25 protein-coding genes are annotated in these 44,714 nt (G+C 35.8%); 7 read left to right on the top strand and 18 right to left on the bottom strand.

Going from position 1 to position 44,714, the window contains the following annotated elements; genetic code table 11:
* Positions 1 to 16 precede the first annotated feature (16 nt).
* From FJR05_RS09720 to FJR05_RS09730, 3 genes are all read right to left on the bottom strand, one after another.
* On the bottom strand, positions 17 to 631 hold the full coding sequence (locus tag FJR05_RS09720) for a pentapeptide repeat-containing protein (protein WP_168643911.1): 615 nt from the start codon (positions 629 to 631) through the stop codon (positions 17 to 19).
* 316 nt (positions 632 to 947) lie between these two features.
* Positions 948 to 1,100, bottom strand: a complete 153-nt coding sequence (locus FJR05_RS09725) for a hypothetical protein (RefSeq protein WP_217385563.1) — start codon at positions 1,098 to 1,100, stop codon at positions 948 to 950.
* A 103-nt stretch (positions 1,101 to 1,203) separates the two neighbouring features.
* Positions 1,204 to 1,371, bottom strand: a complete 168-nt coding sequence (locus tag FJR05_RS09730) for a hypothetical protein (RefSeq protein ID WP_168643913.1) — start codon at positions 1,369 to 1,371, stop codon at positions 1,204 to 1,206.
* Between the two features lie 34 nt (positions 1,372 to 1,405).
* On the opposite strand from FJR05_RS09730, the gene FJR05_RS09735 reads away from it, so the two are divergent.
* From FJR05_RS09735 to FJR05_RS09755, 5 genes are all read left to right on the top strand, one after another.
* On the top strand, positions 1,406 to 3,166 hold the full coding sequence (locus tag FJR05_RS09735) for an Hsp70 family protein (protein ID WP_168643914.1): 1,761 nt from the start codon (positions 1,406 to 1,408) through the stop codon (positions 3,164 to 3,166).
* Positions 3,167 to 3,172: 6 nt separating this feature from the next.
* Positions 3,173 to 3,586, top strand: coding sequence for a tetratricopeptide repeat protein (locus FJR05_RS09740; RefSeq protein ID WP_168643915.1), 414 nt, complete (start codon positions 3,173 to 3,175; stop codon positions 3,584 to 3,586).
* A 65-nt stretch (positions 3,587 to 3,651) separates the two neighbouring features.
* Positions 3,652 to 4,518 (top strand): Uma2 family endonuclease, encoded by an 867-nt coding sequence (locus FJR05_RS09745; RefSeq protein WP_168643916.1) that lies wholly within the window; start codon positions 3,652 to 3,654, stop codon positions 4,516 to 4,518.
* Positions 4,519 to 4,600: 82 nt separating this feature from the next.
* The gene (folK, locus tag FJR05_RS09750) at positions 4,601 to 5,089 is read left to right on the top strand and encodes a 2-amino-4-hydroxy-6-hydroxymethyldihydropteridine diphosphokinase (RefSeq protein WP_168643917.1); all 489 of its coding nucleotides are present in this window, start codon (positions 4,601 to 4,603) and stop codon (positions 5,087 to 5,089) included.
* Positions 5,090 to 5,187: 98 nt separating this feature from the next.
* Positions 5,188 to 5,736 (top strand): NUDIX hydrolase, encoded by a 549-nt coding sequence (locus FJR05_RS09755; protein WP_168643918.1) that lies wholly within the window; start codon positions 5,188 to 5,190, stop codon positions 5,734 to 5,736.
* A gap of 36 nt (positions 5,737 to 5,772) precedes the next feature.
* Here FJR05_RS09755 and FJR05_RS09760 read toward each other — a convergent pair whose 3' ends face one another.
* Together FJR05_RS09760 and FJR05_RS09765 are read right to left on the bottom strand one after the other, a co-directional pair.
* Positions 5,773 to 5,934 carry a hypothetical protein gene (locus FJR05_RS09760; protein ID WP_168643919.1) on the bottom strand — a complete coding sequence of 54 codons (162 nt, stop codon included), beginning with the start codon at positions 5,932 to 5,934 and terminating at the stop codon, positions 5,773 to 5,775.
* Positions 5,912 to 6,691 (bottom strand): phosphate ABC transporter ATP-binding protein, encoded by a 780-nt coding sequence (locus FJR05_RS09765; protein WP_168643920.1) that lies wholly within the window; start codon positions 6,689 to 6,691, stop codon positions 5,912 to 5,914. The genes FJR05_RS09760 and FJR05_RS09765 overlap by 23 nt, the downstream gene beginning before the upstream one ends.
* Positions 6,692 to 6,908: 217 nt before the next feature.
* On the opposite strand from FJR05_RS09765, the gene FJR05_RS09770 reads away from it, so the two are divergent.
* Positions 6,909 to 8,135 (top strand): lipopolysaccharide assembly protein LapB, encoded by a 1,227-nt coding sequence (locus FJR05_RS09770; protein WP_168643921.1) that lies wholly within the window; start codon positions 6,909 to 6,911, stop codon positions 8,133 to 8,135.
* A gap of 666 nt (positions 8,136 to 8,801) precedes the next feature.
* Complete coding sequence (locus FJR05_RS09775) at positions 8,802 to 10,919, top strand: acylase (protein ID WP_168643935.1); 2,118 nt, start codon at positions 8,802 to 8,804, stop codon at positions 10,917 to 10,919.
* Positions 10,920 to 11,350: 431 nt separating this feature from the next.
* Here FJR05_RS09775 and fetB read toward each other — a convergent pair whose 3' ends face one another.
* The 13 genes from fetB to FJR05_RS09840 all read right to left on the bottom strand — a co-directional run bounded on the left by fetB (position 11,351) and on the right by FJR05_RS09840 (position 44,681).
* The gene (gene fetB, locus FJR05_RS09780; protein WP_168643922.1) at positions 11,351 to 12,148 is read right to left on the bottom strand and encodes an iron export ABC transporter permease subunit FetB; all 798 of its coding nucleotides are present in this window, start codon (positions 12,146 to 12,148) and stop codon (positions 11,351 to 11,353) included.
* Positions 12,148 to 12,807 (bottom strand): ATP-binding cassette domain-containing protein, encoded by a 660-nt coding sequence (locus FJR05_RS09785; RefSeq protein ID WP_168643923.1) that lies wholly within the window; start codon positions 12,805 to 12,807, stop codon positions 12,148 to 12,150. Before FJR05_RS09785 ends, fetB begins: the two co-directional genes overlap by 1 nt.
* 80 nt (positions 12,808 to 12,887) lie before the next feature.
* Positions 12,888 to 13,112, bottom strand: a complete 225-nt coding sequence (locus tag FJR05_RS09790) for an MbtH family protein (protein ID WP_168643924.1) — start codon at positions 13,110 to 13,112, stop codon at positions 12,888 to 12,890.
* 17 nt (positions 13,113 to 13,129) lie between these two features.
* Positions 13,130 to 13,891 (bottom strand): class I SAM-dependent methyltransferase, encoded by a 762-nt coding sequence (locus FJR05_RS09795; protein WP_168643925.1) that lies wholly within the window; start codon positions 13,889 to 13,891, stop codon positions 13,130 to 13,132.
* Positions 13,892 to 13,941: 50 nt separating this feature from the next.
* Positions 13,942 to 15,366, bottom strand: a complete 1,425-nt coding sequence (locus FJR05_RS09800; protein WP_168643926.1) for an aspartate aminotransferase family protein — start codon at positions 15,364 to 15,366, stop codon at positions 13,942 to 13,944.
* A 27-nt stretch (positions 15,367 to 15,393) separates the two neighbouring features.
* On the bottom strand, positions 15,394 to 19,899 hold the full coding sequence (locus FJR05_RS09805; RefSeq protein ID WP_168643927.1) for a non-ribosomal peptide synthetase: 4,506 nt from the start codon (positions 19,897 to 19,899) through the stop codon (positions 15,394 to 15,396).
* Positions 19,900 to 19,912: 13 nt separating this feature from the next.
* Positions 19,913 to 23,137: a non-ribosomal peptide synthetase gene (locus FJR05_RS09810; protein ID WP_168643928.1), complete on the bottom strand. Its 3,225-nt coding sequence runs from the start codon at positions 23,135 to 23,137 to the stop codon at positions 19,913 to 19,915.
* Positions 23,138 to 23,150: 13 nt separating this feature from the next.
* A complete protein-coding gene (locus FJR05_RS09815) occupies positions 23,151 to 24,179 on the bottom strand; it encodes a TauD/TfdA family dioxygenase (RefSeq protein WP_168643929.1) in 1,029 nt (342 codons plus the stop codon).
* An 8-nt stretch (positions 24,180 to 24,187) separates the two neighbouring features.
* Positions 24,188 to 28,915 carry a non-ribosomal peptide synthetase gene (locus tag FJR05_RS09820; RefSeq protein WP_168643930.1) on the bottom strand — a complete coding sequence of 1,576 codons (4,728 nt, stop codon included), beginning with the start codon at positions 28,913 to 28,915 and terminating at the stop codon, positions 24,188 to 24,190.
* Between the two features lie 159 nt (positions 28,916 to 29,074).
* Positions 29,075 to 33,661, bottom strand: a complete 4,587-nt coding sequence (locus FJR05_RS09825) for a type I polyketide synthase (protein WP_168643931.1) — start codon at positions 33,659 to 33,661, stop codon at positions 29,075 to 29,077.
* 36 nt (positions 33,662 to 33,697) lie between these two features.
* The gene (locus FJR05_RS09830; RefSeq protein WP_168643932.1) at positions 33,698 to 36,901 is read right to left on the bottom strand and encodes a non-ribosomal peptide synthetase; all 3,204 of its coding nucleotides are present in this window, start codon (positions 36,899 to 36,901) and stop codon (positions 33,698 to 33,700) included.
* 15 nt (positions 36,902 to 36,916) lie between these two features.
* A complete protein-coding gene (locus tag FJR05_RS09835; protein WP_168643933.1) occupies positions 36,917 to 37,114 on the bottom strand; it encodes a hypothetical protein in 198 nt (65 codons plus the stop codon).
* Positions 37,115 to 37,136: 22 nt separating this feature from the next.
* Positions 37,137 to 44,681, bottom strand: a complete 7,545-nt coding sequence (locus FJR05_RS09840; RefSeq protein ID WP_217385565.1) for a non-ribosomal peptide synthetase — start codon at positions 44,679 to 44,681, stop codon at positions 37,137 to 37,139.
* Positions 44,682 to 44,714 lie beyond the last annotated feature (33 nt).

The following is a 44,714-nucleotide window of genomic DNA, read 5'->3' on the forward strand; positions in this document are numbered from 1 at the left end:
CCTACTTCTACCTACCCTATAAACTCTCGAAAGTGGGGGGAGAGTGAAAAACTACAAAATTTTTATCACTAAGATTGACACTACTTAAGTCAGCATTAATCAAGTTAGCACCATTCAAGTTAGCATCACTCAAGTTAGCATCACTCAAGTTAGCACCATTCAAGTTAGCACCATTCAAGTTAGCAGTTCTTAAATCAGCACCACTCAGGTCAGCACCACTAAGATTCAGATTACTAAGGTCTACACCACATAATTTTGTTTCAATTAATTCCGCATCACTTAGATTGACATCACTTAAAATTGCAACTTCTAACTCTTCGGCATAACCATATTGTGAATTGTAAATACAATCTTCTGTATATACACAGTCATACTGAGAAAGCTCTGCATTGGCACAACATAAGTTTGCATAACTCAAATTAGCATTACTTAAATCTGACCCATGAAAATTAACACCTGCTAAATTAGTGTCGCGTAAATTTGCATGACTAAAATTAACACCACTAAAATTAGCACCACCAAAATCAGAACCACTCAAATCAGCATTTCTTAAATCAATATTTTCCAAGTTTAATTCCTGAAAATCTCTTTCTCCTTCTTCGTAAAGTGCTAGAAGTTTCGCAGCATCCATACTGTCTTATCCTTTTAAATGGTATAGTTTGTTTCCAATTACCTTGATATTCTAACAAACTTACAACTTTGAAAGAGGTTTATTGTGATTTTTATACATGGGTTTTATATTTTAAGTCAGCTTGAAGAGCATGAGTTAACTAATAAATCAGTGTTTGTGTGATTTTGGACAGTGCGATCGCGCAGCGCTTTGTAGGAATCGCTTTCAGATAAAATAGAATAAGATAACTCTGACTATACATACCTCAAACACATCCAGTAGGAAAAATCGTTCAAAACTTGAATTTGAGATTAAACCTAAATCCTAACTAAATCTTTCATGTAAGTTTGGGTGCGTTATTGGTAGCATCTCGTAGATAAGGCGATCGCCATAGCATGATTTTGGGAGTGCGAGGAATCTGGATGAAGTCTTTGGCGATTTGCTCCGCAACGCAAGCTAACGCTGTATAACCAAGCATTAAACTGTCCAAACCAGAAATATCACTCTGGTTATCCTCCAGATAATTGGCATGACTTACTCAAAGATGCAAAAGGTGAAACTAATCGTTGAGAGAAAGCAGTCCAAGCAAAAATTTAACTTTTGGCAGGCTGTTCCTGGGTACGCGATCGCATTACCAACCATATTTGGTCAATATCTTGTAATCTTATTTCTAATGGTGAAGCTGTCATGCTGCCAAAATACGATATTTTGTAATTAAATACGGCATGAGCTTGTGCCATAGCTTCGCTCACCGTAGGCATAGCACCAGGGGCAAAAACTTTTAAATTTAGAACTATGAAAGCAGTTGGTATTGATTTAGGGACAACAAATTCTGAAGTAGCAATTGTCGAAAACGGACAGGTGCGGGTATTGCCAGGAGAAGATGGCGACCTAATTTTACCTTCCTGCGTAGGATTTAGCGATACGGGGAAAGTGCTAGTGGGACGAGAAGCACTGCGTCAATATGCTGCTGCTCCTGAACGCACCGTCAAATCAATTAAGCGCTGGATGGGAACTGACCACAAAACCACTTTAGGGGATAAAGAATACTTACCTCATGAAGTTTCCGCTATTATTCTCCGCGCCCTCAAACAACGGGCTGAAAATGCTTTAGGAGAAACAATTACCCAAGCAGTAATTACAGTTCCCGCTTACTTCACAGATGCTCAAAGACAAGCAACCAAAACCGCTGGAGAGATTGCTGGTTTAGAGGTACTGCAAATTATCAATGAACCCACAGCAGCGGCTTTAGCTTATGATTTGCGTTCCGAAGAGACAGAACGGGTTTTGGTTTATGACTTAGGTGGTGGGACTTTTGATGTGTCAGTAGTGGAAATTACAGGCGAAGTTACAGAAGTTCTAGCAACTCATGGTAATAATCGTTTGGGTGGAGACGATTTTGATAGATTGTTGCAACTCTATTTAGTGGATCTATTTCGTAAACAGCATAGTGTGGATGTTCCAGATGATGCCGTCACCCAAGCGCGTCTTTTACGAGCAGCCGAGCAGTTAAAAATTGATTTGAGTTCCCATGCTTTTGCTACAGTTCGAGAAGCCTTTTTAGGTAGTAAAGGCAAAACTGCACTCCATCTAGAGACAGAAGTACCGCGAGCAGATTTAGAAAAGTTGATTCGCCCCCTATTGACAGAAACCCTAGAGGCAATTGACCGCGCCCTCACCGATGCAGACCTATTACCCGGTGATATTGACCGGATTATCTTAGTTGGGGGTTCGACACGCATTCCCCTAGTCCAAGAAATGATTTCAGAACATCTGGGACAGACTCCCAGTGATGGTATTCAACCCGACCTTTGTGTGGCGTTGGGAGCAGCTTTACAAGCTGGGGTGTTGGTGGGTGAATCTGTAGATGCCATTCTTGTAGATGTGATTCCCCATTCCTTGGGTATTGCTGCGGCTGTGTCTACACCAATGGGAATTATGCCCGGTTACTTCAGTGTGATTATTCCCCGTAACAGCGTTGTTCCCGTTTCTCGCTCTGAGGTTTATTACACCGTGTCCGATGAACAAGAAGTGGTAGAAATTGAAGTTTTTCAGGGAGAAAATGCGATCGCCCAAGAAAATGTGCCTCTAGGTGATTTTAGAGTCGAGAACTTACCACCCAAACCCGCAGGAGGTATTCAAGTTGAGGTTCACTTTGACTTTGATATCAATGGCATTCTTACTGTCACCACTACTGAAAAAGGCAAAGGACAACAGGGAACGCTAGTAGTCAATAATGCAGGGATTGAAAAACTTTCTAGCCATGAATTGAAGCAAGCAAGGGCAGATTTAGATGCCTTGTTTGAAGTTGATGAAACTATCGAAATCTCAACAGAAGAGACAATTTCAGCAGTAGAAATAGATCCAGAATTAGCAGCACTTTTAGACCGCGCTCAACAAGCATTTTTGACCATAGATTCTGAACAAGCAGAGGAATTACAAGACTTATTAGCCCAGATTGAAAATGCGAATGCAAACAAGAGTGCAGAATTACCTCAGTTACAAGAGGAACTTTCAGATTTTCTGTACTACGCAATTTCCAATGAATCAGAGTAAGAAATCATGAAATGTCCTGTTTGTGGAGCAATTTATCGTCCGACAAAGGGAACAGGGGCGCAAGGGGGAGAAACTGACGGACAGATTTCTCCATTACCTGCCCACTCTCCAACTTGTAGACGTTGCAAAGCGGATTTATCTGACTTGATCAATCTCCATGATCAAGCTATCTGGTATCACAGACAAGCCCTGGATTTATTGTTAAAAGGGTATTATCCAGAAGCAGCAACGCATAACAATCAAGCTTTAGCTTTGTATTATGGTCATGCAGACTTTCATGCCTTAGCGGGTAAATTATCAGCATTGCAGGGAGAATGGAGAGAAGCGATCGCATCTTGGCAACAAGCGCTCAAATTAGACCCAAAAAATACCGTTGCTGGTGATTGTCTAGAAATGATCAAGCTAAATTTAATTATCTGATTCAGACACTTCAACTTTTTTGTCTCTACTGTTAAAATTAGACCAATATACATTCTGGAGTTAATATGGAAACCACTCAAGCAGTGATTAATCCCACTACTCCCTCACATCAAAACATTCACGCCAATCAATTCACCTTACCAGATCATACGCAACTACCAGATTCAGATGGCACATTTGTGAAAAATTTTCAGGAGCATCCACAAAGTATAGTTTTAACCAGTTCCATTGAGCCAGTATTGCAAAAACTACATCCCGATGGAAACTATTGTATCGGTCAAGATAGCGGTATTTATTGGCGTTTAACTGAACCACCGGAAAAAGGTGCAGAAGCTCCTGATTGGTTTTATGTACCTAATGTACCACCATTTCTCAATGGAGAATATCGTCGTTCCTATGTGTTATGGAAAGAGTTTATTTCTCCACTAATTGCCATTGAGTTTGTGTCGGGAAATGGTTCAGAAGAAAGAGACGCAACTCGTCCCAGTGAAACAGAAAAAGCGGGTAAATTCTGGGTTTATGAACAAGCAATTCGGATTCCTTTTTATGCAATTTTTGAAGCGAGAAAAGCATTACTAGAAGTTTATCGCTTAGTTGATGGGCATTATGAAAAAATGCAGCCAAACGAGCGTAATCATTTTCCAATTTATCCTATGGGTGTGGAATTAGGTTTAATAGAAAATGATGGTTTACCTTGGGTGCGTTGGTGGGACGATGAGGGAAATTTGCTGTTAACTGGTGATGAAAGAGCTATTGTTGAAAAACAAGCTCGTTTACAAGCAGAGGAAATTGCCCAACAAGCAACTTTCGCTCAACAACAAGCAGAAGAGGCAAGACAACAAGCAGAAGAAATGGCAGAACAAGAACGACAACAAAAGGAGAAATTAGCAGCTTATTTAAGATCATTAGGTATCAATCCTGATGATATTTGAACTGTAGGGGTGTGATTTTTGTACTTATCGTCAACATCACACCCCATCTTCCATAAACTCAGATATGTAGGAGTTTGATAGAATGGTACGAACTGCGGCTAAGACTGCGATCGCCCTTGGTAGTAACATAGGTAACTCCCTAGCCATTTTAACAGGAGCTTTAGAAACCTTAGCCCAAACATCAGGCATAACCATACAAGCCCAATCTCGTTGGTATCGTACCAAAGCCATAGGCCCAACTCAACCAGACTACTTAAATGGTTGCGCGATATTATCAGTGCAGATTTCACCACAAGCCTTATTAGCCCAACTACTCATCATTGAACAAAAGTTTGGGCGTGTGCGTCAGGAACACTGGGGGCCACGTACCTTAGATTTAGACTTATTATTATATGATGACTTGATTTTACAGCAGCCAAACCTGCAAATTCCCCATCCTCGCATGGCGGAACGAGCCTTTGTTTTAGTCCCCCTGGCGGAAATTGCTCCAGATTGGATAGATCCTATATCTCAAAAACTAATTCCAGATTTACTACTAGAGATCAACACAAATGATGTACATTTATTGTAGTGGGTGAAAAAATTACCATTTTTGCAACCCAAAAAGAACTGATAACAACAGAAAACCCCCGTATACGTTCTCTGTATTCACAGACGGTAGAGTTTACTATGCCATTAGGTAGAGAATTACCACAGTTGCTCAAGCAACGCTTGTTTTATAAAGGACGCAAGTTTAACTTTGAAGTTAACCGCTTGCGTTTACCCAACAAAGCTGAAGGAGAATGGGAATGTATTCGTCATCCTGGTGGCGCTCTGGCTATACCCATAACCGCAGACGGTAAGCTGGTACTTGTCCGTCAATATCGGTTTGCAGTGCAGGGAAGATTATTAGAATTTCCGGCGGGAACAGTAGAACCCAATGAAGATCCTTTAGAAACAGTCAAACGGGAAATTTGCGAAGAAACTGGCTATCATGCTCATCAGTGGGATAAATTAGGAGAATTTTTCCTTGCTCCCGGTTATTCTGATGAAATTATCTATGCTTTTATTGCTAGAGATTTAGAAAAGCTAGAAACACCACCAGCACAAGACGAAGATGAAGATATCGAAACAGTATTACTAACTCCTGAAGAATTGGAAAAAGCCATTTTAGCAGGAGAATCTGTGGATGCTAAATCCATTGCTAGTTTTTTCCTGCTGCGTTCATTTTTAAAATAGGTCATTGGTCATTGGTCATTGGTCATTGGTCATTGGTCATTGGTCATTGGTCATTGAATAATTCTCTTTCTCCTTCTTCATTCTTCCTCCTGACTCCTTCTTTCTTATTCTTCCTCCTGACTCCTGACTCCTGACTCCTGACTCCTGACTCCTTGATTCCTGACTCCTACTGTAATTATCGGGAATAACTACCAGCATAATCGCGGGTACGATAATCTGTAGCTTGAGCTAAGACTTTTTTGGTGGTTGCAAACTCTCGTAATTGTCCCACATGATTCTCATTGTATTGAAATAAAGCCGTGAAATCAGCCAGACGGGAGACTTGTTGGATGTTTTGAGAGATAAAGATAATTGTCAACTCAGAACGCAAACACTCAATGAGTTCTTCAATTTTTGTGGTACTGATGGGATCAAGTCCACAGCAAAGCTCATCCATGAGAATAACTTGGGGCTTTACAGCTAAAGCGCGAGCAATACAAAGTCGTTGTTGTTGACCACAAGATAGTTCTAAAGCCGGCTTATAAAGCTTGTTTTTGACCTCTTCCCAAATATCCGCAGATTTAAGAGCTAACTCCACAACTTCATCTAATTCTGGTTTTGGTCGCCAACCAACTAATTTAATTCCGTAAGCAACGTTATCATAGATACTCATGGGAAAAAGATTAGGTTTGGAATAAATTGTACTAATTTGACGACGGAGACGATTAAGATTAATCCGTCTCTCATAAATATTTTGCCCAAAAAACTCTATTTTCCCTTCTGTGTGGACTTCTCCCTCCAAATCGCTCATGCGGTTGAGAGACTTTAAAAAAGTAGACTTCCCACAGCCACTAGGTCCCATAATAGCAATAATTTTATTTTGGGGAATATCCATTGACAGACTTTCCAGGATTTTTTGCTTGCTGTAGTAAAAACTAAAGTTTTTTACACTAATGGCCGGAATTATTTTACTCATATTAGTCAAGGAGTCAGGAGTCAGGAATCAGGAGTCAGGAAGAATAGAGAAGAGAGAATAACAGGAAGAAGGAAGAATAAAAAGAAGAAAAAATAAATAAATAAAAAGTCAGTGAATCAGAATACTTGAAAAGCTTGATATTTGCTTATAACCTAAATTAAGTCATCTCATAACCCGCAATGCTGCGTTTAATTAGTGTAATAAAGGTAAATTCATCATGCTACAGCGTTTTATTTTCATCATTACCACTATCATTGTGTGGCATTTGTGTATTTTTGGCACACTTGCTCAGGAAAAAAAAATTGAAGATATGGATAAGTTTCCTCCCAATCCCCTAGAAGTAACTTTACCTGATCCACTATTACCAAATTTACCAGATAAACGCCAATTAACATTAACAGAATTGCAAAAATTAAAGACAGATTTAGATGGGTTAAATCAAGAGGCACAGGTGACACTACAAGGAGGAGATAGAAAGAAAGCCTTTGAGATTTGGAATCGTGAACTACGATTAAGACGTTATTTAGGTACATTAGCTGAGATAGAAGCGTTATCACGGGTGGGAGAAATAGCCTGGAATCAAAATGAACGGGACGAGGTGCGATATATTAGTCAGCGATTACAAGTAATTCAAAAAGAGATAGGAAAACAAAAAAGTACGGATTTACAATTATGGCAACTCCTGGGTCAAGCTTATCAAAAAATCCGTCTTCCTAAATTGGGAATATTGGCTTATGAACAGGTTTTAATCTTAGTTAAACAACAACAAGATTCAGTTGGAGAAATAGAGACTTTAAGGAATATTGGAGAATTATATCTAAGTTGGTTTGATTATGACCAAGCTGCCAATACTTACCAAAAACTATTAAATTTGGCAATTAATCAGGGTGATAAAACTAATGAATTGAGATATTTACAACAGTTAGCTTATATCTATGGGCGAGGAAAACAACCCCAAGCAGCAATAGATATATTGAATAAATTAGTCCAAGTTTATACTCGTGAACAAAATCTCAGTGAAATTCCCGCTTTAAAATTAGCCATAGGGGCAAATTATGAATCTCTAGCCCAAAAAAATCCCACATTAAAACAACAGGCTTTCGATAATTATCAATCAGCTTATACTACCGCATGGCAATTAGAGCAATACGCTAGGGCTGGAGAGGCACTAGAGAAATTAATTGCTTTTTATCGTTCCCAAAAACAAGTAGATGCCGCTTTAGAAACTGGGGCAATTCTTCTAGAAACACAAACATTAGCTAACAATTTTTATGGTTTAATGTCAGCCTATGACCAAATTGGCAACTTATATATAGAACGCCGAGAATATGCCCAAGCATTAACAGCATTTCAGAAGGGATTAGCAATAGCCCAACAACTTAAATATCAAGAATCATATTTTACTCAACAAATTGAAAAGTTAAAAACTGAGGTAAAAATGTAGAAAATATCCCGATAAATAAAAAAGTCCGCGCAAGCGGACTCTAGATATTGGATAAGGTTAAGTTGTCACCAAGAGAGCCTACAAGATGTTAGACTTGTTTGTATTTTCACGAATTAATTTAAGAAAATCAAGTGGTTTTATCTAAGAGTTAGGACATAATTTCTATATTTATGTCTGAGAAAAAGGGGATTTATTGATGATGATTGCTACAGGTGAATGTCTCCCGTTGCTTGAAAAGGTGGGAAATCTGGGAAATTGCGGACATAACTCAGATTGTTTTGTCTAGGATTTTCTCATATTAATCAATTTGGACTTTTTCAGAAGCTTTGTATTTAGGTGAGCGTTGCTACCGCATAGCGTGTATCATAAACCAGAAAGATAATTTCGACTGGGTTAATTTTTATCAAATATATATTTTGGGGGTACTAGTAGTCTGTCAAGAACTAATTGACGGGTAAAGGCAAGTAGGGGGAGAAGAGGGGTAGGGGGAGTAGGGGAGGGAAAACAGAAGTTTTTTCCTATCATTACCCGTCAAAATAAATTTAACAGACTACTAGTACCATTTAGCAATCTTCTCCTGCTTAACTAGATCATTATTAGCAATAACCCCAAAGCCACTAAAGAAAAACCACTTAGAAAAGCTGTTATATCTTATAAATGAATACAATGTTTATTGCTGCAAAAACTAAATTTGATTATTTTCTAAACTGGCAACAAAAATCACGAAGATTCTTACCTTTTTTACTTGGCATCATCTTTACTTTGGTGGTGAGTAGTCAAAGTTTTAGTGCAGTTCCCAAATCCACAGAAATTCTTTGGGATACTTACGGCATCCCACATATATACGGTAATAGCCATCAGAGTGCTTTTAAAGCATTTGGTTGGGCGCAAATGCAAAGTCATGCCAATTTACTTTTACGTCTTTATGGACAAGCACGAGGAAGGGCGGCTGAATATTGGGGAGAGAAGTATTTAGAGTCAGATAAGTGGGTACTGACAATGGGTGTACCCAAACGTGCTAGTTCTTGGTATAAATCGCAAAGTTCTGGGTTTCGCAGTAATCTAGATGCCTTTGCGGCTGGGATTAATGCTTATGCTAAAGAACATCCTGATTTAATTGACAAGCAAGTAAAAATGGTGCTACCTGTTACACCGCAGGATGTACTCAGTCACCTGCAAAGGGTACTGTTATTTACGTTTGTTGTTAATTCGGACAGTGTGGCAGATATTAATGATACAGAGTATGCGCCTGGTTCTAATGGTTGGGCGATCGCACCAAAACGTTCTGCTGATGGTAAAGCAATGTTATTAGCAAATCCCCATACCCCTTGGGGAAATTTATTTTTATGGTACGAAGCCCAAATTACTGCACCAGGAATTGATGCTTACGGGTCAACATTAGTAGGTATTCCCGTATTAGCGATCGCCTTCAATGATAATTTAGGTTGGACTCATACTGTTAACACCCATGATGGTTGGGATGCCTACGAACTAAAATTGCAAAAAGATGGTTATCTTTTCGATAACAAAGTTCTCCCTTTTCAAACAACAACATCTTTACTAAAAGTCAAACAAAAAAATGGCTCTTTCCAAGAGCAATTATTAATAGTTAAAAACTCTATTCACGGTCCCGTAATTAGCGAAAAAAATGGTAAAGCCGTAGCACTAAGAGTAGTTGGTCAAGATAGTGCTGGCATATTAGAACAGTGGTGGGATATGGCAACTGCGAAAAATCTTTCTGTATTTCAAAAAGTAGTACAACGGTTGCAACTACCTATGTTTACCATCATTTATGCCGACAAAGAAGGACATATTATGCACCTGTTCAACGGTTTAGTTCCCGTACGGAAAGAGGGAGATTTTAAATATTGGCAAAGCATAATTCCTGGGGACACATCCAAAACATTGTGGACTAAATTTCACCCTTATCAAGATTTACCAAAAGTAATTGATCCGCCCAGTGGTTGGTTACAAAATGCTAATGATGCACCTTGGACAACTACTTTTCCCACTGCTATTAAAGCAGATAATTATCCAGCTTATATAGCACCACGTGGTCCAATGGATTTTCGCGCTCAGAGTTCTGCTAGGATGTTAGCTGAGGATGAAAGTATTTCCTTTGAGGAAATGATTACCTACAAACATTCCACGCGAATGGAATTAGCAGACAGAATTCTTGATGATTTAATTCCGGTTGCACAACAAGGAAATGAATTAGCAAAACAAGCGGCTGAGGTTCTAAAAAAATGGGATAGACAAGCAAATGCTAATAGTAAAGGTGCGGTTTTATTTGCAGCTTGGGCAGATAAACTAGATTTTGATACAGCCTTCAGTCAACCTTGGAATGAAACCCAACCACGCACAACTCCCAATGGTTTAGCTAACCCAAAAGCGGCTGTAAAACTATTAGAAAAAGTTGCACAGGAAATAAAAAAAACCTACGGTAGTTTAGATGTTAGTTGGGGAGAAGTTTTTCGTCTGAGAGTTGGTAATTTAGACTTACCAGCTAATGGTGCTGAGGGATATTTAGGAACATTTCGAGTTGTTAATTTTGCCCCAGCGGAGGGACGTTTTCAAGCTGTGGGTGGTGATTCTTTTGTCGCAGCAGTGGAATTTTCTCAACCAGTCCGCGCAATGGCACTAAATAGTTATGGAAACGCAACTCAACCAGGTTCATCTCATATTAGTGATCAATTGCCATTATTTGCTGAAAAAAAGTTGCGTCCTGTGTGGCGAACAAAACCGGAAATTAATGCTCATTTAGAAGGAAGAAAAGTATTTTAATTCTGTAAAGGTTTAGCAATGCTAAACTCTTACAGAAGTCATCAGATTTTGGATTTATGAATTTACCAATTAATGGTTTATTTTTCATTGAGGATATACTAAAAACGGTTGAGACATGGACTTTTGTAAAATCACGAAAACCCAGATTTGTAGGGGTTTAGCAGTGCTAAGCCCCTACCCATAAAATCAATTCAGAGGGAACAGGGAACGGGCAACAGGGAACAGGAAAAACTCATGTTTAAAAACATGAGATTGAAATAATGACACTGTTTTTTCCTGCTACGCATCTTAAAAAACATCTTTTTTTTGACTGAGCTTTAAACTCACCAACTTTAGTTTCTTATCTGTTCCCTATTCCCTGTTCCCTTCTTTTGTAATTAAGCCGTCTTGAGGATAATAATTATTTCTGATGTAGACAAACAAAATTTTATCTATACTTGTTTGAATAAAGCATCTTTCATCTGATGTTTTTGATTAAATAAAGCCAAAAATGCCAATAATACAACCCCCATTGTCGAGATAGCTGTTCCTGATGCTTGGGCAAAAATAATAACAATTTGATAACGAATGGCATCAGATGGACTTGCACCGGCTAAAATCTGACCTGTCATCATTCCTGGTAAACTTACTAATCCCATTACCATCATCGAATTAATAGTAGGAATCATCCCAACTCTCAAGGCTTCTCTGATGGTTTGATGAGCAGCTTCCCAACGAGTTGCACCCAAAGTTAACAGTGCTTCTATTTGTTCTTTACGAATAATTAAATCTTCTGTAAAGCGTTCTAAACTTAGAGAAGTTCCTGTTAAAGAATTACCTAAAATCATGCCTAATAAAGGAATTAAATACTGAGGATCATACCAAGGTTCTACTTGAATAATGCCGCTAACGGTAAAACCTGTAACTAAAAATGAACCACATAATAAAGAAATAAAATTATTCCAGTAAATACCATTAAACCGCCGACGAGTCCGATTAGCACTCGATATCACCGCCATAATTGTCATAGCAAAAGCTACACAGATTATTAATACTGGATTCTGTAAAGTGAATACCCATTGTAGTATATATCCAACCATGAATAATTGCACTACCATTCGTAGAGAAGCAATTAATAAGTTTTTTCCTAATCCTAAATTTAAAATCCATGAAAGAGCTATATTAATGATAATAAATAAAGCTGATAATCCTAGTTGAGCGTAACTAATAGCAATATAACTTTTAGTCATTATTTTTGAATTTTTATTTGAATTGTACGATTAGTAATACGTTCTAATTGAGTGGGATCATGACTTGTCCAAAGATATGCTCTTTGGGGATTTTGTTTTTGCCAAGCTGTTACCAAAGCTTCTAAAGAATGGGCTGTTTCTGCATCTAATGAAGCAGTAGGTTCATCGAGTAATAAGATTAGGGGTGAAAGTTGTAAAGCACGTAGAAAAGCCACAATTTGCGCTTCTCCTCCAGAAATTGCACTCACAGGACGGTCTAGAAAATCAAGAGATTTATGTAAAAGTTGTAAATAGTCAATAATTAATTGTTGGTTATAAACTTGATCACGATGGATTGTTAAACGATAAACTTGTTTGAGGTTATCTTCTACAGTTCCTTCCCAAAGTGCAGGACGTTGATGAAGATAGATTACCTGAGAACGATAGCGGGGTATATATTGAGAATCAATAGATTTTCCTTGAAATAATATTTGTCCTGATTGAATAGAATCAAGATGAGCGATCGCTCTTAATAACAAACTCTTCCCAGAACCAGAAGCACCGACTACAGCAACTTGTTCTCCAGGTAATATTTCAAAACTCAAATTACACCAAATCCACTGATTATTAATTTTTCTACCTACTTTTTGGGCAGATAAAATAGAAGTAGCTATTCCCATAATTAGTTTTAATAAAAAAAGAAAATTGTAGAGAGGAAACAATTAACCTCTCTATCAAACTACAAAGATTGTTTGCGTTATTAACTCTTATTAGCAGTTTCCTCCATTTGCTTTCTTAAACTCAAAGGTCGCATATCAGTCCACACTTCCTTAATATATTCTAGACATTCTGATTTCAAACCAGTTTTACCTGCATCCTTCCATCCCAAAGCATTTTCTCTATCAGCAGGCCAGATAGAATATTGTTCTTCATGGTTAACTACAACTTTATAAATTGTGGTGTCTTCTCTATTTTCTCTACTCATTAGTAACTCCAAATTTTCTATTTATTGACAAACTTAGAACCAGCAAAAATAGCAAACTGATTACATTGATCATCAGCTAAATTTCCCTGCCGATCATAAATATTGATATTTGTAAAACCGACGGTTTTTAGCGTATTGATAATTTCTGTTTGAGCATAAGGCTTTACCGAATTAATAATATCTAAACGCTGCCAGATATTTTCTACTAACTCAAAGATAGTGATTTTAAATTGTGCTATTTTCTCCTCTGCATTATAGCTATCACAACAAGCCCAAGCATAATTATCTTGTACATCTCCATCTGTGAGAGAACCATTCCAAGATTTATAACCATCTTCCAAATTTAAGCCAAACAGAAAAACACCATTATCCAACAGTGAATCATACACCCTTATAAAAACCTCCTTGAGTTCTTCAATATTCATAATATGGTTAAGGCTACCACTAGGAGAAATCACCGCATCGAAACTAGATGGTAAATTAAAAGACCTGGCATCATCAATAATAAAAGTAGCATCAGGGGCATTTTTATGAGCATATTTCAACATGGCTTCAGAAATATCAAGACCCGTCACTTGATAATCTTGCTCAATTAAATTTTGAGCGATTTGTCCAGTACCGCAACATAAATCAAGAAGTTTTGCTCTGGGTAAAATATTATATTGCTTTAGTAGCTTTTCAAAAGGAGGTAAATTGTGTTGGCAATATTCTAACCCCCAATATTGATTGTAAATTTTTGCCCAAGAATCATATTTTGAATCAATTTCCACTGTGATCATGAAAGCATCTCCTACTTATTATCAACTTAATTATTGGCAGAATAATCAATTTATGGTAAAAAGCCGCCACCTCTTAATTCTTTTACACTTTCTTTAATTGCCTGAATGACAAAATCTAAATCTTCATCAGTGTGTGCAGTGGATAATAACCCACCACCAGGACGAAGAAACACTCCTTTATAAATAAGATGATAGTAAATCAAATCCTTATTTTCTGATATTACTGATTTAGTAGTATTAGCAGAATTACCAAAAGGAATAGCATTAAAAATTGAGCCACAGTTAGCCATTTTAATTGGTACACCATCCTCTTGGAAATAGGAATTAATTTCTTGAATAAACTCAGAAGAGCGTTGATTTAATTTTTCTTGCAGAGCCGAACCTTGTATTTTCAGATATTGTAAAACTGCCCTAGCTGCTACCATAGATAAAGGATGTTTACAATAAGTACCAGCAAAAAAAGTTGTTGGTATTTGTGGTGAAGAATCATCTCCAAAATTCCACATTCCCCCATCAATTCTATCCATATATTTAGCTTTACCAGCAATTACACCAATGGGCATTCCACCACCTACAATTTTTCCATAGGTGGCAATATCAGCTTGTACACCAAACCATGCTTGCGCTCCACCTGGATGTAAACGAAAACCAGTCAGCATTTCATCGAAAATTAATGCTATTCCTGCATCTTCAGTTAGTTTTCTCAACTGATGTAAAAACTCTTTTGGTTGAATATCTGGACGACTATTTTGTACAGGTTCAACAATGACAGCAGCTAATTCTTGTTGATGCTGTTTAATGATTTCTAAAGATTGAGGATCACCATAGTTTAAAACTAATACATCTGCCAAAATACTGGTTGATACCCCAGGAAACATTGGTACTATTTTTGTAATTTCATCCTGAATTTTTGCTTTAACTAAAGTAGCATCAGAATGACCATGATAAGAGCCAGAAAACATAGCTATTTTATAACGCCCTGTTGTCGCTCGCGCTAGTCGTAAGGCTGTTATTACTGCTTCTGTTCCAGTATTACTAAATGTTACTCGCTCCATTCCTGTAAGTTGAGAAAATAATTCTGCAACTTCACCAGCTAAATCTGATTGTGGTCCAATATGAATACCTTGATCTAATCTTTCGCTAATGGCTTCTTTGATAAATTCAGGATTATAGCCAAATAAATTGACACCAAAACCCATCATTAAATCTACATATTCATTGCCATCAATATCCCACATTCGCGCACCAGAAGCATATTTACCCACGATAGGATAAACAATTTCTTTAATAGGAGAACGAAAGCCTGATGAACCACGAACATCAGCTAAAACATGACGATATGTTTGAGATTGTTGTTTAGATTTTGGTGTTTTCTGGTTATAGCGAGTAATAAAATCATTGAGATATTGCTGTTGATGATTATTGAGACTAAGTTGATCAGACTGTTGTTGTTTTTTCAATTCTTGTGTTTGCATGATTTTGATTTTTTGGTGTTTTTATTGTTAGTTGATAAATCCCTGATTAGCTAAATAAGAAATGTAAGTAGCTAGTAACTTATCATCAATATCTGGACAGATAATAGAAGAATCAGCAAGTCCAGTAATTACATTTTGAGAGTCAAACTGTAAAGTACCTGATTGCTCAGATTTACCGTAGGAAGTTTTAGCTGAGAAAAATGGTACAAGTGGATACAAAGGATGTTCTGGCAAGTCTCCAACAGTATTAATTAATTGCGATCGCCAATCTTGATATGGAACTTGTTTCACTTGATAACCAGAGGAGTGAATTACCCTCAATAAATTATCTGTATGCACAACTTGATTGTTGAATAAATGAAAGGCTTTATCCAAAGATTTCTCCTGTGTTGATAGATAAACTATGGCTTTACTGACATAATCAACAGGCATAATATCTTCCTGAATATCCCGATTAGGGACAGTACCAAGTTGAATACAGCCAATGATTAATTTATATAGCAAGTCATTAATATTAAAAACTCCCGTTTGGCTATGTCCAGAAACACGACCTATTCTATAAATATTAATAGGAATACCTCTATTTCTAGCAGTTGCTAATAGTTTTTCACTTACCCATTTAGTTTGTACATAGCCATTAGTATTTACAGGATGAGTATCACTGTTATCTGCTTCAGTGATTACCTGAACACCAGAAATACTTGATTGAGAAAAAATACTCGTAGTAGAAACAAAATGAACTGGTTTTGTTTTTCCTAAACAAGCTAATCTTAATATTTCTTGTGTGCCTAAAACATTAGCAGATTTTAAAACCGAATAGGGATAAATATGATTTACCCAAGCACCATTATGATAAATGACATCAAGTTGGTTAGCTAAATCTTGAAACTCACTTTTATTAAGTCCTAAATATGGTTGAGATAAATCTCCAATTACAGGAATAATTCTCTGATAAAAACTCTCATTTCCAATTAAATAAGAATCTAGGATTTCCTGTATTTTCTTTTTACCTGCTACTATATCTCTAGCTCTAACTAAACAGTAAATATTAGCTTGAGTTTGTTGTAAAAGTTCCCACAGTAAAAAAGCACCTAAAAACCCAGTAGCACCTGTTAAAAATATAGCTTGAGGTTGTTTTGCAGATTTTTGATAAGTATTTACTGGGTAAATTTGCGGGTCTAAAATAGTTTCCTGATCCCAATCTATTAGATTTTCTGGAATTAATGGATCAATAGATTCGGATTTGATAATTTTATCTAAATAAACTGCCAAATTCGCAATAGTGGCTGATTCAAATAGAAGCCGCAAAGGAAAATCTATTTGCAAAGTTGACCGAATTTTGAGCATTAATTTAGTTGTTAATAAAGAATTTCCTCCTAGTTCAAAGAAATTATCATTAATCCCCACTTTTTCCACTTTCAGAATTTCAGACCAAATTTGCGCTAATGTTAATTCTGTCTGAGTCTGAGGTGCAATAAAAGCTGTTTGTAGTTCTTGATATTCAGGCTTAGGTAAAGCACGACGATCAATTTTACCGTTAGGTGTCAGGGGAAAAGATTTCAGAATCACAAAAGCAGAAGGTATCATGTAGTTGGGTAACTGCTGTTTTAAAAATTCTTGGAATGTGGTGGAATTGATATGATTAAAATCTCCCAATTCTGGCACAATATAAGCAACTAATTTTTGTTGTTTTGGGTGATCTTCTCTCACTATCACAACGGATTCTTTTACCATAGAGTGTTTACTAAGTATGGCTTCAATTTCACCCAATTCAATTCGGAAACCTCTTAATTTAACTTGGTTATCAGTTCTACCAATCAATTCAATATTTCCATCTTGAAGCCAGCGTCCTAAATCACCTGTTTTATATAAAAAACTTCCTGTTTCTTCACAAAAACCATTCGGTATAAATTTACTAGCTGTTAATTCTGGTTTATGTAAATAACCCCGTGCTAAACCAGCGCCACCAATATAGATTTCACCGGGAATACCTACAGGTAAAAGTTGTAAATATTGGTCTAAAATATAAATTTGGGTATTAGCAAAAGGTTTTCCTATCGGTACTAATTGATCTTTAGATAATTGAGATAAATTAGTTGTATCTGTTTCAAAATAGGTACTGTCAATAGTTGCTTCTGTTAAGCCAAAAGAATTAATTAATCTAATTTTATCACCGCAATATTGACGGAATTTATCATATTCTTGAATATACCAACTATCAGAACCACAAATTAGTAATTTTAGAAAATCAAGACGTTTTTGAGTTTGTTCTAAATATTGAATTAAGTTTCTTAATACTCCCGGAACAAATTCTGCACAGTCTACTTTTTCCCGCAGCATCAGTTGATAAAGTTTTTCGGGTTCTAGTAGTAGTTCACGAGGAGAAATTACTAATTTAGCACCAGAACAAAGAGCGCGAACTAAGTCACCTGAGAAAACATCAAAAGAAAAACTAGCCATTTGTAAATGTGCGGTAATGGCTGTTAATTTATAAGCTTCTTCCCAAGCAAAATAAGTATTTATTAAATTGCGATGTTCAATCATTACTCCTTTGGATTTACCTGTAGAACCAGAGGTATAAATCACATAAGCAAGATGATTTATATTGACTTGATTTAGAGGATTTTCTAGGGATTCTTTAGTAATTTTTTGCCATTCAGAATCAATACAAATAGTTTGTCTATTCTCATCTGGTAAAACTGCTAATAGTTGTTTTTGAGTGAGAATAATTGATACTTGAGCATCTGTTAACATATATGTTAACCGCTCTTGAGGATATGCCGGATCAATTGGTAAATATGCTCCACCTGCTTTGAGAATTCCCAGCACTGCTACAACTAATTCTAAAGAACGTTCTAAACAAATTCCTACTAAAACCTCTGGTTTAACTCCTTGCTTTTGTAAGTAGTTTGCTAGTTGGTTAGCACGTTGGTTAAGTTCTTGATAAGTTAGTTGTTTTTCTTCAAAAACTGCTGCTACTGCGTCAGAATTTTTAATTACTTGTGCTTCAAATAATTGATGAATACACTGTTGAGGAATAGAAATTTGATCAGTATTTCCTGCCATGAAAATTTGCTGCTGTTCTGATGTTGTTAATAGAGGTAATTCAGAAATATTTTGTTGAGGATAAAGCACAATCCCCGCTAATAATGTTTGGAAATGTGCCAACATTCGGGTAATTCTGTCATCATCAAATAAATCAGTATTATATTCTAATGAACCTCTTAATCCTATGTCTGTTTCTACCATTGAGAGAGTTAAATCAAAATTGGCAGTTTTTCTTTCTACTTGTAAAGGTTTGATGGTTAAATCTGGTAAATGTAAAACTTCTGTGGGTGCATTTTGCAGAATAAACATGACCTGAAATAGAGAACTATGACTTAAATTTCTTTCCGGTTGTAGTTCTTCTACTAATTGTTCAAATGGTAAATCCTGATGATTATAAGCTGCTAAGGTTGTTTTTTTGACTTGGGTTAAAAGTTGGTGAAAAGTAGGATTTCCTTCTAAGTTACTTCTGAGAACTAGAGTATTAACAAAAAATCCAATTAATCCTTCTATTTCCGAACGGTTACGATTAGCAATAGGAGTACCTACTAAAATATCTTCCTGTTGAGTATAGCGATATAATAATACTTTAAATGCTGCAAGTAAGATCATAAATAAAGTAACTTCTTCCTGCTGGGAAAGGTGTTTTAATGCTGCTGTTAAGGATAGAGAAAGGGTAAAAGATTGGCTTGTACCTCTATCAGTTTGAATTGCTGGACGTGGACGATCTGTTGGTAATTCTAATATGAGTAAATTACCACTTAACTGTTGTTTCCAATAATTTAATTGAGTTTGTAAAATGTCTCTTTGTAAATATTGACGTTGCCAAACTGCAAAATCTACATATTGAATAGGTAATTCAGGTAAATTGCATTTTTGGTTACTATCAAAAGCTTTATAAAAACTTGTTAATTCCCGGATAAGTATTCCTGTAGACCAACCATCAGAAATGATGTGGTGCATGGTGAATAATATGACATGATTTGTTTCACTAAGACGTAATAAACTAACCCGCAGAAGTAAATCTTTTTCTAGATCAAAGGGTTTTTCTGCTTCGAGTTTGGCTAAACGGATAGCTTCTATTTCTCTTATGTTTTCAGAAATATTTTCTAAGACAATTATTGGTATTTGTAGGTTTGTTTCTGCCCGAATTACCTGGACTGGTTCACTATTTATAACTTGAAAGTTAGTGCGTAATATGTGATGACGATGCACTATTTGATTAATGCTATTTTCTAAGGCTAATACATTCAGCCTTCCTGCTAATTGGATAGCAGCAGGAATATTATAAGCACTGCTTTCTGGTTCTAATTGACTAAAGAACCATAGCCGTTGTTGGGCAAAAGATAAAGGAAATGTCTGAGTATCTCGACTTTGAGGTTCAATTTTAGCAGGTGCAGTTTTTCCTTTTTGTTGATTAAGTTTTTGCAGCAGTAGTTGACGTTTTTCGGGAGGAAGTTCTGCAATTTTTTGTAGTAGGTTACTCATATAATTTTTAACCTTAGTTAATTAATTGGATATCTGCGTTAGATAATTCTTCTAATTCTGCAAGCGATCGCGCTAAAATGTCTTCATCTATATCTTGGGCTAATTTTTCGGTGACAATCACGGCTAAATTAGCTACATTGGGATAATTAAAAACATCCTGTATCACTAATTCCACACCAATATCATCACGCATTTTTGATATCAACTGTGTCACTAGCAAAGAATGTCCACCTAAGCTAAAAAAGTTATTGTATATACCTACTTTTTCTATTTTCAGCACTTCTGCCCAGATATTGGCTAACTGTTCTTCAAGAGAATTACGGGGAGCAATAAAAGATTCTTTCACCTCTGCATTTAGCTGATCTGGTGCAGGAAGTATCTTTTTATTTACTTTGCCATTGCTTGTTAAAGGTAAGGTTTCTAAAGGTATAAAAGCTGTAGGTATCATGTATTCTGGAAGTTTTTCTTGCAAGAAACTCCGCAAATTAGAAATAGATAAAGAAGACTCTGGTTTAACAACCAAATAAGCAACTAAACGTTGATCTCCTGCTACATCTTCTCTTACCATTACCACTACATCTTGAACAGTGGGATGTGAGGAAAGTAAAGATTCAATTTCTCCTAATTCGATGCGAAAACCTCTCAATTTAACTTGATCATCCAAGCGTCCCAAAAATTCTAAATTCCCATCAATTCGGAAACGTACTTGATCACCAGTTTTATATAAACGCGCTCCCATTTCATTACTAAAAGGATGGGGAATAAACTTTTGGGCTGTTAATTCTGGTTGCTTGAGATAACCCCGCGCTAGTCCCGCACCACCAATATATAATTCACCTATTACCCCTTTTGGTACTGGTTGTAAATATTGATCTAAAACATAAAGTTCGGTATTAGCAATGGGATAACCAATAGGAATAGAACCTAAATAACTATCTTGTTGTGATATTTGATAAATGCAGCAGCCAACAACGGTTTCTGTTGGTCTATATTCATTAATTAAAATTGTTTCTGGGGCAAATTTTCGCCAAAAATTAATATGTTGTGTGGTTAGATTTTCACCACCAATAATGAAAGCATTAGTCCGATTTGCTACTTCTTGACTTGATAATTGTTGACTGAGTAATTCTAAATGAGCAGGAGTGATTTTGACTAAGCTTAAATTATTTCTTTGAATGAGAGTTTGCGCTAGATTTTCTATGCTTTGATTTTCTGGTAATAATTCCACTTGACTACCTACCACCAAAGGAGAAAATAAACTGGTAATAGTTAAGTCAAATCCTAAAGAAGAATGTACCAAAGTTCCTGAACCTTGCTCAACTTTATATGCCTTTGTACACCAATGCAAATAATTAACTAAACCCAAATGAGAAATTAACGTTCCCTTGGGTTTACCAGTAGAACCAGAAGTATAAATTACATAAGCAAGGTTATGACTATTTGTGTTATGAATTGGGTTGTTTTGGGGTTGTTTGTTGATGATAGACCAATCATTATCTAAACAAATAGTTGTAATATTATTTGTCTGTAAATCTGCTGCTAAACTGGCTTGAGTTAGCAATAATAGTATTTGTGTATCTGCCAAAATAAACGCTTTTCTTTCTGGGGGATAATTGGGATCAATGGGTACATAAGCTGCACCAGCTTTGAGAATGCCCAAAACAGCAATCACCATTAAAGGAGAACGTTCTATACATATTCCGATGAGGGTTTCTGTCCCTACTCCTAAACTTTGTAAATAATACGCTAGTTGATTAGCACTGTTATTTAATTCTTGATAGGTGAGTTTTTGATTTTCATAAACAATTGCAATATTATCTGGTGTCTGCTGACATTGAACTGTAAACCAATCATGAATACACTTGTATGGCAATTCTGGTGTTTTGGTATGATTAAAATTAATTAAAAGCTGCTGTTTTTGTGATTCTGAAAGAAGATTGAGACGGGAAATATTTAGTTGAGGATTTTCAACTACACTCGCTAATAAAGTGGCAAATTGATCAGCAATATTTTCTATATTAGCTTTTGTAAATAAGCTACTATCATAGTGAAATTCAACTTTTAGCTGTTCATTAAATCCACCAAAACCAGCAAGTTTAACTTCAAAGGGTTCTAAATAAACATATTGTTGATACAGTGACAGTGATATTTCCCCAGATATATATTTTTCTGGTGTTTCTATAAACTCAAAACAAAACGGGAAGAATGGTTTTTCAATTACTTGACTCTGGTTATTCACAGCAGTTTCCCAAGTAAAACTTTCCTGGTAATCTGACATTTCGCTAGTAATTTCTTTAACTAGATTTAATACACTATAAAAGCGTTTTTCATCTTCTAGATGACAAGCTACAGGTAAATATTTAGCAAACAAACCTAAGCTAGATTTTAATTCATCATAATTGCGTCCATCAAAGTAAGTACCAATAATTAAATCAGAATTACCAGTTAAACGCCATAGGAGAATTAACCAACAAGTTAATAAGAATACAGACGTTGAAGTTTGATAAATATTAGCAATTTCTTTTATTTGTATAGCTAATTCTTGATCAATTGGTAAGTTGATTAATTGCGGTTGAAATTTCGCTGTTTCATCTGGGTGCTTTTCATGAATAATTTGGCAATTTCTATTTATAGAAATATCTATTTTTTGCCAATACTTTCTTCCTAAATTTGTTTCTTCTGCTGCTAATAACTCATTAAACCATGCTGCAATATCAGCATATTGTAAAGGTTCATCTACAAGATCATCACCTTCTAAAATGGCAGTATAGCAACTACTTATTTCTGCGACTAAATTATTTAAAGTCTTGGTATCGGCACATAATGACGGTAAACTCAGGAATAAAATATATTGATTATTGTCAGTTTTGATTAATTTGGTAGAAAATAAGTAGCCTAATTCTAAGTCCCAATGCTGATTTTTTGCTTCAATTAATAACTCGTCTATTACTTGCTCTAAATTGTGATTATTTCGGAATTCATCCTCTGTAAATAAGAAAGCATTGCTACTATCTATCACCTGACTAGGAATTTTAATTCCTTGGAGACTATAAAAGTAAGTACGGAGTATTTCATTTCTGTCTACAACTTTTTGTAGGGCTTGTTTAAATACATCAATTTGTAAATTTCCTTCAATGATAACTGCACCTAAAGCCCGATAAACAGAACTGTCTTGCTGTAATTTCCACAAATGTTGTTGCTGTGGTGAAAGTTGAAATCCTTGAATTTGACTGAGCATTTTTTAACTATCCTTAATATCTAATTCGTGTATAATTTGTCATTTCGCCCATTGCTACTAATAATTTTCTTTCACCAGTAAAGGCATTTCTAGCGTGCGCTGCTAAAATATTATCTAGTAGTAAAACATCTCCTTTTTCCCAAGGAAAAGCTACTTCTAATTGCTGATAAACACCACAAATTTCTTCCATTATTGAATCTTCAATGGGAGTACCATCACCGTAGTAACAATTTCTGGGTAAATCTTCTGGTTTAAAAGATGCAAATAGTGTTTCTTTAGTTATCGGATCTAAACAAGCAGGATGCCAATGTTGAGCTTGATTAAACCAAGATAATTCTCCGGTTTGAGGATGTTTAATTACAGCCGGACAAATAGAAAGAGTCCGCAAACGATTTTCTGATTTCCATGCAAATTTGATGGCATTTTGGGAGAATTTTTTTTCAACTTCTGCCTGATTTTGGGTTTGAAATACTGTTTGCCAATTTAACCCTAATCCATCACCATAATTGCGAACATACATCACTTGTTTCTCAATAAATATATCACGGATTTTGGAATCTATTAATTGAAAAATTTGACGACTATCAACAATTGGTGTTTCTCCTCCCTGTTGTGCTGGTTGAAGACAACCAAAGATAATTTTTAAGGGAAATTGATGATTAAAAGAGTTTTCGTTATGCCATAACAGTTTTCTATCAGCCGGATAAAATACTGGGGTGTAAACTTTTCCGCTGACTGTTTCGCGGGGATGTTCACCATTTTCGTGAAACAGTTCTTGACAAATAGCTAAACCAAATTTTTCAAATATAGCTGGTGTATCAATATTGAATCCTCGAAAAAGGATAGCACCATATTTGAGTAGTTGTTTATGAATAAAATCCTGATTGAAAATTAACCAATCTGGTAAATCAATGTGATCAACTATGGGTTTAATCACTAAAGGTAGACTTCCACTATGGTTAAAAGTTTCCTTTGTAATTAATGCTTGTGTTTGTAAGTTGACAGTTTTTCTTCTGAGATTGTTGATTTCTAATTTCTTCATATTCTTATCTAGGATGTATGATTAATAGTTTTCCGCTTGATGGTTTTAATTTTTTGTTGAGTATCTTGTTTATGCTTGATTTTGGCAAGATTTTTTTGTTTTTTGTCTACTGCTGCGATCGCACCTACTAATTCTTGTAATCTAGTAGTAGAATTATTTACGACTTGATTTAGAAATATTACCCAAAATTCAAGCATTTGGGTAATGGTTACAGATGTAAATATATCTGTGTTGTATTCTAAATTAGCAATAATACCTTGTGATGTTTCTGTTAACCTCAAAATTAAATCAAGCTGAGTTGAGCTTTTAGGTATTTGGATCGAACTGATTGTTAACCCAGGAAGTTCTAATGTTGGTGTTTGTGTATTATCGAAAATGAATTTGGCTTGGAATAAGGGTGACAGATTTAGATTACGTTCTGGATTGAGAGTATTTACTAAAACATCGAAAGGTAAATCTTGATGGGAATATGCACCTAAAGTCACATCTCTTACTCTTTGTAATAATTCTGAAAATGTTGGATTATCACTAACAGAAGTTCGTAATACTAATTGATTTACAAAAAATCCAATTAACCCTTCAGTTTCAGATACATTTCTATTGGCAACATCAGTACCAACTACAATATCTTCTTGACCACTGTAGTAGTGCAGTACAGCTTTAAAAGCTGCTAATAGGGTCATAAAAATAGTAGTTCCTTCTCGCAGACTCAGACTTTTAATAGCTGCAATTAATGTTAGATTGAGTGTTAAAGTTTGTTTTGCACCCCGATAAATAGCAATATTAGGTCGAGGATAATCTGTGGGTAATTTGAGGATTGGTAAGTTTTTTAGTTGCTGTTTCCAATAAATTAATTGATTTTCTAATAACTCTTCTTTGAAACACTGATTTTGCCAAATCGCAAAGTCCGCATATTGAATTGATAGCTCTGGAAGTGGAGAAGGTTTACCCAAACAGAAAGCTTTATACAATTCTACTAATTCTTTAATTAAAACTCCTGTAGACCAACCATCAGAGATAATGTGGTGCATAGTCAAAAGCAGTATATAATCTGCTTCAGTTAACCGGATAAGGGTAACTCTTACCAATGATTCTTTATCTAAAGAAAAAGGCTTTACAGCTTCTTGTTGAGCTAATTTATTGGCTGTATGCTCCCGTTCATTATCTGCTAATTCGCTGATGTCTATGATACTTATTTTTAAAGTTAGAGATGGAGCAATAACTTGAATTGGTTCTCCATTAACTACAGTAAAGTTAGTACGAAGAATTTCATGCCGGCGAACAATTTCATTAAGACTTTGTTCTAAGACTGAAATATTTAGTAAGCCAACAATATGCACAGCATCAAAAATGTTGAAGGCAGTGCTATTAAGCTGTAATTGATCTAGATACCACAATCTTTGTTGAGAAAAAGACAGAGGTATCTTTTCTGATCTAGAAGCAGGTTTAATCGTTGGTAAGTTCAGTTGTAACTCTGCTTTTGTAGCTTTTTCGATTTCTTTAGCTAATTCTGATACTGTTGGTGATTCAAATAAACAACGCAGAGGTAATTCTATTTGGAAAGCTTTGCGAATTTGAGAAATAACACGAGTTGCTAACAGAGAATGACCACCTAATTCAAAGAAGTTGTTATCATTCCCTACTTGTTTGATATCTAAAATATCAGCCCAAATACCAGCGAGGATTTCTTGAACTGGGGTCAAAGTTAGGGAAGTATTTGCTTCTGACTGCTGTATTCTATCAGGTGCAGGTAAGCCACGACGGTTGATTTTGCCATTGGGTGTGAGAGGAATTTTTTCTAACACTACAAAGGCAGAAGGTATCATGTAATCTGGTAATTTCGATTTTAAGAAGTTACGTAATTCTAAGACAGAGATTTCTGTACAATGAGGAACGATATAAGCAACTAGGCGTTTGTCATCTTGCCTGTTTTCTCTGACTATCACTACAGTTTCTCTAATTTCTGGGTGTTGATTAATTGCTGCTTCAATTTCCCCAATTTCGATCCGGAAACCACGCACTTTAACTTGATGATCTGCACGTCCAAGAAACTCTATATTCCAGTTCGCTAGGTAACGAGCTAAATCACCAGTTTTGTAAAGACGCGCACCTAGTTCATTACTAAAAAAGTCAGGAATAAACTTTTGTGCCGTTAATTCTGCACTGTTTAAATAACCTCTACCTACTCCCACTCCGCCTATATAAAGTTCTCCTACTACTCCTATGGGAACAGGATTTAAATATTTATCTAGCAGGTATATGTGAGTGTTGGCAATGGGACAACCAATAGGTATTGTAGTTGTTAATATGCTATCTTTCTCGCATTTCCAAAATGTGACATCTACAGCCGCTTCTGTTGGCCCATATAAATTATGTAATTCAGCATCCAAATGTTTGAAAAAACGGTTTTTCAGTTCAATTGATAATGCTTCACCACTACAAATCACCCGTTTGATACAGTTACATTCCTCAACGCCTGATTGTTCCAGAAATACTTGAAGCATTGATGGTACAAAATGTACAGTGGTAATTTGTTTCTGTGTAATTATATTGACTAAATAATTGCTGTCTTTATGTCCATCTGGTTGAGCTATTACTAAACGCGCACCAGTCAACAAGGGTAAGAAAAATTCCCAAACTGATACATCGAAACTGAAGGGGGTTTTCTGCAAAACTCTGTCTGCTGCTGTTAATTTGCAATAGTCTTGCATCCACAGCAAGCGGTTAGAGATTGCTCGATGTCTATTCATTGCTCCCTTTGGTTTACCGGTAGAACCAGAGGTATAGATGACATAAGCTAAATTTTCCGGTGTAAGATGGCAAACAGGGTTTTCTATACTTTCATAGCTTATAGCTTGGCTGTTGCTATCCAAACAAAATACTCTAGCTTGGTGATTAGGTAAACTCTCAACTAAGTTTTGCTGGATTAATAACACTGAAACTTGAGAGTTTTCTAACATGAAAGCTAATCTTTCTTGGGGATAGCTGGGGTCTAGGGGTACATAAGCACCACCAGCTTTGAGAATTGCCAATAGTCCAATCACCATTTCTAGCGATCGCTCTACACAAATCCCTACCAATATCTCTGGACTTACTCCCAGTTTTTGCAGGTAATGCGCAAGTTGATTGGCTCTTTCATTAAGTTGTCGATAGGTTAAAGATTCATTCTCAAATACTACTGCTATAGCATCGGGGGTTTTCTCTACCTGAGCTTCAAATAGTTGATGAATACATTTGTCTTGAGGATATTCAAATTGGGTATGATTCCATTCTAGAAATTGCTTTTGTTCAGTTTTAGTTAATAGAGCTAATTCCTCAATTATTTGCTCTGGATTAGTAATAATACTCTCCAGTAAAGTTTGGAAATGACCCTGCATTCTCTTGATAGTAGAAACATCAAAGAGATCGGTATTGTATTGCAAGTTGCCTATTAATCCTTGTTCAGTTTCTACCATTGATAAACACAAATCAAACTTAACTGTGTGATTGTGGAACTCTAAACTTTCCCAAGTTAAATTCGGTATTTCTAATGTTTTATTTGGTGTATTTTGTAGTTGAAACATCACCTGAAATAAGGCTGTGTGGCTAAAGTTACGTTCTGGTTGGAGTTTTTCGACTATTTTCTCAAAAGGTAAATCTTGATGGGCATAAGCTTCTAAAGCTACTTGTCGAACTTGTCGCAACAGTTGCCGAAAGCTCGGTTTATTACTCAGGTCAGTTCGTAAGACTAAAGTATTAACAAAAAAGCCAATTAGCGTTTCTAATTCTTCTCGGTTACGACCTGCTATAGTTGTGCCAACCAAAATATCTGTTTGTTGGGTATAACGATAAAGTAAAACTTTAAAAGCAGTAAGTAAAGTAATAAATAAAGTAGCTTCTTCCTGTTGTGAAAGTGTTTTGAGAGCCTGGGTTAATTCTGGTGATAAACTAAAAGATAGTTGAGAACCCCGATTACTCATTACGGGTGGTCTAGGATAGTCAGTAGGTAGTTCTATGACAGCAGGTGCATCTGCTAGTTGTTTTTCCCAATAGGATCTTTGCTTTTCTAAAACTTCTCCTGTGAGGTAGTTTTTTTGCCAAATAGCATAGTCTACATATTGGATTGGTAGTTCTTTGAGGGGTGAAATTTGACCGTTAGAGAAAGCTTGGTAAAGAGTGGTGAGTTCTTGTAGTAAGATTGCAAATGACCAGCGATCGCAGATAATATGGTGCATGGTTAGCAGTAATACATACTCTGTTTCGCTTAATTGCAGTAGTTTAACTCGGATGAGTGGATTTTCACTTAAATCAAATAGTTGCGAAGCTTCCTCAATAGCTAGGCGTTTAACTTCGATTGTTTGTTCTGGAGGCGTTAGTAACTCAAGGCTAACTATAGGTAAATTTAAGTTAAAGTGAGGGAAAATAATGGGGATTGCTTTTCCTTCTACTGTAGTAAATATAGTTCTGAGAGATTCATGTCGGCGGACTATTTCATTCAGACTTTTTTCTAATACAAATACATCCAGAATACCCCGTAAGCATAAAGCTGTTGGCTCATTATATAGAGGCTGATTTGGATCTAACTGTTCTAGAAACCATAGTCTTTCTTGGGCAAAAGATAAAGGAATTGAATCTGAATGTTGACGACAAGGTATAGTATTATTCTGCAATTTACCTTGCATTAATTTTGCTAATAAAGCTTTTTTAGCTGTTGATAAATTAGCTTTTTTTTGTAATAGTAAATCAGATTCAGACATATTGCCACTCTCAGCTATTCAAAAGATTTGATTGATATCTACAATTTAGGCTTAGTTTTATTACTTACAGGACTTACGCAACTGGCACATTGGTAGGGTGCGTCAGATATTAACAATCCGTTTATTTGCAGAATTTATGCAGTCTGACGCACCCTACAACTAAACGCCCAAAAGACGTTGTGCTTCTTCTTCCGATAAATCTGCAATTTTTTCTAAAATTAGGTGTTCTACTATCTCAGCTAGATTGGCAATTGTAGAACTTTCAGAAAATAAACTACTCAGAGGAATTTCTATTAAAAATGTTTTTCTTACTTGAGAAATTACCTGAGTCGCTAATAGAGAATGTCCACCTAATTCAAAGAAATTATCATATATACCCACCTTGTCTAAACCCAAAGTCTGTTGCCATAATTCCGTAATACTTTGTTCTATAATGCTGCGAGGAGCAACATAAGGATTATGGAGATGAGGACGGGGATGGAGTTGTTGAGAAAACTTTATTTGGCTAACTTGTTGCTCTAGATTATTTAACTCTGTTGCCAAATTTATATTAGCATAACTTCGTTGAATTTGTTCCTCAATATTTTGTTTGCTTACTACTACTTGAGATAAGCGACCATGTAAAATTCTGCTAAAAACTTCTATCCCATTTTGGGGTGATATAGCTTTATTTAGATGCTGTGCGCGGCGGTTTTTTAGTTCCTCTGGGATAGCTGTATTTACTAACATTCCTACTTCTTGCCAACCACACCAATTTATAGTGATAGTTAGGGGTTTTTGTTGAAAATACTTGCTTTGGGCAAATCCATCTAAGAAAGCATTAGCAGCACAATAATCTACTTGTCCCAAACCACCAAGAATTGATGTTAAGGATGAGCAAAGAACAAAGAAATCTAACTTTTTATTACAGAAAACAGTATCAATTACTAAAGTTCCTTGGACTTTTGGTGCTAGTACATTTTGGGCTGTTTCCGGTGTTTTCAGTTGAATAATCCCACCACCAGCTACACCTGCGGTGTGAATTACACCGTTAATTTCACCAAATTGTGCTAATACTTGATTTTTAACAGATTGCATTTGTTCTAGGTTGGTAACATCAGCAGTTAAAACTAGGACTTCAGCACCAATATTTTCTAAATTTTGTAACTTTTTGATGTTTTGAATAACAGGATTTTGGTGATCATGGTTTATTAGCCATTCTTCCCATTTATCACGTTTGGGAAATTGAGAACGCCCGATTAACACTAACTTTGCTTTTACTGTTTGGGCTAAATATTCTCCTAGTGTTAAACCAATACCTCCCAGACCTCCAGTAATAACATATACTCCCCCTTGTCTTAGTGGCGAATTTTCTAAACTGGCTGTTTCTAACTGAGTTTTTTCAAAAGTTTGTATCCAGCGATGTTGCCCCCGATAAGCAATAATTAATTCTTGAGAATTAGATATTAGTTCAGTTAAAACTTTCTCTATCAGTTGTTGTTTTTTGAGTTCCTGCTGAGGAATTATTATATCAATATTCCGGCAGGTAATATTAGTAAACTCCTGACTAATTACCTTACACGCACCCAACACAGTTGTTTTTTCAGGAGATAAATTTTCTTCTCCAGTCACATTATGCAGATTATTAGTAATAACCATAATTTGCACTTGATCATTAATAGGCTGCTGTCCTAATGCTTGAGCAAGAAAAAGTAAACTCCAAAAACCAAAATCAATTTCTGATAAAGATTGATTATTTGGAGTTATTCCCCAGCAATGAAATATGATTTGTGGGATTTTATTACTCAAGCACAAATCTTGAATTAAAGCATCATAATCAGATTTAGTTTGAGGATGAATACTATAAACACCATCCCTGAGTTTAGTAAATTTGTCTCCCGCTTGTACAATAATTACATCTTGTCCTTGTTGTTGTAATTCTTGAACAAGTTCTGTACCTATTCTTAAACCATCAATAAATACTAAACAACATTGTTTTTCCGGCATCATCTGTTTATTAACAGATGTTTTTAGAGGTATTGTTTGTTTCCAAACAGGAACGTAAAACCAATCATTGATATCTTGAGAAATCAGGTCTACTTTTGTTTGTGGTTCTATCCAAAATCTTTGTCGTTCAAAAGGATATGTGGGTAAAGGAACGCGGTAACGAGGCTGGGAATTATAAAATTCTGACCAGTTAATCTCAATTCCAGCTTGCCAAAGTTGACCAAGGGTGTTGAATAAAAAAGCTACATCTGATTGTTGTTCTTGAGGATGGCGTAGAGAAGATAATATAGTTTGTGATCCTTCTAGCTGTTTCACTAAGTTACTTAATACCTTACCTGGACCAACTTCTAAGAAAATTTGCTCTGGTTTGTTCCCTAATTCAGTCATACCCTCATAAAAACGTACTGTTTGCCGCAAATGCTGTCCCCAGTAGTGAGAATCAGTTGCTTGGGCGGTTGTAATCCAAGTACCTGTAACATTAGAAATAAAGGGAATTTGGGGAGATTGTAAGTTAATTTTGCTTAAATACTCTTGAAATTCCTCAATGATGGGATTCATCATTTGGGAATGAAAGGCGTGGGAATTGTGCAAATTACGGCACTCTACACCTTTATCTACAAGTTGTTGATGTAGTGCTTCTATTGCTGTATGAGTTCCTGAAACCACGCATAAACTAGGGGCATTATTGGCAGCTAAAGATAAATTTTCATTCAGTAAAGGTTTAATTTCTGCTGCTGACAGGAAAACAGCCAACATTGCGCCTGATGGTAGTTGCTGCATCAATTTTCCCCGCATAGCCACCAGTGCTAAAGCATCTTCGAGGGTGAAAACATCAGCCAGACAAGCAGCCACATATTCCCCAATACTGTGACCAATCATTGCTTGTGGGTTGACTCCCCAGGTGATCCATAATTTAGCTAGTGCATATTCAATGACAAATAGCGCAGGTTGGGTAATAGCAGTTTGGGTTAATTGCTGTGTTGCTTCGGAAGTTGCTGTGGTGGGATAGAGGATTGGGCGTAAATCTAATCCTAAATGGGGTTTGAGTAGTTGGCAGCAATTATCCACCTGTTCCCTGAAAATGGCTTCTGTTTCGTACAGTTCTCGACCCATGTTTACATATTGAGAACCCTGACCAGGAAACATAAATATAATTGCAGGATGTTCGGCTTGAGAAGATGGGGTGTTGTGAGTTTCTAAAACTTGAATTGCATCTTCAATATTTTCACAGATTGCTATGTGGCGATGTTCAAAACTCCGACGACCCACGCTCAGGGTATACGCAACATCAGCCAAATTAACATCAGGATGCTGCTTGAGATGTTGGGCTAAATTATGGGTAGCAGTTTCTAATGCAGATTCAGTTTTGGCAGAAATGACTAACAACTGATATCCTCTCCCCTGCACCTCTGCACCTCTGCTCCCCTGCTCAATAATCGGTGCTTCTTCAAGAATAATATGGGCATTTGTGCCACCAATACCAAAAGAACTCACTCCAGCGCGGCGTGGGTGGTTTGGTGAATGCCATTCTTTTAGTTGGTTATTGACATAAAAAGGACTGTTGGCAAAGTCAATTTGGGGATTAGGTGAGGCAAAATTTAAACTCGGTGGAATTTGCTTGTTTTTTAATGCCAAAACTGTTTTGATGAAACCAGCAATACCAGCAGCAGCATCTAAATGTCCAATGTTAGTTTTGACTGAAGATAAGGCACAAAAATTTTGTTTTTGAGTATAAAGGGAGAAGGATTTTTTTAAAGCCGCAATTTCGATAGGGTCGCCTAAAACTGTTGCTGTACCGTGAGTTTCTATGTAGCTAACTGTTTCTGGATCAACTCCTGATACTGCTAATGCTTCGGTGATGACTTTGGCTTGTCCATCAATACTAGGTGCTGTATAACCGACTTTGAGAGAACCATCATTATTAACAGCCGTACCTTTGATGATAGCGTGAATGCGATCGCCATCTCTCATAGCATCTGACAAACGTTTGAAAACTACAACGCCAACACCATTACCATTAAGAGTACCTTTGGCTTGTGCATCAAAGGCGCGACAATGACCATCTGATGATAAAATTCCTCCTTCTTGGTAAAGATAACCTGTTGTTTGATTTGCAGATATGGAAACTCCGCCAGCTACAGCAATATCACATTCATGATTGAGTAAGCTTTGACAGGCTAAATGAATCCCCACTAAGGAACTAGAACAGCCTGTTTGAACATTAATCGCTGAACCTTTGAAGTTTAATTTATAAGCTACTCTTGTGGCTAAGTTATCAGCACGGTTATTATGTCTGATTTGGTCAAAGCCGACTAATTTAATTAATTCGGAATTGGGTAAAAGATTGAATAAAAAGTAAGTGTTAATACTAGAACTAGCATAAATACTAATTTGTTCTTGATCAGTTTCAGTGTTATAGCCAGCATTTTCTAAAGCTTCCCAAGCAACTTCTAAAAAAATCCGTTGCTGGGGGTCCATAATTTCTGCTTCTCTGGGAGAGTAATCAAAGAAAGAAGCAGCAAATAATTCAATATCTTCTAATACGAATCCTGCTTTCACATAATGAGGATTATTTAGTAGTTGTGCATCTACACCCTGGGCTTGCAACTCTGTATCAGTAAATTCAGTTAAAGCCTCTACTCCGTCGCGGAGATTCTGCCAATAAGCATCGAGATTATTAGCTTTGGGGAATCTCCCAGCCATACCAATAATAGCGATATCAGTTTCACAAATTTGGTTCTTGTTTTCTATGTTGTTCATGGCTTGATTTAAGGTTTTCAATTATTTAAGTTATGTTTAATTTCTTCTTTTTGAGTGAGCATTTTTGCGATTTGCTGCCCTTTGTTGAGTTTCTACTAATGTCGCTGTTTTTGGTTGAGCTTGAGTTAAATATTCAGATAGAGAACTAATGGTTGGATGTGCAAATAAATGGGTAATGGCAATATCAACAGGAAACATATCTCGAAGTTTGGCGTGAACTTGAACTAGGAGTAATGAATGGCCACCAATATCGAAGAAGTTATCATTAATTCCTACTTTTCCTATTTGCAGAAGTTGTTGCCAAAGTTGAGCGATCGCTTGTTCTATTTCTGTTTTTGGTGGTTCATATTTTACTGCTAATTCTGAAGAGAGACTCTCAATATCTGGTAATGCTTGACGGTCTATTTTACCGTTAGGTGTTAAAGGTAATTTTTTCAGAATACCAAAGGCTGATGGCAGCATATAATCTGGTAGTTTCTGTTTGAGAAAACTCCGCAATTCATTAATATTTATTGTCGCTTTTGCTTGAGGAACAAGATAAGCTATTAAGCGTTGATTATTTTCAGATTGTTGAACTGTAACTACAGCTTGTTGTATAGTTGGATGTTGACCCAGAGTTAGTTCTATTTCTGCTAATTCAATGCGGAATCCGCGAATTTTGACTTGGTTATCAACTCTACCCAGGAATTCTATATTACCATCTTCTAAATAACGGACGCGATCGCCTGTTTTATACAGACGTAAATCTTGACCGAGGAAGGAATGGTAAATAAACCGTTCTGCTGTGAGTTCTGGTTGGTTTAAATAACCGCGACTTAATCCTGCACCACTAATATAAAGTTCACCTCGTACACCCAGAGGGACTGGTTTTAAGTCTTCATCTAAGATATAAACTTGAGTATTAGCAAGTGGACGACCTAAAGGAACTGTCTCGGAAGTTAATTCATCATCTTGATTTGCCACTGCATAAGTTAAAACGCCAATAGTGGTTTCTGTTGGTCCATAATGATTAAATATTTGACAGTTTGGTGCTTGCTGTTGAATTTGAGAAATTAATTTCCAACTAGCTATTTCACCACCCAAAATTAAGCATTGACGGGGAATAATAGATACTGCTAATGGAGTTGCGGACAGGAATGCAGCGAGGTGAGAAGGGACAATTTTTAAACAATCAATCGGATGTTGACGACAATATTCAGCTAACTCCACAGCATTTCCTACCCGTGCTGAGGAAATGATATGTAAACAGCCTCCTCTGCAAAGAGAAGGGAAAATCATTGTATTTCCCAAGTCTGCACTCAAACTAGAAACGGTGGCATAGTTTGCAGTTGTTGGTAAGTTGAGTTCATGAGCTATCGCATTGATATAATTGAACAATTGTCGGTGTTCTGCGGCCACTCCTTTTGGTTTACCTGTAGAACCGGAAGTAAAGATAACATAAACAAGATTTTCCGGTTTTACTTCCGTATGAGGATTTTTATTACTTTCGACTGCAATATTTTCCCAATCTGCATCAATAGCAATTACTTTTTCTTTTTCAAAACGATTAATTAATGATTGCTGAGTAATTACTAATGATGTTTTTGCCTCTTGTAATCGTAAGTTGAGAGCTTCTGTTGGTAAATTAGATTCAAGTGGTAAATATACTCCACCTGCTTTGAGAATACCTAATAAACCAACAATCATTTCTAAGGAACGTTCTACGCACAAACCAACTACAAAATCTGGCTGTACCCCTTGCTTTTTCAGATAGTGTGCTAGTTGATTAGCTTTACAGTTTAATTCTTTATATGTGATTTCTTCATTTTCAAACACTACAGCAACTTGATTTGGTGTTTTTTCTACCTGCTCTGCAAATAATTCATGAATACATTTTTCACGATCATACTCAATTTTTGTTTGATTAAATTCAACTAACAATTGTTGACATTCACTGTCGCTGAGTATTTCTAATTCACTAATAGGTATATTTGAATTATTGAGAGTATTTATCAATAATGTTTGAAAATTTTTTGCTAGTCTTTGAATTGTTGCTTGAGAAAAGCAATTAATATCATAGTAAAACTCTGCAACTAAACTATGATTGTCCTGTAAACAAGATAATTTAACTTTAAAAGGTTCAATCAAACTGTAGATTTCTTGTAAGGTAAATTTGACTTCTATATCATCAGAGTTATGAACAGAAATATTATTAAATTCAAAACCAATGGGGAATGCTATCAAACCATCAGTTTCTACAGCTTCAGGTACAAAATAATCTTGCCATTCAGTAGCATTTTCTAATGTTTGTTTGACTACTGCTAATACTTCTATAAAGTTTAAATTAGGAGTAAATTTAGTTTTAATTGGTAGCCAATTTGCTAATAAGCCAAGTACATCATTAAGTTCTTCATATTCACGGCGACTAGCTGCTGTACCAATGACAATTTCTGATTCTCCTGTGAGTCGCCAAATCAATATTTGCCAACAGGCTAGTAATATAATATCAAGCTTCATATCATACTTTTTGGCAAATTCATCAATTGCATCAGATAATTCTTGGCTAATGGCTAACTTATACCTATCAGTTATAAATTTATTACTCTTTTTTGTCTGTTCATTAGGTAATTTTAATGCTGATAAAGAGTTAATTTTTTGTTGTTGCCAATATGCTTGTGCTTCCGCTGCATCTTCGTCTGTAAGTAATTGATTTTGCCATTCAGAAAATTGGACATACTGTACAGAATTTAAATTTAATTCTTTACCTTTAAAGCATTTTTCATAACCTTGACTAATTTGATTAACCAAGTTTTTGATTGTTCTATTATCTGCACATAAAGCAGGTAGAGAAATCATGAAAATATGTTGATTATCCAACAATTTGATTAAACATAACCGCAGTGGTAAATCTTGAGATTTATTTTGATATTCCTGTCTTGCTTGCCAAAATAACTCTTGAATTTTCTCAGCAATATCTTCTTGAGATAAATTACTTAAATCCAAATATTCCCAATCAAATAAACTCTGATTGCCAAATACCATAACCGGGTTTTTAGCTCCAGGTAAGGAATAAAAGTTTGTTTTCAAGATATCATGATCATTAATAATTTTCTGAAGAGTATTTTCCAGTATCTCTAGTCGGAGATTACCGTCAATTAAAATACTACATTGGGAGCAGAAAGCAGAACTATTTTGTTGTAAATTCCACAGTCTTTTTTGTTGAGGAGCAAGTTGAAAGCCACTAATTACTTGAGTTTGCATAGTTTTAAAGAACAGTTATTTTTGAATATCTTGACTATTAATCATTTCTGCCATTGCGACAACGATTTTACGCTCTCCCAAATAGGGATTTCTAGCGTGAGCAGCCAGCATATTAAGTAGGTAAACCGAAAAATTTAAAGGTATGTGACGAAATGTAAATTCAATGAATGCCTTACAAATAGGTTGTTTTACGGGTTTCACAAAACTAAACATATATTGGTTTTATTATGTTTACCTACTTATCTAGCATGATAATGTCGCCTTTTTGCCAAGGGAAGCTAATTTGTGATTGCTGATAGACTGCATTAATTTCGGCAATTTCCGCGTCTGTAATTGGTGTACCGTCACCAAAGTAAACGTTACGGGGTAATTTCGATTCTCCAAATATAGATAACAGTGATTCTCTAACATCTGTATCTAAATAGGAGATATGGTGTAATTGAATTTGGTTAAAAAATACAGGTTCGCCAGTTTGGGGATGTACTGCTAAAGCTGGACGAATTTGGCGAGTAACTAAATTATTATCATTATACCATTCAAATTCAATTTTTGCTTGACGACAATAATTTTCTACTTCTTGTTTATCTGTAGTTTGAAAAAAGTTCTGCCAACTCACATCTAAGCCTTCAGCGTAATTTCTCACGTACATTAACTGTTTGATAGCTAGTTTTTCTCGTAATTGTGGACTAAGTATTTGATAAGCTTTTCTACAGTCAACAATTGGGGTTTCTCCACCTTTTTCTGCTGGTTGAACACAGTAAAACCAAATCTTTAAGGGGAAGGAATGTAAATGAGAACTTTCATTGTGAAAAAGTATCGCTTTATCTGCTGGGTAAGGAGTAGAACCATAAACTTTACCACCTTCATCTGTGCGGGGTAAGTCGCCATATTCAGCAAATAAATTAGGGCAAATTGTTTGAGCGAAATTTTCAAACTCTGAAACTGATTTTACATCAAAACCTCTAAATAAAATCGCTCCATGTTTGAATAATTCAGTTTCCAGATATGCACGGTTATTTTCTGTCCAAGATATGATATCAATTTCTGCACTATGGGGCTGAATTACGAGGGGGAATTTTTGCCCTGCTTGCAGATAATCTGTTTTAATTAATTGCTCTACTGATAGATTAACAGCCTGGGGAGCAATGCTCATGAATTTTTGTCTTTTAGCTGCTTTACGTTCCTGTTGTTGCATAGTTTGTTGTTCCTTTTCTGTTGCTGTTAACATTTCTAATGTATTGATGTGGTTTTGAGGTTGGTTAACAATACTGTTAATTAATGTTTGCCATTGTTCGGTTAAGTTAGTGATAGTATCTGAAGCAAATAAATCGGCGTTATATTGCCATTTTCCTGCTATACCTTGCTCAGTTTCTGTCAAGAATAGGGCTAAATCGAATCTGGCTACTTTGCTTTCTACTTCCAATAATTTTAAGGTGAGTTCTGGTAATTCTAAGGCTGAGTTGGGTGTATTTTGCAGGACAAATAACACTTGGAAAAATGGTACTGTATTACTTACCTGACGTTCAGGTTGTAATTCTCTCACTAATTCGTCAAATGGTAAATCTTGATGAGCGTAAGCTGCTAATGTTTGGGTGCGAACTCGTTGTAATAATTCTCTAAAAGTGGGATTTCCTGTTAAGTCAGTGCGAAGGACTAATAAGTTAATAAAAAAGCCAATTAATGATTCAATTTCCGCTTGATTCCTATTAGCAATATCCGTACCAACTACAATATCATCTTGATTGCTGTAACGTTGTAATAAGATTTTAAAACTGGCCAACAGTGTCATAAATAAAGTAACACTTTCTTGCCGTGATAATTGTTGTAATTGATGTGATATTGTGGCAGGTATTAAGAATGTGTGACTAGCACCTCGGTTAGTTTTCACTTCTGCACGGGGACGAGTTGTAGGCAGTTGTAAAACAGGTAAATTAGCTAATTGCTGCTGCCAATATGTAAATAGAGTTTCTCGTCTTTCACCTTGTAAATGTTGACGTTGCCAAATTGCAAAGTCTGCATATTGGATAGGTAATGTTGGTAAAGGTGAAGTTTGATTTTGACTAAAAGCAGAATAGAGTGCTGCCAATTCTTTAATTATTATACCTGTTGACCAACCATCAAAAACAATATGGTGGATAGTAAATAGTAAGATGTATTCTTGTTGGTCTAATTGTAATAGTTTACATCTTAATAATGGTGCTTGTTGCAAATCAAATTGTATTCGATATTCCTCTTCATTATAACATTTAATTGCTTCTTTTTGGGCAGATTTTGTCAAATTTTGTAAATTAATTACAGGTATTTTTAACTGTATATCATCAACAAGTATCTGTAAAGGTTGCCCATCAACTAAAACAAAGCTAGTGCGTAAAACTTCATGACGGCGAATAATTTCATTGATGCTTTGTTCTAATGCCTGTATATTCAATTCACCCACAAATTGAACTGCTGCGGGCATATTGTAAATACTACTATCTGGGTTAAGTTGTTCTAATAACCATAACCTAGTTTGAGCAAAAGATAAAGGTAGATTTCCATCACGAGAAACAGGTGTAATTGTCGAAATACTTTCACTATTTATTTGTTGAATTTCCTTAGCTAGTTCGGCAATAGTAGGAAATGTAAATAAATGTTGCAATGATATATCTACTGACAAGATTTTCCGAATCCGAGAAATAACTTGAGTTGCTAATAAAGAATGTCCACCGAGTTCAAAGAAATTGTCATAAATACCAACTTGAGAAACACTTAAAACTTGAGTCCAAATTGCAGCTAAAACTTCTTCTACTGGATGACGAGGAAGCACAAAATTATCTGTTTCCAATTGAGTATTTTCTGGTGCAGGTAAAGCGCGACGGTTTACTTTACCATTAGGAGTTAAAGGTAGAGATTCTAAGAAGACAAAAGCACTGGGTATCATGTACTCAGGTAATTTTTGCCGTAAATATTGACGTAGTTCATCAATAGTGGTGTTTTCAACAACTAAATAAGCAACTAAACGCTGATTTCCTGGTACATCTTCCCACGTTATAACTACACATTGACGCACTGCTAAATGGCTTTCTAAAACAGCTTCAATTTCGCCTAATTCAATGCGGAAACCCCGAATTTTTACTTGATAGTCAATGCGTCCTAAATATTCAATTTCTCCATTGGCAAGATAACGGGCTAAGTCACCTGTTTTATAGATTAATTTCTCGGAATTAAAGGGGTTAGAAATGAATTTTTCTTGAGTTAATTCCGGTTGCTGAAAATAACCCCGTGCTAAACCAGCACCACCAATATACATTTCTCCTGGAACGCCGACGGGTAATGGTTGTAGAGATTTATCTAAAATATAAATTTGGGTGTTAGCTAGAGGACGACCGATAGAAACGGTTTTTTGACTATCATGAATTGGCTGAATTGTTGACCAAATTGTTGTTTCTGTTGGCCCGTATAAGTTCCAAAGTTGATAACATTTTGATAATAATTGATCAGCTAAATTTTGAGGTAAGGCTTCACCTCCACAAAGAATTTTTAATTGTGAATTTCCTTCCCAACCGGCATCTAATAACATTCGCCAAGTTGCAGGGGTAGCTTGCATAATGGTTGCAGCAGAATTATTGAGTTGTTGTAATAACTGTGTACCGTCCGTTGCTACTTCTCGACTGACTAATATTAATTTAGCTCCTGTTATTAAGGGTAGAAAAATTTCTAAACCCGCAATATCAAAAGATAGGGTAGTGACTGAGAGTAAACTATCTGCTTGAGTTAAATGTAAATGCTGCTGCATTGCAGTCAGGAAATTTACTACACTTCTATGAGTAATTTGTACACCTTTGGGTTGGCCTGTCGAACCAGAAGTATAGATGGTGTAAATCAAATTATCCGTCTGAATGCTGGTATTAGGGCTATTTGTAGCTTGAATGGCGATGTTTTCCCAGTCCCTATCTAAACAAATAACTTGAGCGTTGTGAGGGGGAATATGAGGTAATAAATATTGCTGTGTGAGCAAGATTGAGATTTGCGAGTCTGCTAACATGAATCCTAAACGCTCTTGAGGAAATGTAGGATCTAGTGGGATGTATGCGCCACCTGCTTTGATAGTTGCAATGAGGGCGATAATCATGGAGAGGGAGCGATCGCTACAAATACCCACTAGCACTTCCTTCCCTACACCCAAGCTGGTTAAATATCGTGCCAGTTGATTTGATTTTTTATCCAATTCTGCATAAGTTAACTGTTGTGAACCAGCTACCACAGCCACAGCATTTGGTGTCTTGGCTACCTGAGTGGTAAACAACTCATGAACGCAGACATGAGGATAATTAGCTTCTGTATTATTCCACTCTCTCAATATTTGCTGCTGTTCTGCTGGTGTAAGTATAGATAATTCTGATATAGACTTATCTGGATATTTAACGATATCTGCTAACAAAGTTTGTAAATGTCCGAGCATCCAGTTAATATTATCAACAGCAAATAAATCGCTGTTATACTCCAATTCTCCAACTAAACTCTCACCATTCTCGATAAAAGATAAACTCAAATCAAATCGAGCCGTATTATTTTCTATAGGCAAATATTCTAAATTTAAACCTGACAACTGTAACCCATTCCCAGGTGCATTTTGTAGGGCAAACATCACCTGAAATAGTGGTGTATGAATCAGATTTCTTTCTGGTTGTAATTCTTCTACTAATAATTCAAATGGTAAATCTTGATGAGTATATGCTCCTAATGTTACCTCTCTAACTTGTTTTAACAAATCAGTAAATCTCAGATTATCCTTAAGTTGCGATCGCAGTACCAAAGTATTGACAAAAAAGCCAATTAAACCCTCAATTTCCTTACGGTTACGGTTAGCAATAGGTGAACCTATTAAAATATCTTCCTGTCCGGTATAACGGTAAAGCAGAGTTTTAAAAGCTGCTAATAAAGTCATAAATAGCGTTACACCTTGTTTTTGACTCAAAGATTTTAATTGATTGCTCAAAACAGGAGAAAGTGTAAATATCTGCTTTTTACCAGTAAAAGTTTGTTGTTTCGGACGTGGTTTAGCAAAAGGAAGTTCTAATACTGGTAAATTACCATTTAATTGTTGTTTCCAGTATTCCATTTGAGCAGCAAATACTTGTTCTTGTAACTGTGTTCTTTGCCAAACTGCAAAATCAGCATATTGAATATTTAAACTTGGTAATTCATAACTTTTACCTGTACAAAATGACTCATATAAAACAGCTAATTCTTGAATAATTACGCCTGCTGACCAACCATCAGCCACAATATGATGTATTGTAAATAACAAAATATACTCTTGTTCTGCTAATTGCAACAGCAAGATATTTAATAATGGTGCAATAGTTAAATTAAAAGCATATTGCGACTGTTTTTTCTCCCAATTTTTAGTTTCTATTTCTCTCTCTTCTGGTGGTAAATTCTGTAAATTAACTACGGGCAAAGTAATACTAACTTCTGGAATAATTACCTGTTTTGGTTCACCATCCACACTTAAAAAAGTAGTACGTAAAGCTTGATGACGGCGGATAATTTCGTTAAAACTTTGTTCTAATGCAGCAATGTTTAAGTTTCCTTGTAGTCTTACAGCCCTAGAGAGATTATAAGCAGAGCTTCCTGATTGTAACTGGTCTAAAAACCATAATCTTTGTTGAGCAAAGGACAATGGTAAAGTATCTGTTTTCGTAACTTTTTCTATGGGTAAAACTGCGAAATTTTGTCCTGCTTTTAGTGCTGTTTCTAGACGCTGTGCTAGTTCTGCGACAGTTGGTAATTCAAACAAACTGCGGAGAGGTAATTCAACCTTAAATGCTTCCCGAATTTGAGATATTACTTGTGTTGCTAATAGAGAATGTCCACCTAATTCAAAAAAGTTTTCTGTAATTCCTACTTGTTTAACACCCAGAATTTTGATCCATATTGCCGCTAAAACTTCTTCTATCGGAGTCCGTGGTGCAATAATAGTACCTTGTTTGTGCTGTGATAATTCTTCTGGTGCTGGTAATGCTTGACGGTTCACTTTACCATTAGGAGTCAGGGGTAGGGCTTCTAAAATGACAAAGTGAGAGGGCAACATATAATTAGGTAAGTTGTCCTGTAAAAAGCTATTTAGTTGATGTAAATCTATAGTATTTGAATTTTTGGCAACTAAATAAGCTATTAATTGTTTATCCTTATTTTCATTTTCTCGTGCTGTGACTACTGCTTCTCTAACTTGAGAATATTGAGTTAATAGAGCTTCAACTTCTGCCAATTCAATACGGAAACCTCGAATTTTTACTTGATAATCACTGCGTCCAATAAACTCAATTTTTCCATCTGGTAAATAACGTCCTAAATCACCAGTTTTATATAGTCTTACACCCGCTTCATGACTAAAAGGATCAGGAATAAATCTTTCCGCAGTTAAATCAGGACGATGTAAATATCCTTGTCCTATACCCCAACCTCCTATATATAATTCACCAGTGACACCCATAGCTAATGGTTGTAAATGTTGATCTAAAATATATATTTGGGTATTAGCAATAGGTTGACCTAAAGGAATAATTTTAGTAAGTTTTTCTACTTCTATATTAATAGAATAAGTAGCAACAATACCACAAGTTTCTGTTTGACCAAACATATTAATTAGACGTGCCTGATGTTGCAGGTCAAATTTCCAAGTAACAGGAATATCAGATAAAAGTGGTTCACTAGCAGAAACTATTAAGCGCAGTTGATTATCTAATAAATGATTTTTTAAATCTGGGGATAAATTAGTCAGAATGTAATTACAATTACGCCAATAAGAAGGGACAATATCAATAACTGTAACCTGATACTGCTTAATTCCTTGAAATAGTGCTAAGGGGTCTTGACGCTGTTCTTGGGTGGCAATTTTCACTGTTGCACCCCTCGTCAGAGGAACTAATAATTGTCTAACTGAAGAAGAAAAAGCGAGAGATGCTGTGTGTAAATAGACATCATTAAAGGTGATATCTAGAGCCTTTTGCATTGCTTGGACATAGTGGCACAAATTAGCATGAGTGACGCGCACACCTTTAGGTTTACCTGTAGAACCAGAGGTATAAATTACATAAGCTAAACTTTGGGGATAGCTTGTATCTGTTAAATTTTCTGGAGATTCTTCATTGATTAAATTATCAATTTTATCTATATAAACTACCTGAATTTTATCTGTTGGTATTTCTAGTTTAATATGTGATTGAGTTAATAAAATCTTGGGTTGGGCGTTTTCCAACATGAACGTTAAACGCTCTTGTGGATAAGTTGGATCTAGAGGTACATAAGCACCACCAGCTTTAAGAATAGCCAGAATACCTAATACCATTAATGGTGATCTTTCAACACATAAACCCACTAAAATATCAGAACCAACACCCAATTTTTGTAAATATCTTGCTATTTGGTTCGCACGGTTATTTAATTGAGCATAAGTAAATGTTTCGTTTTCAAAAATGAGTGCGATTTTATCAGGTGTATTAATTGCTCTTGCAGTAAAGAGTTGATGAATACATTGATGGTAATTATAATCAACTTGAGTATTATTAAACTCTCGCAGTAATTTTTGCTTTGCTGTTTGATTGAGAATTTGTAATTGTGAAATAGGTAAATCAGGAAAAGTTATCGCACTTTCTAATAAAGTACAAAGTTGTTTTAATAGCTGCTGAATATGATCAGATGCAAATAAATTGCTATCATAACTCAATTTTAATTCAAGCAAGTTATTTTGATTATAACCAGATAGTTTGATTTGTAACTGTTCACACTCCCCCACTAAAAAGGAATTAGGAAGTAACAGGGATAGGAG

It is taken from the genome of Dolichospermum sp. UHCC 0259 (assembly GCF_009711935.1).
In the GTDB taxonomy this organism is placed as follows: Bacteria; Cyanobacteriota; Cyanobacteriia; order Cyanobacteriales; family Nostocaceae; genus Dolichospermum.

Bases quoted from the DNA above. Each gene is read 5' to 3' on its own strand.
- FJR05_RS09760 (WP_168643919.1), bottom strand. From the start codon at position 5,934: ATGCTGGTAGTTATTCCCGATAATTACAGTAGGAGTCAGGAATCAAGG.
- FJR05_RS09815 (WP_168643929.1), bottom strand. From the start codon at position 24,179: ATGAAGAAATTAGAAATCAACAATCTCAGAAGAAAAACTGTCAACTTA.
- folK (WP_168643917.1), top strand. From the start codon at position 4,601: ATGGTACGAACTGCGGCTAAGACTGCGATCGCCCTTGGTAGTAACATA.
- FJR05_RS09795 (WP_168643925.1), bottom strand. From the start codon at position 13,891: ATGATCACAGTGGAAATTGATTCAAAATATGATTCTTGGGCAAAAATT.
- FJR05_RS09740 (WP_168643915.1), top strand. From the start codon at position 3,173: ATGAAATGTCCTGTTTGTGGAGCAATTTATCGTCCGACAAAGGGAACA.
- FJR05_RS09770 (WP_168643921.1), top strand. From the start codon at position 6,909: ATGCTACAGCGTTTTATTTTCATCATTACCACTATCATTGTGTGGCAT.
- fetB (WP_168643922.1), bottom strand. From the start codon at position 12,148: ATGACTAAAAGTTATATTGCTATTAGTTACGCTCAACTAGGATTATCA.
- FJR05_RS09775 (WP_168643935.1), top strand. From the start codon at position 8,802: ATGTTTATTGCTGCAAAAACTAAATTTGATTATTTTCTAAACTGGCAA.
- FJR05_RS09755 (WP_168643918.1), top strand. From the start codon at position 5,188: ATGCCATTAGGTAGAGAATTACCACAGTTGCTCAAGCAACGCTTGTTT.
- FJR05_RS09825 (WP_168643931.1), bottom strand. From the start codon at position 33,661: ATGAACAACATAGAAAACAAGAACCAAATTTGTGAAACTGATATCGCT.
- FJR05_RS09830 (WP_168643932.1), bottom strand. From the start codon at position 36,901: ATGCAAACTCAAGTAATTAGTGGCTTTCAACTTGCTCCTCAACAAAAA.
- FJR05_RS09810 (WP_168643928.1), bottom strand. From the start codon at position 23,137: ATGCTCAGTCAAATTCAAGGATTTCAACTTTCACCACAGCAACAACAT.
- FJR05_RS09820 (WP_168643930.1), bottom strand. From the start codon at position 28,915: ATGTCTGAATCTGATTTACTATTACAAAAAAAAGCTAATTTATCAACA.
- FJR05_RS09805 (WP_168643927.1), bottom strand. From the start codon at position 19,899: ATGAGTAACCTACTACAAAAAATTGCAGAACTTCCTCCCGAAAAACGT.
- FJR05_RS09835 (WP_168643933.1), bottom strand. From the start codon at position 37,114: ATGTTTAGTTTTGTGAAACCCGTAAAACAACCTATTTGTAAGGCATTC.
- FJR05_RS09730 (WP_168643913.1), bottom strand. From the start codon at position 1,371: ATGCCTACGGTGAGCGAAGCTATGGCACAAGCTCATGCCGTATTTAAT.
- FJR05_RS09785 (WP_168643923.1), bottom strand. From the start codon at position 12,807: ATGGGAATAGCTACTTCTATTTTATCTGCCCAAAAAGTAGGTAGAAAA.
- FJR05_RS09735 (WP_168643914.1), top strand. From the start codon at position 1,406: ATGAAAGCAGTTGGTATTGATTTAGGGACAACAAATTCTGAAGTAGCA.
- FJR05_RS09745 (WP_168643916.1), top strand. From the start codon at position 3,652: ATGGAAACCACTCAAGCAGTGATTAATCCCACTACTCCCTCACATCAA.
- FJR05_RS09800 (WP_168643926.1), bottom strand. From the start codon at position 15,366: ATGCAAACACAAGAATTGAAAAAACAACAACAGTCTGATCAACTTAGT.
- FJR05_RS09720 (WP_168643911.1), bottom strand. From the start codon at position 631: ATGGATGCTGCGAAACTTCTAGCACTTTACGAAGAAGGAGAAAGAGAT.
- FJR05_RS09765 (WP_168643920.1), bottom strand. From the start codon at position 6,691: ATGAGTAAAATAATTCCGGCCATTAGTGTAAAAAACTTTAGTTTTTAC.
- FJR05_RS09790 (WP_168643924.1), bottom strand. From the start codon at position 13,112: ATGAGTAGAGAAAATAGAGAAGACACCACAATTTATAAAGTTGTAGTT.